This window comes from Marinomonas vaga (genome assembly GCF_055388305.1).
This window is the reverse complement of sequence record NZ_AP043903.1, coordinates 1,362,501-1,420,171: the sequence shown is the minus strand read 5'-3', so window position 1 is coordinate 1,420,171 and position 57,671 is coordinate 1,362,501. Positions and strand designations below refer to the sequence as shown.

At 47.2% G+C, this 57,671-nt stretch carries 61 protein-coding genes, 4 tRNA genes and 2 rRNA genes (2 of these 67 cut by a window edge); 5 read left to right on the top strand and 62 right to left on the bottom strand.

Features of this window, described 5'->3' with window-relative positions:
* Positions 1–921, top strand: partial view of a beta-ketoacyl-ACP synthase I gene (gene fabB, locus ACZ5DR_RS06625; RefSeq protein ID WP_377365735.1) — the 3' portion only. 294 nt of this gene lie to the left of the window's left edge; 921 of the gene's 1,215 nt are visible here — the last part of the coding sequence; its start codon lies off the left edge, out of view; its stop codon occupies positions 919–921.
* 85 nt (positions 922–1,006) lie between these two features.
* Here the strand turns inward: fabB and ACZ5DR_RS06620 are convergent, their stop codons facing one another.
* From ACZ5DR_RS06620 to ACZ5DR_RS06580, 9 genes are all read right to left on the bottom strand, one after another.
* Positions 1,007–1,738 (bottom strand): lysophospholipid acyltransferase family protein, encoded by a 732-nt coding sequence (locus ACZ5DR_RS06620; RefSeq protein ID WP_377365737.1) that lies wholly within the window; start codon positions 1,736–1,738, stop codon positions 1,007–1,009.
* Between the two features lie 19 nt (positions 1,739–1,757).
* A complete protein-coding gene (locus ACZ5DR_RS06615) occupies positions 1,758–2,873 on the bottom strand; it encodes a 1-acyl-sn-glycerol-3-phosphate acyltransferase (RefSeq protein WP_377365739.1) in 1,116 nt (371 codons plus the stop codon).
* A gap of 30 nt (positions 2,874–2,903) precedes the next feature.
* The gene (locus ACZ5DR_RS06610) at positions 2,904–5,831 is read right to left on the bottom strand and encodes an insulinase family protein (protein WP_377365741.1); all 2,928 of its coding nucleotides are present in this window, start codon (positions 5,829–5,831) and stop codon (positions 2,904–2,906) included.
* A gap of 128 nt (positions 5,832–5,959) precedes the next feature.
* The gene (gene smrA, locus ACZ5DR_RS06605; protein ID WP_377365743.1) at positions 5,960–6,538 is read right to left on the bottom strand and encodes a DNA endonuclease SmrA; all 579 of its coding nucleotides are present in this window, start codon (positions 6,536–6,538) and stop codon (positions 5,960–5,962) included.
* A gap of 183 nt (positions 6,539–6,721) precedes the next feature.
* Positions 6,722–7,153, bottom strand: coding sequence for an MgtC/SapB family protein (locus ACZ5DR_RS06600; protein ID WP_377365745.1), 432 nt, complete (start codon positions 7,151–7,153; stop codon positions 6,722–6,724).
* Between the two features lie 202 nt (positions 7,154–7,355).
* Positions 7,356–8,141, bottom strand: a complete 786-nt coding sequence (locus ACZ5DR_RS06595) for a D-glutamate cyclase family protein (RefSeq protein WP_377365747.1) — start codon at positions 8,139–8,141, stop codon at positions 7,356–7,358.
* 38 nt (positions 8,142–8,179) lie between these two features.
* Positions 8,180–9,466 carry a TRAP transporter large permease gene (locus ACZ5DR_RS06590; RefSeq protein WP_377365749.1) on the bottom strand — a complete coding sequence of 429 codons (1,287 nt, stop codon included), beginning with the start codon at positions 9,464–9,466 and terminating at the stop codon, positions 8,180–8,182.
* Positions 9,463–10,065, bottom strand: a complete 603-nt coding sequence (locus tag ACZ5DR_RS06585; protein ID WP_377365751.1) for a TRAP transporter small permease subunit — start codon at positions 10,063–10,065, stop codon at positions 9,463–9,465. Before ACZ5DR_RS06585 ends, ACZ5DR_RS06590 begins: the two co-directional genes overlap by 4 nt.
* On the bottom strand, positions 10,065–11,105 hold the full coding sequence (locus ACZ5DR_RS06580; protein WP_377365753.1) for a TRAP transporter substrate-binding protein: 1,041 nt from the start codon (positions 11,103–11,105) through the stop codon (positions 10,065–10,067). The genes ACZ5DR_RS06585 and ACZ5DR_RS06580 overlap by 1 nt, the downstream gene beginning before the upstream one ends.
* A 239-nt stretch (positions 11,106–11,344) precedes the next feature.
* Between ACZ5DR_RS06580 and ACZ5DR_RS06575 the strand changes: the two genes are divergently transcribed.
* Positions 11,345–12,304, top strand: coding sequence for a LysR family transcriptional regulator (locus tag ACZ5DR_RS06575; RefSeq protein WP_377365755.1), 960 nt, complete (start codon positions 11,345–11,347; stop codon positions 12,302–12,304).
* 92 nt (positions 12,305–12,396) lie between these two features.
* On the opposite strand, the gene ssb is transcribed toward ACZ5DR_RS06575, so the two are convergent.
* Positions 12,397–13,068 (bottom strand): single-stranded DNA-binding protein, encoded by a 672-nt coding sequence (ssb, locus tag ACZ5DR_RS06570; protein WP_377365757.1) that lies wholly within the window; start codon positions 13,066–13,068, stop codon positions 12,397–12,399.
* Positions 13,069–13,101: 33 nt separating this feature from the next.
* Positions 13,102–14,460 (bottom strand): MFS transporter, encoded by a 1,359-nt coding sequence (locus ACZ5DR_RS06565; protein WP_377365759.1) that lies wholly within the window; start codon positions 14,458–14,460, stop codon positions 13,102–13,104.
* Between the two features lie 152 nt (positions 14,461–14,612).
* On the opposite strand from ACZ5DR_RS06565, the gene uvrA reads away from it, so the two are divergent.
* A complete protein-coding gene (uvrA, locus tag ACZ5DR_RS06560) occupies positions 14,613–17,432 on the top strand; it encodes an excinuclease ABC subunit UvrA (protein WP_377365761.1) in 2,820 nt (939 codons plus the stop codon).
* Positions 17,433–17,560: 128 nt separating this feature from the next.
* Here the strand turns inward: uvrA and rplQ are convergent, their stop codons facing one another.
* The 48 genes from rplQ to ACZ5DR_RS06320 all read right to left on the bottom strand — a co-directional run bounded on the left by rplQ (position 17,561) and on the right by ACZ5DR_RS06320 (position 51,942).
* Positions 17,561–17,944 (bottom strand): 50S ribosomal protein L17, encoded by a 384-nt coding sequence (rplQ, locus tag ACZ5DR_RS06555; RefSeq protein ID WP_055462827.1) that lies wholly within the window; start codon positions 17,942–17,944, stop codon positions 17,561–17,563.
* Positions 17,945–17,986: 42 nt separating this feature from the next.
* Positions 17,987–18,991, bottom strand: coding sequence for a DNA-directed RNA polymerase subunit alpha (locus ACZ5DR_RS06550; RefSeq protein WP_377365764.1), 1,005 nt, complete (start codon positions 18,989–18,991; stop codon positions 17,987–17,989).
* A 36-nt stretch (positions 18,992–19,027) separates the two neighbouring features.
* On the bottom strand, positions 19,028–19,648 hold the full coding sequence (gene rpsD / locus ACZ5DR_RS06545) for a 30S ribosomal protein S4 (RefSeq protein WP_377365766.1): 621 nt from the start codon (positions 19,646–19,648) through the stop codon (positions 19,028–19,030).
* A 14-nt stretch (positions 19,649–19,662) separates the two neighbouring features.
* The gene (rpsK, locus tag ACZ5DR_RS06540; RefSeq protein ID WP_377365768.1) at positions 19,663–20,055 is read right to left on the bottom strand and encodes a 30S ribosomal protein S11; all 393 of its coding nucleotides are present in this window, start codon (positions 20,053–20,055) and stop codon (positions 19,663–19,665) included.
* A 68-nt stretch (positions 20,056–20,123) separates the two neighbouring features.
* Positions 20,124–20,480, bottom strand: a complete 357-nt coding sequence (rpsM, locus tag ACZ5DR_RS06535) for a 30S ribosomal protein S13 (protein WP_377365770.1) — start codon at positions 20,478–20,480, stop codon at positions 20,124–20,126.
* A gap of 119 nt (positions 20,481–20,599) precedes the next feature.
* A complete protein-coding gene (gene rpmJ / locus ACZ5DR_RS06530; protein ID WP_082861045.1) occupies positions 20,600–20,713 on the bottom strand; it encodes a 50S ribosomal protein L36 in 114 nt (37 codons plus the stop codon).
* 19 nt (positions 20,714–20,732) lie between these two features.
* Complete coding sequence (gene secY / locus ACZ5DR_RS06525) at positions 20,733–22,064, bottom strand: preprotein translocase subunit SecY (RefSeq protein ID WP_377365773.1); 1,332 nt, start codon at positions 22,062–22,064, stop codon at positions 20,733–20,735.
* The gene (gene rplO, locus ACZ5DR_RS06520) at positions 22,065–22,499 is read right to left on the bottom strand and encodes a 50S ribosomal protein L15 (protein ID WP_377365775.1); all 435 of its coding nucleotides are present in this window, start codon (positions 22,497–22,499) and stop codon (positions 22,065–22,067) included.
* Between the two features lies 1 nt (position 22,500).
* Entirely contained in the window at positions 22,501–22,686 is a 186-nt protein-coding gene (rpmD, locus tag ACZ5DR_RS06515) for a 50S ribosomal protein L30 (protein ID WP_377365777.1), read from the bottom strand.
* Between the two features lie 6 nt (positions 22,687–22,692).
* A complete protein-coding gene (gene rpsE / locus ACZ5DR_RS06510) occupies positions 22,693–23,193 on the bottom strand; it encodes a 30S ribosomal protein S5 (protein WP_377365779.1) in 501 nt (166 codons plus the stop codon).
* A gap of 10 nt (positions 23,194–23,203) precedes the next feature.
* Positions 23,204–23,554 (bottom strand): 50S ribosomal protein L18, encoded by a 351-nt coding sequence (rplR, locus tag ACZ5DR_RS06505; protein ID WP_377365781.1) that lies wholly within the window; start codon positions 23,552–23,554, stop codon positions 23,204–23,206.
* Positions 23,555–23,567: 13 nt separating this feature from the next.
* A complete protein-coding gene (gene rplF, locus ACZ5DR_RS06500) occupies positions 23,568–24,101 on the bottom strand; it encodes a 50S ribosomal protein L6 (RefSeq protein ID WP_377365783.1) in 534 nt (177 codons plus the stop codon).
* An 8-nt stretch (positions 24,102–24,109) separates the two neighbouring features.
* Positions 24,110–24,502, bottom strand: a complete 393-nt coding sequence (gene rpsH, locus ACZ5DR_RS06495; RefSeq protein ID WP_377365785.1) for a 30S ribosomal protein S8 — start codon at positions 24,500–24,502, stop codon at positions 24,110–24,112.
* Between the two features lie 129 nt (positions 24,503–24,631).
* Positions 24,632–24,937: a 30S ribosomal protein S14 gene (gene rpsN, locus ACZ5DR_RS06490; RefSeq protein ID WP_377365787.1), complete on the bottom strand. Its 306-nt coding sequence runs from the start codon at positions 24,935–24,937 to the stop codon at positions 24,632–24,634.
* 12 nt (positions 24,938–24,949) lie between these two features.
* The gene (gene rplE / locus ACZ5DR_RS06485) at positions 24,950–25,489 is read right to left on the bottom strand and encodes a 50S ribosomal protein L5 (RefSeq protein WP_055462814.1); all 540 of its coding nucleotides are present in this window, start codon (positions 25,487–25,489) and stop codon (positions 24,950–24,952) included.
* A gap of 17 nt (positions 25,490–25,506) precedes the next feature.
* Positions 25,507–25,824: a 50S ribosomal protein L24 gene (rplX, locus tag ACZ5DR_RS06480; RefSeq protein ID WP_377365790.1), complete on the bottom strand. Its 318-nt coding sequence runs from the start codon at positions 25,822–25,824 to the stop codon at positions 25,507–25,509.
* A gap of 17 nt (positions 25,825–25,841) precedes the next feature.
* The gene (rplN, locus tag ACZ5DR_RS06475) at positions 25,842–26,210 is read right to left on the bottom strand and encodes a 50S ribosomal protein L14 (protein ID WP_377365792.1); all 369 of its coding nucleotides are present in this window, start codon (positions 26,208–26,210) and stop codon (positions 25,842–25,844) included.
* Positions 26,211–26,261: 51 nt separating this feature from the next.
* Positions 26,262–26,528, bottom strand: a complete 267-nt coding sequence (gene rpsQ / locus ACZ5DR_RS06470) for a 30S ribosomal protein S17 (protein ID WP_377365794.1) — start codon at positions 26,526–26,528, stop codon at positions 26,262–26,264.
* A gap of 1 nt (position 26,529) precedes the next feature.
* Positions 26,530–26,721: a 50S ribosomal protein L29 gene (rpmC, locus tag ACZ5DR_RS06465; protein ID WP_055462810.1), complete on the bottom strand. Its 192-nt coding sequence runs from the start codon at positions 26,719–26,721 to the stop codon at positions 26,530–26,532.
* Positions 26,722–27,135, bottom strand: a complete 414-nt coding sequence (rplP, locus tag ACZ5DR_RS06460; protein WP_013797835.1) for a 50S ribosomal protein L16 — start codon at positions 27,133–27,135, stop codon at positions 26,722–26,724.
* Between the two features lie 10 nt (positions 27,136–27,145).
* Positions 27,146–27,826: a 30S ribosomal protein S3 gene (gene rpsC, locus ACZ5DR_RS06455; protein ID WP_377365798.1), complete on the bottom strand. Its 681-nt coding sequence runs from the start codon at positions 27,824–27,826 to the stop codon at positions 27,146–27,148.
* Between the two features lie 14 nt (positions 27,827–27,840).
* Positions 27,841–28,173, bottom strand: a complete 333-nt coding sequence (gene rplV, locus ACZ5DR_RS06450) for a 50S ribosomal protein L22 (protein WP_055462807.1) — start codon at positions 28,171–28,173, stop codon at positions 27,841–27,843.
* Positions 28,174–28,189: 16 nt separating this feature from the next.
* Positions 28,190–28,465 (bottom strand): 30S ribosomal protein S19, encoded by a 276-nt coding sequence (rpsS, locus tag ACZ5DR_RS06445; protein ID WP_055462806.1) that lies wholly within the window; start codon positions 28,463–28,465, stop codon positions 28,190–28,192.
* A gap of 15 nt (positions 28,466–28,480) precedes the next feature.
* Entirely contained in the window at positions 28,481–29,305 is an 825-nt protein-coding gene (rplB, locus tag ACZ5DR_RS06440; RefSeq protein WP_377365801.1) for a 50S ribosomal protein L2, read from the bottom strand.
* 14 nt (positions 29,306–29,319) lie between these two features.
* Entirely contained in the window at positions 29,320–29,616 is a 297-nt protein-coding gene (gene rplW, locus ACZ5DR_RS06435; RefSeq protein ID WP_377365803.1) for a 50S ribosomal protein L23, read from the bottom strand.
* Positions 29,613–30,218, bottom strand: a complete 606-nt coding sequence (gene rplD, locus ACZ5DR_RS06430; protein WP_377365805.1) for a 50S ribosomal protein L4 — start codon at positions 30,216–30,218, stop codon at positions 29,613–29,615. The genes rplW and rplD overlap by 4 nt, the downstream gene beginning before the upstream one ends.
* A gap of 12 nt (positions 30,219–30,230) precedes the next feature.
* Positions 30,231–30,869, bottom strand: coding sequence for a 50S ribosomal protein L3 (gene rplC, locus ACZ5DR_RS06425; protein ID WP_377365807.1), 639 nt, complete (start codon positions 30,867–30,869; stop codon positions 30,231–30,233).
* A gap of 127 nt (positions 30,870–30,996) precedes the next feature.
* Positions 30,997–31,308 carry a 30S ribosomal protein S10 gene (gene rpsJ, locus ACZ5DR_RS06420; RefSeq protein ID WP_012071937.1) on the bottom strand — a complete coding sequence of 104 codons (312 nt, stop codon included), beginning with the start codon at positions 31,306–31,308 and terminating at the stop codon, positions 30,997–30,999.
* A 196-nt stretch (positions 31,309–31,504) separates the two neighbouring features.
* On the bottom strand, positions 31,505–32,728 hold the full coding sequence (gene tuf, locus ACZ5DR_RS06415; protein WP_377365811.1) for an elongation factor Tu: 1,224 nt from the start codon (positions 32,726–32,728) through the stop codon (positions 31,505–31,507).
* Between the two features lie 34 nt (positions 32,729–32,762).
* The gene (fusA, locus tag ACZ5DR_RS06410) at positions 32,763–34,856 is read right to left on the bottom strand and encodes an elongation factor G (RefSeq protein WP_377365813.1); all 2,094 of its coding nucleotides are present in this window, start codon (positions 34,854–34,856) and stop codon (positions 32,763–32,765) included.
* Between the two features lie 15 nt (positions 34,857–34,871).
* Entirely contained in the window at positions 34,872–35,345 is a 474-nt protein-coding gene (gene rpsG, locus ACZ5DR_RS06405) for a 30S ribosomal protein S7 (RefSeq protein WP_377365815.1), read from the bottom strand.
* Positions 35,346–35,441: 96 nt separating this feature from the next.
* Complete coding sequence (rpsL, locus tag ACZ5DR_RS06400) at positions 35,442–35,813, bottom strand: 30S ribosomal protein S12 (RefSeq protein WP_013659444.1); 372 nt, start codon at positions 35,811–35,813, stop codon at positions 35,442–35,444.
* Positions 35,814–35,945: 132 nt separating this feature from the next.
* Complete coding sequence (rpoC, locus tag ACZ5DR_RS06395) at positions 35,946–40,151, bottom strand: DNA-directed RNA polymerase subunit beta' (RefSeq protein ID WP_377365818.1); 4,206 nt, start codon at positions 40,149–40,151, stop codon at positions 35,946–35,948.
* A 67-nt stretch (positions 40,152–40,218) separates the two neighbouring features.
* The gene (rpoB, locus tag ACZ5DR_RS06390) at positions 40,219–44,319 is read right to left on the bottom strand and encodes a DNA-directed RNA polymerase subunit beta (protein WP_377365819.1); all 4,101 of its coding nucleotides are present in this window, start codon (positions 44,317–44,319) and stop codon (positions 40,219–40,221) included.
* 182 nt (positions 44,320–44,501) lie between these two features.
* Complete coding sequence (gene rplL / locus ACZ5DR_RS06385; RefSeq protein WP_377365820.1) at positions 44,502–44,876, bottom strand: 50S ribosomal protein L7/L12; 375 nt, start codon at positions 44,874–44,876, stop codon at positions 44,502–44,504.
* 79 nt (positions 44,877–44,955) lie between these two features.
* The gene (rplJ, locus tag ACZ5DR_RS06380) at positions 44,956–45,456 is read right to left on the bottom strand and encodes a 50S ribosomal protein L10 (protein ID WP_377365821.1); all 501 of its coding nucleotides are present in this window, start codon (positions 45,454–45,456) and stop codon (positions 44,956–44,958) included.
* A gap of 214 nt (positions 45,457–45,670) precedes the next feature.
* A complete protein-coding gene (rplA, locus tag ACZ5DR_RS06375; RefSeq protein WP_377365822.1) occupies positions 45,671–46,366 on the bottom strand; it encodes a 50S ribosomal protein L1 in 696 nt (231 codons plus the stop codon).
* A complete protein-coding gene (rplK, locus tag ACZ5DR_RS06370) occupies positions 46,366–46,800 on the bottom strand; it encodes a 50S ribosomal protein L11 (RefSeq protein WP_377365823.1) in 435 nt (144 codons plus the stop codon). Before rplK ends, rplA begins: the two co-directional genes overlap by 1 nt.
* 48 nt (positions 46,801–46,848) lie before the next feature.
* Positions 46,849–47,382, bottom strand: coding sequence for a transcription termination/antitermination protein NusG (gene nusG / locus ACZ5DR_RS06365; protein WP_377365824.1), 534 nt, complete (start codon positions 47,380–47,382; stop codon positions 46,849–46,851).
* A 9-nt stretch (positions 47,383–47,391) separates the two neighbouring features.
* On the bottom strand, positions 47,392–47,760 hold the full coding sequence (gene secE / locus ACZ5DR_RS06360) for a preprotein translocase subunit SecE (RefSeq protein WP_377365825.1): 369 nt from the start codon (positions 47,758–47,760) through the stop codon (positions 47,392–47,394).
* 40 nt (positions 47,761–47,800) lie between these two features.
* Positions 47,801–47,876, bottom strand: a tRNA-Trp gene (locus ACZ5DR_RS06355).
* A gap of 117 nt (positions 47,877–47,993) precedes the next feature.
* Positions 47,994–48,069 (bottom strand) — tRNA-Thr (locus tag ACZ5DR_RS06350).
* Between the two features lie 11 nt (positions 48,070–48,080).
* Positions 48,081–48,155: transfer RNA gene (locus tag ACZ5DR_RS06345), tRNA-Gly, on the bottom strand.
* A gap of 4 nt (positions 48,156–48,159) precedes the next feature.
* Positions 48,160–48,243: transfer RNA gene (locus ACZ5DR_RS06340), tRNA-Tyr, on the bottom strand.
* A 73-nt stretch (positions 48,244–48,316) separates the two neighbouring features.
* Entirely contained in the window at positions 48,317–49,069 is a 753-nt protein-coding gene (locus ACZ5DR_RS06335) for an SPOR domain-containing protein (protein WP_377365826.1), read from the bottom strand.
* Between the two features lie 4 nt (positions 49,070–49,073).
* A complete protein-coding gene (locus tag ACZ5DR_RS06330) occupies positions 49,074–49,805 on the bottom strand; it encodes a type III pantothenate kinase (RefSeq protein ID WP_377365827.1) in 732 nt (243 codons plus the stop codon).
* Positions 49,789–50,742 carry a biotin--[acetyl-CoA-carboxylase] ligase gene (locus ACZ5DR_RS06325; RefSeq protein WP_377365828.1) on the bottom strand — a complete coding sequence of 318 codons (954 nt, stop codon included), beginning with the start codon at positions 50,740–50,742 and terminating at the stop codon, positions 49,789–49,791. The genes ACZ5DR_RS06330 and ACZ5DR_RS06325 overlap by 17 nt, the downstream gene beginning before the upstream one ends.
* A 30-nt stretch (positions 50,743–50,772) precedes the next feature.
* A complete protein-coding gene (locus tag ACZ5DR_RS06320; protein WP_377365829.1) occupies positions 50,773–51,942 on the bottom strand; it encodes an alpha/beta hydrolase in 1,170 nt (389 codons plus the stop codon).
* Between the two features lie 79 nt (positions 51,943–52,021).
* Here ACZ5DR_RS06320 and ACZ5DR_RS06315 point away from each other — a divergent pair, with 79 nt between their 5' ends.
* Both ACZ5DR_RS06315 and ACZ5DR_RS06310 read left to right on the top strand, forming a co-directional pair.
* On the top strand, positions 52,022–52,447 hold the full coding sequence (locus ACZ5DR_RS06315; protein WP_377365830.1) for a GNAT family N-acetyltransferase: 426 nt from the start codon (positions 52,022–52,024) through the stop codon (positions 52,445–52,447).
* Positions 52,448–52,558: 111 nt separating this feature from the next.
* Positions 52,559–53,899: a GH1 family beta-glucosidase gene (locus ACZ5DR_RS06310; protein ID WP_377365831.1), complete on the top strand. Its 1,341-nt coding sequence runs from the start codon at positions 52,559–52,561 to the stop codon at positions 53,897–53,899.
* A gap of 72 nt (positions 53,900–53,971) precedes the next feature.
* On the opposite strand, the gene ACZ5DR_RS06305 is transcribed toward ACZ5DR_RS06310, so the two are convergent.
* The 3 genes from ACZ5DR_RS06305 to ACZ5DR_RS06295 form a co-directional block, all read right to left on the bottom strand.
* Complete coding sequence (locus ACZ5DR_RS06305; protein WP_377365832.1) at positions 53,972–55,567, bottom strand: OpgD/OpgG family glucan biosynthesis protein; 1,596 nt, start codon at positions 55,565–55,567, stop codon at positions 53,972–53,974.
* A 736-nt stretch (positions 55,568–56,303) separates the two neighbouring features.
* Positions 56,304–56,418 (bottom strand): 5S ribosomal RNA (gene rrf / locus ACZ5DR_RS06300).
* Positions 56,419–56,597: 179 nt separating this feature from the next.
* Positions 56,598–57,671 (bottom strand): 23S ribosomal RNA (locus tag ACZ5DR_RS06295); it runs 1,813 nt beyond the window's last position.

The following is a 57,671-nucleotide window of genomic DNA, read 5'->3' as shown; positions in this document are numbered from 1 at the left end:
TTGATCGCAGGCTCTGGTGGTGCATCCGCACAGAACCTAGTTGAAGCTGCAGACACGCTACGCGAAAAAGGCGTAAAGCGTGTTGGCCCTTACCGTGTTACTCAAACAATGGGGAGTACTGTTTCTGCTTGTCTTGCAACACCTTTCAAAATCAAAGGTGTTAACTACTCCATCACTTCTGCTTGTTCTACAAGTGCGCACTGTATCGGTAACGCGATGGAGCTAATCCAACTAGGCAAACAAGACGTCGTATTTGCTGGTGGCGGTGAAGAAGAAAGCTGGACTCAAACTTGTATGTTTGATGCGATGGGCGCTTTGTCTTCTAAGTACAACGAAACACCTGACCAAGCCTCTCGTGCTTATGATGCCAACCGTGATGGTTTCGTAATCGCTGGCGGCGGTGGCATTCTAGTACTTGAAGAACTAGAACACGCGAAAGCTCGCGGCGCTAAGATCTACGCAGAAGTTGTAGGCTACGGCGCAACCTCTGACGGCTACGACATGGTCGCTCCTTCTGGCGAAGGCGCTGTACGTTGTATGCAAATGGCTATGAGCACTATCGATGGCAAAATCGATTACATCAACACTCACGGCACGAGCACACCTGCAGGCGACATGAAAGAGCTTCAAGCTGTTCGTGAAACCTTTGGTGACGACATTCCTAAAGTCAGCTCAACTAAGTCTTTGTCTGGTCACTCTTTGGGTGCAGCCGGCGTACACGAAGCGATTTACAGCTTGCTAATGATGGAAAACAAATTCATCACGGCATCCGCGAACGTTTCAGAGCTAGACCCTGAAGCAGGCAACATTCCCGTTGTAACCACTCGTGAAGACAATGCTGACCTGAACCTAATCATGTCTAATAGCTTTGGCTTCGGCGGCACAAACGCCAGCCTAGTGTTCAAAAAGTACGACGCTTAATTGCCTAGGCATTAAGCTTCACGCTTACAAAAAAGCCGCACAGTTCAAACTGCGCGGCTTTTTTATTACTCTTGAAAGGCCAACCTTATGGATGCTGCCGCATGGCTTCACGCATCCAGATTTCCATTTCTTCATGGATCTGATTGGTGTCCTTTCCGTCCACTTCGATCAATGGCCCAATGGTAACGGTAATCTTACCCGGATAGCGTAACCAAGTACGTCCAGGCCACACATGGCCAGCATTATGCACCAAAGGCAAAATGGCAGTACCAGAGGACGATGCCAACATAGCAGCCCCTTTGTTAAACGCTCGCTCCTGCCCTGGCAAGGTACGAGTGCCTTCAGGAAAGATCAGAACGGAACGGCCAGCCTGAATACGCTCTTTACCTTGTTTAAGAATCTGCTTAAGGGCACCCGCACGTTTAGATCGATCGATGGCAATCGGCTGAACCATACGCAATCCCCAGCCGAAGAATGGAATCGATAACAACTCTTTCTTCAACACGGTAGAGATCGGCGTTTTAATGACTTGCAGCAAGTAGGTTTCCCACTCGCTTTGGTGGTTCGATGCCAACACCACAGGTCGATCAGAAGGGATATTGTCACGCCCAATCACTTCGACCTTCACCCCACAGATCACACGAAACAAAAACAGCAACGCATGGTTGTGTAGATTTAGCAGTGGCTGGCGCCATGTCATTGGCAGCAACCAAGCCACCAAAGGGGCAAAGATTCCTGTAAACCCCGTTAGTACACCATATACCACAGCAAACAGGGTGGACCCCACCAATGCTCGCAGCGTTTTTTTCGGTTTCATCCGGCTCTCCGTATCCTTTTTATTTAGACTCGCTTAGACCTTTTGCCTGCTGCTGCAGTAAAGGGTTGGCGTACATCGTCAAGACTGTCTCGCGCAGTTCTTCAGGACACGTTTCCATGTACTCTTCAAAAATACGGTCTCCAGCAGCTTCGCCTTTTAACATTTTAGACGCCGCAATATTGGTCGATTGAATGGCGTAATGGCCAATGATCTGACGATCTACCTCAGCCACCATGGCATCTGGTGTGTCGCAATTCTCCGTGATCACATCACCAAACGTAACAATGACCTTACCCTTACGCCCTACAATGCCTTTACGAATACTGTCGATGTCTTCGAATTCCGTTTTCTCATAGGCCCCAGTAGTGGATTTTTGATGCAACTCTCGAGCTTTCTCAAAGGCACAAGGATCATATTCATAGGAGATAGAAACAGGTACGATTTTTAGGTTTGCCATGGCCTCAGGGAAGCTGACCTTCTGCTTCTTCTGACTCATGAAAAACATCTTGATGATGGCTGGATCCGTCTGATCCATGCCATCTTTCGCACGCCCTTCTTTTTGAGCGATCCAGATGTTGCTGTGCTCTTTGGTAAGAGAGTGAGTGATGTAATCAGACAGCTGCCCAAATGCAGCCATCATCTCACGTACGCCATTAACAGAGCGCTTTACAATAAAGCTCTTATTTAAGCGCATCAGGTCAGACACAAAGGGACGACGCAATAGGTTGTCACCTATAGCAATGCGCACCGTGTCTAAACCGTTTAGGTACAATCCATAGTTTACAAAAGCCGGATCCATGGCAATGTCTCGGTGGTTTGATAAAAACAGGTAACCCTCGTTTTTCGCCAGTTTATCAATACCGCGATATTCTACGTCTGTCGTAGTGGTATTGATCATACGTTCCATGTAGCTGGCCACTTGCATTTGGAAGGAACGCACATCACTGATTTTGCCCACTTCCTTGCGCAAGACGCGCTTTACTAGCACTGCTAGCAAACCACGTGTCCATTTCGGCCATTTGGCAAATTTAAAGCCGACAATCGTATCGATAAAGTCCGGCGTATTAACCAAATTGTCCAACACCCCGGCGACCTCATCGTCGTTGTAAGGGCGTATGTCATGAAACTGATCCATTGAATTTTCCATTCAGATTTTCGTTATAATTTATAAGGTACAAATGTCGAAGCCAGCATCCGTTAACATGGTTTTGTTAGCGCTTGCAGTGACAACGGCGGTGTTTTCGTTCTCTTTGGTCAGGTACAGCTTGGCAACACGTTGCAAGTCTTCAATCGTTACTGCCAAGATGCCTGCACGGAAGGCCTCACGGTAGGCTTTCGTTCGACCATGAAGTTGTAGGAAGTAGTCTCCTTGCGCTTCACCGGCTGGCGAGCCTGGCTTATCCATGGAACCAATCACGCCCAATACCGCTTCTTCTAAGGCGTCCTCTGTGTGTTCGTTGCTAAGCAACCACTCAATGGACGCATCAAAGTCCGCTAGGGTTTCTAGCAAACGCGGATCACGGTACGAGTAAAAGCGAAAAGCGCCAGCGCTACCATCAAATGTCGCGCCACCACCGTAAGCGCCACCCTGCTCACGGATCGCACGATGTAGATAACCATTGCGCAAGAAGCCACCTAAAACGGTTAATGGCGCCACATCCGGGTGCTCACCCGCTACGGCCTTAAAGGCTTTCGCGCAGAAGCTCACTTGTGTGGCCGTCACCCAAGCTTGCTTCACTGTGTTGTCCACAGCCGGCAAGGCAAAGGCGGTCAATTGCTCATGGTTCTCAATACTCGCCCAAGCTGGACGAATCGCTTCCAGCAGCGTTTCTTTATGGTGGGGCTCTGCCACCAATAGAACACGCTTCGCACATTGCTGGAGTTTTTCGTGAATGGTTTTTAGGGTTTGACACAAAGCAGTTACAGCCGCTGGATCGGCTTTTAACGCATCATCCATCTCAATCAGGTTACGGATGCCTGTCATGCCTCCCCAAGCTTCTTGCTGGGCAGCGAGACCAGACATACCACTCGTAGCTGCACTCATGGCTAGAGCGTGGCCCTGACCTGTCACGGAACGTTCGCGACGGGCACGGCGCTGAGCAATCAACTCTTTAATACGCCCTACTTCATCAAAACGGACGGATTGAAAAGTATCCACCATCAGTTTTGTCATGGCCGCAGTATTCGGCACAAGGGCCTTAGAACTTAAGACGAAGTAACCGCTCACTCGCTGCTTATCTATGATCTCAGGGCGAATAGAAGAATGCGCTCCCAAACCACCACAAACCTGAGCTTGGCGTGACTGGATCGCCAGATAGTCGTCTTCACCAACACCTAGCTCCGTCATTAACGAGCTATAGAGAGGCAACACATTCGTTTCGTCTTCGGTGAGTTTTGGCAGATCGACAACTAATTGTTGATAGACCAAGCCGTTCGTCCCTTGCGGGTAGAAGGACACTGGCAGTGCAGCGTCTATGGCTTCATGCTCGTATTCAGGCAGGGCTGCTGGCACATCTTCCATGCCAACCTTTGGCAGAATGCTCATGTCATCCACTTGCTCTTGTCGAGCTTTCAAGGCTTGGCTGCGCTCAATGATGTACTGAGTTTGCTCTTCTGAAAGCCCAGCTTTGATGGCACTAAGGCGATCTTTTTCTGCTTGATTACGACGTGCCTCAAGGGCTTCGTCTGGACTCAAGGTCAAGGTGATTCGGTGAGCATTGTCGAGTAACAAGCGTTTCACCAAGGTTGGAATATAGTCTTTATCGGTAACCTTCTCGCGCATTTGCTCGATCACAGGATCCAGATCCAATTGCGCAATCACATCGCCAGAATGAACGGCGGTAGACAAGGCCCCTAGAATCAGCTGCAACCCGTAGGGATAGCTATCACCGCCAATCTCTCGCTGACTCAACTCCAATTGATGCAGCATGGCATCAACCATGTCTTGCTCAACACCATTTTCTACGATGTCTTCTAAGGTAGACAACACCAAGGCTTCTACGTTTGTGGTATCCTCACGCTTCACTCCTTCCAGGCCACACATGAAGCTCATTTCTTTGTTGCTGTCTTCAAGGCCACATAAAGGAGATGGGGAGGAGCCAAGCTCAGAGTTTTCTAATACACGACGTAAGGGTGACGCAGAGTTATCCAGAAGGACGCTCGATAACAAGGACGCTTCAAATTGCTGTGCTAAGTCGATACTTTCACCCAGCAACCAACCTACGACTACGTGGGAGGCATTTTCTTTCGCCTCTTCTGCAGCATAGCCTTCTTCCACTCGTAAAGGAGAGAAGTAACGCTTCGCGTTCGGTACACTGACTTGATCTTTGTCGTCTAGGCGCTCAAAGCGGCTTAAGACTTTTGCTTCAAACTCTTCTTGCAATTCATCCGCCGGAATATCACCAAAGGTCATAAAGACCGCGTTCGATGGATGGTAGTGTTTACGGTAAAACGCCATCAGTTCATCGTAAGACAGATCCGGAATATCGGTTGGCTCACCACCTGAGTTGAAATGGTAGGTATTGCTAGGAAACAGGTATTTGGTCACCGCTTGCCATAGAACCGATGTGGTAGAGCTCATGGCCCCCTTCATTTCATTAAACACCACACCTTTGTAGGTCAGTTCAGAATCAGGGTTAGTCGGTTCCGCGAATTCGAGTCGGTGCCCTTCTTGGGAAAAGTCTAATGGGTCCAGACGAGAAAAGAACACCGCATCTAGATACACATCCAGTAAGTTACGAAAATCCTTCTTATTTTTGCTGGCAAATGGGTAAGCCGTCCAATCAGATGAGGTAAAGGCGTTCATAAAAGTATTTAACGAACGACGAATCATCATGAAAAACGGATCACGCACTGGGAAGCGCTCAGAGCCACATAATACGGAGTGCTCAAGAATATGTGCCACGCCGGTTGAATCCGTCGGCACCGTTTTTAGGCCAACGAGAAAAACATTTTCATCGTTTTCAGAGGCAATGTGAAAATGCTTCGCACCAGTCACCTTATGCTCATACTCTTGCACCGTTACATTTAACGCTTCCACAAACTCGCTGCGAATAGCTGTAAACGCTGGGTGGTGTGCATTCTTCACTGTCATGTTTTACCCCTATTAAAATCTTTTTCTATTACTAGAATCATTGGGAAGTTTTTCGCAATCTCAAGCAATAAAAGCATGCAGATTATACCAAGAATGTGATTTTAACTGCACGAAATACCATCAAATACCTAGCGCTTTTGATGACGTTCCCAGTTTTCCAAACGGGCTTTTTCGCTTTTACGGAACAGGACGTAAACAGCCCCTAATCCCCCGTGGTGTCGCTGGGCACTGTGAAACGCCATCACGTCATCCAGATCCCGTAACCACTTATTGATATAACTCTTGATGGTCGCTTGATTATCCGGCGTACGATCGCCTTTTCCGTGAACAATAATGCCAACACGAATGTCATTTCGCATACAGTCTTCGATAAACTGAAACACATCTCGACGGGCTTGATCCACGGTACGGCGATGGAGATCTAAACGGGCATCCACGCCATATTTCCCCTGACGCAAACGCTTAAACACGCCGTCTTGCACCCCTGGACGCTTATATTCCAGCATGTCATTGGGATCGACACGTTCCACATAGTCTTTGGACAAATGATTCCGATCTTCAACCTTCGCAATCAGGGCTGCTTTTTGCCGCTCCGTAAAATCAATCTCACCTTGCTTTTTACCTAGGTAGATCTCAGTCTTTTTTAGAGGTTTAATACCTTGAACCTCTTGTGCGAACAAAGAGAAATCGCTGTCATCCTCTTGCATACTTCACCTCGATACCCACCTTCCCTAACCCTCTTTCAAGGACAAAAAAGGCTCCCAAAGGAACCTCAACAAACGAGAAGGAAGGAGTTAGAGCCCACGAACCCGCCGCAAGCCCTAATAGCTGTTATAAAAATACTCCTATTATAACAGCTTCACGTTCGAACAACGAACACACTTCAAGACCTATTCTTTGGCAGTTTGTCGTTTTACTGCCCCAGAGAATTGAAAGATCAAAAAGCCAATAATCGATAGCAAAATGGCGATTTCATATCGACTGTAGGCCACCGACACACCAATCGCACCAGTGTTCCAAATACCCGCCGCTGTAGCCGTCCCGGAAATAGAGTCACCACTTTTAAATATAGCCCCGCCACCGATAAAGCCCATCCCTGTGATCACGGCGTACATCACTCGAGCCTCCGCATCAGATCCTTCATATACGCTCATTCCAACTAACATAAAAGAGCAAGACGCTATCGTTACCAATGGAAAGGTTCGCAACCCAGCACCACGATCATGGTGCTCACGATTTAACGCAATCGGCAGAGACAATAGAAACGCCACACCCATCTGGGTTAAATGATGGAGAATCAGAGAGAAGTCCAAATCCAGCATATTGATATCCTTTCAACCAATGATTTTTGTGACATTTAAGCTTACGGAGTGAATTACATATACGATAGTTCCAGTATCAAAATTCACGCTATATGAACAGAATCACCACAATTAAGGCACTAAACAGGGGGATTTCAGAAAGGGAATATAGGAAAAGTACGACGACAAGAGTCTCCCCTTCCCGTCGCAAAGTGTGCATAAGTTAAAGCAGGCTGGCAGCGACCTCGTCTACCGTTTGATCCAGCACCAGCATATGACCCGCAAAGTGCGTAAACAAATAGGCGCCTCCACTATTAGGCAAGACCGCTTGCGGAGTTACTCCACAGGCCCAGAACACCGGCACATAGCCCTCTGGCACGCCACCAAACACACCAAAGTCAGGGTTCTCTAAAGTGTCAATGCCGATCAGCGCAGGATCGCCAATATGAACTGGCGCCCCATGGCCTGATGGGTAGCGGGCAGTAATGGTTGTCGCCAGCGCCACCTTGTCCGCCGCTACGGGACGCATACTCACAGCCATATTGCCCTGAATAGCGCCCACCGACTGACATGGAATATTGGAATAATACACAGCAGGAGCTTCCGCACTCACAGGAATACCTGCTCGGTTTAATGGGGCATCAAAGGTATGACTACAACCCAGCAAAAACGCAACAGAGTCGTCTTGCCAGTACTCGGTCAGATCCAGTGTTTCACCAACATACTCCCCCTCTTTCCACATGCGATAACGGGGTAACATGGTGCACACATTAATCTCAGACCCTTGAAAATGAATCACAGGGTCCCCTACTTCAGACACCGCCAATAGTGGGCAGCTTTTAGGGTTACGCACACAAAACAGCAGGAAGTCGTAGGCTTGATCCTTTGGTACAACAGCCAAATTCGCCTGCTGATAATCACCCAACATACCCGAAGTTGGCTGATCCCACTCGCCCTTTGCAATACTAAGGCGTAACTCTAGAGGCGTTTTAAAATCCTCTTTCTTCATCACTCATTCCTTCCAAAAAATAACACTCAGTAGCTAAATTAGCCCATCACCAACTCAGGCAACCAAGTCGCCACACCCGGCACCAAGATCAATACCCCGATCATGATGAACAAGCCAATGACAAACGGCGTCACGCCAATGATAGTGTCGTGCATAGGGCCAGAGCCGCGAACGTTTTGAACAACAAACAAATTTAATCCCACAGGCGGTGTAATCAGCGCGGACTCAATCAAAACAATCACCAAAATGCCGAACCAAATGGGATCAAAACCGAGCTGAATCATCACGGGAGCGATAATCGGCACCGTTGTGATCATCAGAGACAGAGTTTCCATAAAGCAGCCCAGCAATAGGAACAGACCAATCACTAACAACAGCATCATGTTGGGACTGATACCAAGACTGTAAATGGAACTTACCAGGGCGTCGGTGAGCCCTACAGCCGTCATGACAAAGTTTAAGAAATAGGCGGCCAACACAATCAACATAATCATCGCGGTGGACTTAACCGTATTTTCCACGGCTTCTAACAGCACTCGCCAAGTAAGCCTTTTACTCGCTGCGGCTAAGATCAGCATGGCAACCACACCCAACCCAGCAGATTCCGTGGGCGTAGCGATGCCCGCATATATCGAACCGACCACCACCAGAAACAGTAATAACGGCGGCAATAAATGCACTAAGGAACGCACACGATGGGACCAACTGGCAGGCTCTCGCTTACCTCCCCAGCTTGGTTTCAGGACACAAGCGACCACCAAGATAATCATGAAGATCAAGATCAAACAGATCCCTGGCAATAAACCAGCAAGATACAAACGTGGCACAGAGGTATCCGTTAGCACACCATAGATAATCATGTTGACGGATGGTGGAATCAGAATACCCAAGGTACCACCAGCCGCCAGTGACCCGATAAACAAACGCTCGTTGTATTTGTGCTTTCGCGCCTGAGGTATAGCCACCGTACCCACCGTAGCGGAGGTCGCGACACTTGAACCACTGGTAGCGGAAAACAGACCACATGCCACGATGTTGGCATGATTCAAGCCACCTGGTAGCCAATTCAGCCAAACCGTCAGGGCATCATACATGCGCTCTGCATACCCAGAGCGCAACAGCAATTCCCCTAATAGAATAAACAGAGGGATCGATACCAATAGGAACTCATGACTCGTTGACCAAGACACTTCCCCTAGTGCTCGGGTCACAGGTAGGAACGAATAGAATTTATCCAGCACCACACCGAGCAAACCAATACTGGCGGCCACCGGGATCGACAGCGCCAATAAAAACAACAACACCGATACAGCGGTTAAAATCATACATCCTCCCGATGTGTCGACTGGGATTTAGCAAACGAGGCTTCTTCTTGGGCTTCATCCAAACCAGACTTAGGCGCCAACAGCTGCTGCACACGGTCAACATCCCCTTTCACTAAGGCAAAAAGGCTATTCCACAACAGCGCAATCAGAGTGATAAGAAACAAACAAAAGCCCACAAACCAAAGCCCTTGGGGCAACCAAAGAGGCGTTTGCAATGGTGTATTACTCAAAGAGTTCATATCCCAAGAAGCAAACACAACCTCCCAGCTGTAGCGCACCAACAAGCCCACAAAGGACGCCAGAGCAACCAAAGAAATAATGTTAAAAACTGCCTGAATGGCACAAGGAAAATATTGATAAAGCACATCGATGCGGATATGGCTGCGATTCAATAACACTGAAGAGCTGCCCCAGCTTACTGCGATGGCCAAGGCATAACCGGAGAGCTCATCTGAGCCCCCCATAGTCAGGCCAAATAACTTACGCACAATCACATCGCCGGAAACCAACAAAGCTGCCAACAGCACGGTAATGCCGGCTACTCTGGCGGCCCAGCGGGCCAACCAGTTGCAGATTGCTAATGCTTGATCACCCATCATTATGGGGCAGCCTTAACATCAACCACTTGACCTACTGTGTCATTCCACGCCTCAACACATTCGGCTGTACAGCGCTCCGCCCACTTTGGCACCACTTCTGCCAATAGAGTTTCATGCAACAAAGCACGGTCTTCGTCATCCGCTTTCACCAGTGTCATAGCGCCTTTGTAGCCAATCTCACAGCTATCTAGCCCCTGGTTACATTCGTACCCCTGCTCTGTTTGGTACTTCACTTCGTTCCAAATTCGGGATTCGAGTGCTGCCACTTTATTTTCAATGTAAGCCTGTGTTTCTGGGGCGGTGTTGTTCCAAGTTTTATTGCTCACCACAAGAACAATTTGGTTCCATGCAATAGGTAGCTCCACGATGTGGTCAGACACCTCATACCACTTAGCCAAGTTGCCTGAAAGTGTGGCCGTAATCGCACAATCAACAACACCATTTTGCAGTGCAGGCACCACCTCACCAAATGCCATCGTTACGCCAGTGCCGCCTAGGGCATCAACGAATTCCGCTTGAGTACGAGACGATGTTCGAACCTTCTTACCTTTCAAGTCGGCCAGATCTTGGATATCCCCTTTACAGTACAGAACCTGAGCTGGGTTAGGCCAAAGGCCCAATAACTTAGCATCAAACTTATCGTCGTAGACCTTACTCAAATAAGGTTTAAAACCATCTGTCACGGCTCGAGCACTGTCATAATCCGTTGTTAAGCCTGCCAAATCGATGGCTTCGTTCACTGGATCATCGGAAGACATATAGGCCATGATGGTAGCGCCGTATTCAATGACACCTTGCTTCACCAAACGTAAAATCTCACCACCTTTGAGACCCATCTCATTAAATGGACGGATCTCCGCCGTCACCTGACCGTTAGAATCTTCTGCCAGTTCTTCACCGAAAAATGGCGCTTCAAAATCTCGGTAAGAAGCAGACGTCCCCACCGACCCGACCACTTTCAAATGTGTCGCAGGCAATTCATCCGCATACGCATTGATCGCCAACATACTCGTAACCACCATAGGCAACAGCTTTTTCATGAAAATCTCCGTTGATCTAGACAAATAATTGTTCATTATTTCTTTACAGCAAAAGACGCAATCATCTAATTAACTGTAAAAAAACCTCCTCACAGCGTATTTTCATCATTTACCATGAGATATATTCTGTCTATCGAAGATTTTTAGCCCTACCTGTTAAGAAAAAATAAACAGTTAATGCCCATTTTTTAAGCAGCTTTCTTCACCAACATTGGTCACCGCACAACCTTGAGGCACTTATGAACACAAAATTTGTTGAAACCTTCCTCCAGCTAGCTGAGGTTAAAAGTGTCCGGCAAGTGGCTCGGCAAATGCACACGACCCCTGGCACCGTTTCCATGAGAATCAAGAAGCTCGAGGAGCAAGTGGGCGTGACCCTATTTAACTGGAACCACAAGACTCTCGAGATCACTCCAAAAGGCGCTCAACTTATTAGCTATGCCCAAGCCATTATGGAAGCGACCGAGGCATTTAAAAATGCCAGCTCCACTAAGACCCATACGTCGAAACTAAGGCTGGGGGTAAACGAGTCGATTGTGCTGACAGTGTTGCCAAAAATTATGCGATTTTTAGAACGACTTATTCCGGGGATTCAAATCGATCTCAGCGTAGACCTGACCACGAATTTGAAGGAACGCCTCATATTGCGTGAACTAGATATCATCATGCATGTCAGCGGCGACCAAACTGCGACCCCCTTCTTTAGCAGCTACGACATTTTGGAATTCCCGCAGCATTGGATATCTAAGCCAAGATCTTTAGGGGTTGACCAGCCCCTTGACCAGTTACTGAGTAAGCAGTTTATTACTCAGATGCGAGGAACTGTTCCCTATGAATTAGCCCTCGATACCCTGCGGCAGCTTAGCGAAAAATATGGCCTGCCAGCTTCAGATATTCGCGTATCGGGCTCCCCTTCTCTGGCCGCCATGATCTCCCTCGTTAAAGGCGGCATTGGAATTGGCATCATGCCCGCCATACTGGTGAAAAAAGAACTCCTAGAAGGCGAGCTGATCGAACTGAATCATCCAACCATTCCTGCCACCAAAGTCAGTTTGAGCCATATGCGCAATGCCTCCCCAGCAATCTGCTCGACGGCAGACTTGATCAATAAGATTTGCGCCCACTACTGCCGAAAAGAAAGCCGTCATTACATTCGATTTGTTGGGGACAAGAGTGCGATTCAATACAAACCTTACTAGCCTTGAATCTTTCTCCACAACAAACATCCAGACACAAAAAAACCGCTTAATAGCGGCTTTTTTGAGCAAAACTCTTTAACATTTGTCTTTGGTTAGAACGGAATATCGTCATCAAAGTCGTCAAAGTTTGGCGCAGGCTGCTGAGGCTTAGCCGGCTGCTCTGGCGCTTTTTGTTGTGGCGGCTGTTGAGGTTGGTTACCCCAGCTACCAAATGATTGAGGTTGCGCAGCTGGTGCTGCTTGTTGAGGCTGGCCGTAACCACTTTGTGCTGGCTGCTGACCGTAACCACCTTGCTGAGGCTGTTGCGCTGGTTGCTGGGGCGCACCGTAACCGCCTTGTTGAGGCGCCGACTGCTGTGGCTGACCACCACCGTATCCACCACCCATGTTGTTGTCGTAACCACCTTGCTGACCGTCAGCACGGCCGTCCAACAGTTGCATCTCATTGGCTACGATTTCAGTGGTGTAACGCTTGATACCGTCTTTTTCCCACTCACGAGTGCGTAGAGAACCTTCTACATACACTTTAGAGCCTTTCTTAATGAAATCACCTGCGATTTGACCTAGGCGGTAGTTACCACGATCCATGAAAGCAACGCGGTGCCACTCTGTACGTTCTTGCATTTGACCTGTTTGACGGTCACGCCAGCTTTCTGTTGTTGCTAGGTTCACGTTTGCAACGGCTGCGCCAGATGGCATGAAACGCACTTCTGCATCACTGCCTGCGTTGCCAATCAAGATTACTTTATTTATTCCACGTGCCATGAGGTCACTCCAATGCTTTAACTGTCTAAAATCTTATAACTGAATTTGCGGTGCCACTTGCTGCAGTGCCGCTTTATCTAACTGCTGTTTATCTACCTTCAGATAAGCAGTCTGCTCATCTGCAAAAATCTGCATATCTTCCACTCCTTGGATCGCTTTTAACTGCTCCTTCAAGCGTTCTATATCCTGTTCACTGTGCGTCGCGATACTGAATGCCATACTAGCAATTTTTCTCGGCACAGGCTGTAGTAAGCTAACAATTGACCAAATAAGCCACATACCACCAATCACTGAAAACATGGTCTCTACAGAAGTGTTTTGTAGCAACCAACCGCCGCCAGCACCACCCACAAAGGCCCCCATAAACTGGTGGGTTGAGAAGACCCCCATGGCGGTGCCGCGATAGCCCACCGGTGCCAATTTACTTAAGGTTGATGGCAAAGTGGCTTCAAGGGTATTAAAAGCAACAAAGAACAAGCATACCGCAATTGCAAACAACCATAAATGTGTTGTCCATTCCATTAACAGGGTTGTCAGCCCCATTAAGAAAATCACCAAGGTAAGCACCTGTTTCATCTTTCCTTTACCTTCCGCGGCAATGACCAAAGGCAACATCGCAATGAATGCCGCCGCCATGACGACCAAATAAAGAATACTGTGCTGCCCTAAGGCTAACCCATAGCGCTCAACCAACATGGAGGGGATAGCCACAAACAAAGCCGTTAAACTTCCATGCAATAACAACACGCTCACGTTTAGGAAACGCAAGCGACCATCTTTTATGACACGCCCCAAAGCCTGATAACTGGGGGTCGTATCACGACGGAAGGAATGCTGCGTGACATTTGGCACCGCCCAAATCACCAATGCCATACCAACAAAGGAGAAAGCAAAGGACAAATAGAATAACCCAGACAACCCAACCCATTGGAACAAAATAGGACCTAGAATCAGCGACAACATAAAAGATGCACCAATGCTGATCCCTACCGTTGCCATGGCTTTGGTTCGGTTTTGCTCTTTCGTCACATCGCTAAGCAGAGCCATCAAGGTACTAGCAATCGCCCCTGCCCCTTGAATCGCCCGACCAATAATCAAGCTAGCAATACTGTCTGCGTTGGCACAAATGACGCTTCCCAAAGCAAAAAGAATCAAGCCAAACAGAATGACTTTTTTACGACCAATCTTATCCGACATCATCCCCATGGGGATCTGTAACGACGCTTGTGTAAAGCCGTAAATACCAATAGCCGTCCCGATAAGCGCCGCATCGGCACCATCAAGGCCATCAGCGGCAACACTGATGACAGGCATTATCAGAAACAAGCCCAACATACGGAACAAATAAACCAATGCGAGAGCTAATACTGAACGACGTTCGATGACATCCATAGAAGTTACTACTTGCGTATTAGGAGATGATTGTTGAAAGATCCGGGATTTTACTAAAAATACCGTTGAAGCTCTATTTCAAGTACTGTAAAAATAGACAGTTATTCTATTTTGAATGATTTTTTCCTTGGTTGCATTATTTTTGGAGACGCATGGATACCATAACGATTCGCGGTGCGCGGACACACAATCTAAAAAACATCGATTTAGATATTCCTCGCGACAAGCTCGTAGTGATTACAGGGCTATCGGGATCAGGTAAATCGTCACTGGCTTTTGACACTCTTTACGCGGAAGGACAACGTCGTTACGTTGAGTCCCTTTCTACGTATGCACGCCAGTTTTTATCCATGATGGAAAAGCCCGACATCGACCATATCGAAGGCTTATCCCCAGCGATCTCCATCGAGCAAAAGTCTACCTCCCATAACCCGCGCTCTACCGTGGGAACCATCACCGAAATTTACGATTATCTACGTCTGCTGTTTGCTCGTGCAGGTCAACCACGCTGTCCAGATCATGGAGAGCCACTAGAAGCTCAAACCATTAGTCAGATGGTTGATAAAGTTTTAGCGCTGCCCGAAGAAAGCAAAATGATGCTGCTCGCCCCCATTGTCAAAGATCGTAAAGGTGAGCACTTACACACCATCAGCGAGCTACTTTCCAAGGGGTTCGTCCGTGCACGAATAGACGGCATTGTCGTTGATCTAGACGATGCCCCCGCCCTAGAAAAAAACAAAAAGCACACCATCGAAGTGGTCATTGATCGTTTCAAAGTACGTTCAGACCTACAGTTACGCCTCGCAGAATCCTTTGAAACCTGCTTGGCCCTATCTGATGGCATTGCCAAAGTCATCAACATGGATGACGAGAAAGACGAACTGGTATTCTCAAGCAAATTTGCCTGCCCTGTGTGTGGCTACGCTATCACCGAGCTTGAACCCCGCCTATTCTCCTTCAACAACCCAAATGGCGCATGTCAGACTTGTGACGGCTTAGGCACCCACCAAGTCTTTGATGCGGATCGAGTGATTCAAGATGAAAACCTGACCCTAGGAGAAGGCGCTATCCGTGGCTGGGGCCGTCGCAGTATATTCTACTTCCAGCAGCTCAATGCCTTAGCGAACTTTTATGGCTTTGATATCAATGCCAAGTTCAAAGACATACCTAGTCACTACCAAGATAAAATCCTTAATGGTTCAGGCAAAGACAAGATCGACTTTGTCTACATCAATGAGCGTGGCGATAAAATGACACGCTCCCATGCCTTTGAAGGGGTTTTACCTAACCTAAATCGTCGTTATCTAGAAACCGAGTCAGACAGCGTTCGTGAAGACTTGTCACAGTACATTAGTGTGAAGCCATGCCCAAGTTGTCACGGTACCCGATTAAATCGTGCAGCACGTAACGTCTTTATTGCCTCTGAAACCTTACCGGACATTGTTAAAAAGCCCATTGCAGAATGCCTAGAATACTTCGAGACATTACAGTTAACGGGCGCGAAGGGCGAAATCGCCTCAAAGATCCTAAAAGAAATCCGAGACCGACTCACTTTCTTAGTGAACGTAGGCCTGGACTATTTAACACTCGACCGAAAAGCGGATTCATTATCCGGTGGTGAAGCTCAGCGTATCCGTCTTGCGAGCCAGATTGGCGCTGGGCTAGTAGGTGTCATGTACATCCTTGACGAACCCTCCATTGGCTTGCACCAACGGGACAACGAACGGTTAATCGCCACACTCACTCGATTACGAGACCTAGGTAACACAGTCATTGTCGTTGAGCATGATGAAGATGCAATACGCATAGCAGACCACGTTGTGGATATCGGCCCTGGCGCAGGTGTTCACGGAGGACAAGTGATTGCGTCCGGTACGCCAGATGACATCATGGCATGTAAGAACTCAGTTACCGGGCAGTATTTGACCGGTGAACGCTCAATCAAGATTCCAGAGATAAGGCAGAAAGCCACAGGAGGCCAGCAACTTACCTTGCACGGGGCCAATGGCAATAACTTAAACGATGTGACCCTGAATATCCCTGTCGGTGTCATGACATGTGTCACAGGGGTTTCCGGCTCTGGTAAGTCGACACTCATCAACGGTACCCTGTTTCCACTTGCCGCAACCGCTCTAAATGGTGCCACCACACTCAAACCAGCAGGCTATGAGAAAGTAGAAGGACTGGATCATTTTGATAAGTGCGTGGATATTGACCAAAGTCCTATCGGTCGAACGCCACGTTCTAACCCAGCCACTTACACTGGCATTTTCACTCCTATGCGGGAACTATTTGCTGCGACACAGGAAGCACGGTCACGTGGCTATAAACCAGGACGATTCTCTTTTAACGTAAAAGGCGGTCGCTGTGAGGCCTGTCAAGGTGATGGGGTGATCAAGGTAGAGATGCATTTCTTACCTGACGTGTATGTCCCTTGTGATGTCTGTAAAGGTCAGCGGTACAATCGTGAAACATTAGAAATCACCTACAAGGGTAAAAATATTCACGAATGTCTGGAAATGACCATCGAGGAAGCTCGAGAGTTCTTCGACCCAGTCCCGTCAATCGCTCGCAAACTCCAAACCCTCATTGACGTTGGCCTTGGCTATATTCGTTTGGGGCAAGCAGCCACCACACTCTCCGGCGGCGAAGCCCAACGGGTAAAACTGGCTAAAGAGCTATCCAAACGAGATACCGGCAAAACACTGTACATCTTAGATGAGCCAACAACAGGCCTTCATTTCGCAGACATCGAACTGCTGTTGTCGGTACTGCACCGTTTGCGTGATCACGGCAATACGATTGTTGTCATCGAGCATAATCTTGATGTGATCAAGACTGCGGATTGGATTGTAGACCTTGGTCCTGAGGGAGGCAGCGGAGGCGGCTATATTATTGCTGAAGGCACACCGGAAGAGGTTGCTAAATCTGAGGTTTCCCACACTGGTCGATTCTTAAAAACCATGCTGTAACCATGACAGTGCATAAAAAAGGGACTGCTTAGCAGTCCCTTTTTTTTATCTCAGCTTTGAATATCTTGATAGATACCGCCAAAACGAAAAAAGCCGGGCAAAGCCCGGCCTTTTTAAGCAAATGCTAATTACTCAGCGTCTGCAGCTTCCGCAACTGGACGATCAACCAGTTCTACGTAAGCCATAGGTGCATTGTCACCTGCACGGAAGCCACATTTAAGAATGCGAACATAACCGCCAGGACGACCTTGGTAACGAGGACCAAGCTCAGAGAACAATTTACCTACTGCATCTTTGCTGCGAGTGCGAGCAAAGGCTAGGCGACGATTCGCAACGGAATCTTCTTTCGCCAATGTGATCAAAGGCTCAGCAACGCGACGAAGTTCTTTGGCTTTCGGCAACGTAGTTTTAATAACTTCGTGCTCGAATAAAGAAGCAGCCATGTTTTTGAACATCGCTTTACGATGTGAGCTAGTACGGTTTAAGTGACGTCCACTCTTACGATGACGCATTATACATTCCTTACCAAACTACGGTGGTCAGGGAACAATGATCTAGCGAGCTAGAACTTTGCTATCATCTTTCAAACTAGCTGGTGGCCAGTTTTCCAGACGCATTCCCAATGACAAACCGCGCTGTGCTAAAACATCTTTAATTTCAGTTAATGATTTCTTACCAAGGTTAGGCGTTTTAAGTAGCTCAACCTCTGTACGCTGAATCAAATCACCAATGTAGTAGATGTTTTCTGCTTTCAGACAGTTAGCACTGCGAACGGTTAGCTCAAGATCATCAACCGGGCGTAGCAAAATCGGATCAATCTCATCCTCTTCTTCTTCAACCACTGCTTCGCTTTCGCTTTCAAGCGCAACGAAAACAGCAATTTGTTGTTGAAGAATAGTCGCAGCACGACGGATAGCTTCTTCAGGGTCGATAGTACCGTTAGACTCGATGTCGATGACAAGCTTGTCTAGGTCAGTACGTTGCTCTACACGAGCATTCTCAACACTGTAAGCAACACGGCGAACAGGACTAAAAGAGGCATCCAGCTGCAAGCGACCAATAGGACGAGTCTCATCGTCGCCAGCAACACGAGCGTCAGCAGGCTCATAACCACGACCACGAGACACTTTGATCTGCATATTAAGTTCAGCAGTATCATCCAAGTGACAAATCACGTGATCAGGGTTGGCGATCTCGGAATCAGCAACCAACTGGATATCACCAGCAGTTACGACACCAGGACCTTTCTTACTTAGTGTTAGAGTTGCTTCATCTTGCCCGTGTAGAGCGATCGCAACTCCTTTTAGGTTAAGAAGAATTTCAATAACGTCTTCTTTTACCCCTTCAATCGCACTGTACTCATGCAATACACCGTCGATTTCTACCTCAACAATTGCACAACCAGGCATAGAAGACAAAAGAATGCGGCGTAGCGCGTTACCCAGAGTATGACCAAAACCACGTTCTAGTGGTTGAAGCGTTACTTTGGCGCGGGTGTTGCCCAATTCTTGTACTTCGATGTTGCGTGGGGTTAACAATTCGCTCACTGAACGCTGCATAGATCCACCTATTTCTTAATCCTAACCATCTAGCTATTACTTAGAGTAAAGCTCGACGATTAGGTTCTCATTAATTTCAGCTGATAAATCGGCACGCTCAGGAGCAGCTTTGTAAGTTGCTTCTAATTTAGTTGAGTCAACTTCGATCCAATGGATCGGCGCACGATTTTTAGATAGCTCTAGTGCGTTTTGTACACGCAACTGCTTCTTAGCTTTTTCACGGATAGACACTACATCACCAGCTTTAACTTGGAATGAAGCAATGTTTACCGATTCGCCGTTAACTAGAATAGCTTTGTGGCCTACTAGTTGACGAGCTTCCGCACGTGTAGAGCCGAAGCCTGCACGGTATACAACGTTATCTAGACGTGATTCCAAAAGTTGCAGAAGGTTTTCACCTGTAGCACCTTTAATACGAGCAGCGTCTTTGTAGTAGTTGCGGAATTGTTTTTCAAGAATGCCGTACATACGGCGAACTTTTTGTTTTTCACGTAGCTGTAGACCGTAATCAGAAAGACGACCACGACGTGCACCGTGCACACCAGGAACTGTTTCTGCTTTACATTTTGATTCTAGAGCGCGTGAACCACTTTTAAGTTGTAAGTCTGTGCCTTCACGACGAGACAATTTACAAGTTGGACCTAAATAACGAGCCATGTGTCTGTCTCCTCTTAAACGCGACGTTTCTTAGGCGGACGGCAACCGTTGTGCGGGATTGGCGTCACGTCTGTGATGTTGTTGATGCGCAGACCCAATGCATTCAATGCACGAACTGCGGATTCACGACCAGGACCAGGGCCCTTGATCATAACGTCAACGTTCTTTAGGCCGAACTCTTGAGCAGCAGCTCCGGCACGTTCTGCAGCTACTTGAGCCGCAAATGGTGTACTTTTACGAGAACCGCGGAAACCAGAACCACCGGCAGTCGCCCAAGACAATGCATTGCCTTGACGGTCGGTGATAGTCACGATCGTATTATTGAAAGACGCGTGTACGTGAGCTACACCGTCTACGACCGACTTTTTGACTTTTTTCTTGGTACTGCGCGTTGCTGGCTTAGCCATATTGCACTTTTCCTATATCTAATGCTCAGCTCTAGCAGACTTAATGCACTAGAGCGAAACGCGTTAAATTACTTACGAATAGGCTTACGAGGGCCTTTTCGTGTACGAGCGTTCGTTTTGGTACGCTGACCACGAACTGGTAGGCTGCGGCGGTGACGGATGCCACGGTTACAGCCTAAGTCCATCAAACGCTTGATAGACATGCTGACTTCACGGCGGAGGTCACCTTCTACAGTAAACTTAGCAACTTCGCCACGTAGACGGTCGAGTACTTCGTCGCTCAAAGAACCGATTTTAGCGGTTTCTTCGATACCTGCTGAAGCGCAGATAGCTTGAGAGCGAGTGCGACCGATCCCGAAGATGTAAGTTAGAGAAATGACCGCATGTTTATTGTCAGGAATATTGACACCGGCTATACGGGCCATTCACATTACTCCGTTGTTATGGATGAATAATTCATCACTTTGCTTTCATGAGGGCGGCTGATTATGCCAGCGTTGCGGACAAAAATCAACCACCCTCCCATCATCGAATAATCTTGCTATTAGCCTTGACGCTGTTTGTGTCGAGGCTCAGTGCAGATCACTCGAACTGAGCCGTTACGACGAACGACTTTACAGTTACGACAGATTTTCTTTACAGATGCACGTACTTTCATGTTCAACTCCAACCTATGCTTAACGCATTAGGCCATTTGGACCATAACCAGTCAGATTAGACTTTTTCATTAATGATTCGTATTGATGGCTCATTAAGTGACTTTGTACTTGAGACATGAAGTCCATTACTACTACCACTACGATTAACATCGAAGTACCACCGAAGTAGAAAGGAACGTTCCACGCCACAACAAAGAATTGAGGCATCAATGACACTAGAGTGATATACAAGGCACCAAATAGCGTCAAACGAGTCATAACGCCGTCAATGTATCGGGCTGTATGGTCGCCTGGACGAATGCCCGGCAAGAACGCACCGGACTTTTTCAAGTTATCTGCCACATCTTTAGGGTTGAACACCAGCGCTGTATAAAAGAAGCAAAAGAATACAATTGCTATCGCAAACAACAGCACATAGAGCGGTTGCCCAGGAGCTAGAGCTAAAGAGATATTTTGCAACCATTCCATTCCTTCACCTTGACCGAACCACTGGCCGATCGAAGCAGGGAAAAGAAGGATACTAGAAGCGAAGATTGGTGGGATAACACCCGCCATGTTCACTTTTAGAGGCAAATGGCTCTTTTGTGCGGCAAACACCTTTTTACCTTGCTGACGCTTAGCATAATTGACCGTAATGCGACGCTGACCTCGTTCGATGAAAACAACGAACGCGATGGTCGCAATGGCAAGGATGCCAATCAACAACAAAGCAAGGATATTGATATCACCTTGACGGGCCGATTCGAATGAACGACCTAGAGCAGATGGCAAACCAGCGACGATACCTGCAAAGATAAGGATAGAAATACCATTACCAATGCCCTTCTCAGTCACCTGTTCACCCAGCCACATTAGGAAAACTGTACCAGCTACAAGCGTTACAACCGCAACGGCGTAAAACTCTAAACCTGAACTGAAAGAGATTCCTTGGCTAGCAAGACCAACGGCCATACTAGCGGACTGAACCAAAGCAAGTAAAACAGTGCCGTAACGCGTATATTGCGTAATCTTACGACGACCTGCTTCACCTTCCTTTTTGAGCTGCTCTAGCTGCGGGCTCACCACTGTCAACAACTGCATAATGATCGAGGCAGAAATATAAGGAAGGATACCCAGAGCAAAAATACTCATACGCTCCAATGCCCCACCCGAGAATACGTTGAATAAACTCAGGATTGTGCCTTCATTCTGGTCAAATAAGGCAGACAAACGGTCAGGATTAATACCTGGAACCGGAATGTGTGCACCAATTCGATATACAATAATTGCTATAAAAACGAAGCGGATGCGAGCCCAAAGCTCGCCAAGTCCGCTTTGCATTCCAGCTGGTAGTGAACCACGCTTTGTCATCTATTCCTCGACTTTTCCGCCAGCTGCTTCAATAGCAGCACGAGCACCTTTAGTAACTTTAAGACCACGAACTGTTACCGCTTTGTCGATAGAACCAGACAAGATAACGCGTGCTGACTTAATTTTGTCACCTAGGATGTCGGCGCCTTTAAGAGCAGCCAAATCTACAACTTCTGCATTTACTGCGGCTAGTTCGTTAAGACGAACTTCAGCTACATACTGAGCCTGACGTGAAGTAAAACCGAATTTTGGCAGACGACGCTGCAACGGCATTTGACCGCCTTCAAAACCTGGTTTAACAGAGCCACCAGAACGAGACTTAAGACCTTTATGACCACGTCCGCCTGTTTTGCCCAAACCGCTACCAATACCGCGGCCTACACGTTTAGGAGCATGCTTGCTACCTTCGCCAGGGCGAATAGTATTTAGGAACATGTTACTCTCCTACCACTTTAACCATGTAATAAACTTTATTGATCATGCCACGAACAGAAGGAGTATCTTCTAGTTCACGAACTTGACCGATCTTTTTAAGACCCAAGCCTTTAACTGTTTCACGGTGCTTTGGAAGACGACCGATTGGGCTACGAGTCAATTGAACTGTGATGGTTTTGTTAGCCATTACACATTACCCCAAAATTTGATCGACAGACTTACCGCGTTTTGCAGCGATTTGCTCAGGTGCACGCATGTCAGCCAAACCTTTGATCGTTGCGCGAACAACGTTTACAGGGTTAGTTGAACCGTAGCATTTAGCTAATACGTTATGTACGCCTGCGATTTCAAGAACCGCACGCATTGCACCACCAGCGATAACACCAGTACCTTGAGAAGCTGGCTGCATGTATACCTTAGAGGCACCGTGCGCTGCTTTAACAGGGTATTGAAGAGTGTCACCATCTAGAGCAACAGTTACCATGTTGCGACGAGCTTGTTCCATCGCTTTCTGGATAGCTTGAGGAACTTCACGTGCTTTACCACGACCGAAGCCTACTTTACCGTTACCATCACCAACGACTGTCAAAGCAGTGAAAGAGAAGATACGACCACCCTTAACTACTTTAGCAACGCGGTTTACTTGTACTAGCTTCTCTTGTAGATCACTAGTTTGTTGTTCGTTAACTGCCATTTGCTACCCCTTAGAACTCTAGACCAGCTTCACGCGCTGCATCAGCAAGCGCCTGAACGCGACCGTGGTATTTGAAGCCAGAACGGTCAAATGCTACAGCGCTTACGCCAGCTGCTTTTGCACGCTCAGCAATAAGAGCACCTACTTTTGCTGCTGCATCTTTGTTACCAGTTGCAGTTGCACGTAGGCTCGCATCTAGAGTAGAAGCGCTAGCTAGCACTTTGCTACCACATGGCGAAATAACTTGTGCATACATGTGACGAGGTGTGCGATTTACAGTAAGGCGATTCGCACCTAGGTCACGAATATGCAAACGCGCGCGGCGCGCACGACGAATTCGAGATTGTTTCTTAGTGTTCATGAATGCTTACCTACTACTTTTTCTTAGCTTCTTTACGACGAACAGTTTCGTCAGCATAACGAACACCTTTGCCTTTGTATGGCTCTGGTGGACGGAAGCCACGAACTTCAGCAGCCGCTTGGCCTACTGCTTGTTTGTCGATACCGCGAAGAACGATTTCTGTTTGAGAAGCACATTCAGCAGTGATGCCGGCTGGCAACTCGTAATCTACAGGGTGAGAGAAACCTAGAGATAGGTTCAACACGTTACCTTTTACTGCAGCACGGTAACCAACACCTTGTAGTAGCAGACGCTTTTCAAAACCTTGGCTTACGCCAACAACCATGTTGTTCACTAGGGCACGAGTAGTACCAGCTAGTGCATTGGTTTGTTTTGCACCATCACGTGGAGCAAAAGTTAGAACGTTGTCTTCTTTCTTAACTTCAACGCTTGCGTGTACGTTAAGCTCTAACGTGCCTTTGCCACCTTTGATAGCAACAGCTTGGCCGTTAAGAGTAACTTCTACACCACTAGGAAGCGTCACGGGACTTTTAGCAACTCGAGACATACTAACTCCTAGAATACTGTGCAGATTACTTCGCCGCCGATACCAGCAGCGCGAGCAGCGCGGTCAGTCATAACACCTTTAGAAGTAGAGATGATAGCCACACCTAGGCCAGCTTCTACTTTAGGTAGTTCGGCAGTCGCTTTGTACTGACGTAGACTTGGACGTGAAGCGCGTTTAATTTCTTCAATAACTGGCTTACCGTCGAAGTATTTAAGTTCGATAGTAAGAGTCGGCTTAACACCTTCTTGAACAGAAACGCCAGTTACATAACCTTCTTCGCAAAGAACGTTAGCAACAGATACCTTCATTTTTGATGAAGGCATAGTGACAGATGTTTTTGCAGCCATCTGTCCGTTACGGATGCGAGTGATCATATCCGCAATTGTATCTTGCATACTCATTTAAGAGCTCCTAATAGAAAAAACCATTGTGCAGCAAATAGAGCTCGCGCATAGTACACAGCAGCGAGCGGAATGTCCAGTATTTGGACACCCCCCCACTGCGATGTATTATGATCGTGCTCTACTTGCTTACCAACTAGCTTTCTTCAAGCCTGGTACGTCACCACGCATCGCTGCTTCACGTAGCTTGATACGAGACAAGCCGAAGCGACGGTATACGCCGTGTGGACGACCAGTAACCTGACAACGGTTACGCTGGCGTGAAGAAGATGAATCGCGTGGAAGCGCTTGCAATTTAAGCGTTGCTTCCCACTTTTCATCGTCCGATGCATTAACGTCGTTAATGATCGCTTTTAGAGCAGCACGCTTTTCAGCGTACTTAGCTACTAATTTAGTGCGCTTAGCTTCGCGTTGAATCATTGATACTTTAGCCATGATTCCTACCTCTTATTTCTTGAAAGGGAAACTAAAGGCGGCTAGCAAAGCACGACCTTCTTCGTCGGTACGAGCAGTAGTAGTAATGGTAATATCCATACCGCGTACACGGTCTACTTTATCGTAATCGATCTCTGGGAAGATGATCTGCTCTTTAACACCCATGCTGTAGTTACCGCGTCCGTCAAATGACTTCGGGTTCAAACCACGGAAGTCACGGATACGTGGAATAGCAACGTCAACCAAACGGTCGAAGAAGTCCCACATACGGTCGCCACGTAGAGTAACTTTACAACCGATCGGGTAACCGTCACGGATTTTGAAGCCCGCAACAGATTTGCGTGCTTTAGTTACTACCACTTTTTGGCCGCTAAGTGCTGTAAGATCATTTACCGCATTTTCAAGAAGTTTCTTGTCTGCGATAGCTTCACCAACACCCATGTTCAACGTAATTTTAGTGATTTTAGGCACTTCCATCACGTTTTTGTAGTCAAACTGTTCAGTCAGTTTTGCAACTACTTGATCTTTATAAACTTGCTTAAGTCTCGCCATGGCTATAATTCTCGCTCTTAGGCGTCAATCGCTTCGCTGTTAGATTTGAAAACACGCACTTTAGTGCCGTCTTCGTTCACTTTAAAGCCGACGCGATCCGCTTTACCTGTAGCATTGTTAAAAATGGCTACGTTAGAAACCTGAATAGGTGCTTCTTTTTCAACGATACCGCCAGTCGTACCCTTCATAGGGTTTGGCTTTTCGTGTTTCTTGATCATGTTGATACCAGAAACAAGAATACGGTTCTCGTCTACTACTTTAACAACTTTGCCGCGCTTGCCTTTATCTTTACCAGCAATTACAACGACTTCATCGTCACGTTTAATCTTGCGCATTTTTGGTCCCCTCCCTCTTACAGCACTTCTGGTGCAAGAGAAACAATTTTCATGAATTGCTCAGTACGCAACTCACGTGTCACAGGGCCAAAGATACGAGTACCGATTGGTTGCCCTGAAGCGTTAAGTAGAACCGCAGAGTTTACATCAAAGCGGATTACAGAACCATCTGGACGACGCACACCTTTCTTAGTTCGAACGACAACTGCGTTCATAACTTGGCCTTTCTTAACACGACCACGTGGGATCGCTTCTTTAACTGTGACTTTAATTACGTCACCAATAGCAGCGTAACGACGATGAGAGCCACCCAGTACTTTAATACACTGAACGCGCTTCGCGCCGCTGTTATCTGCTACATCAAGCATCGATTCTGTTTGAATCATTTCTGCTCTCCAATCAAATTAGATAACAAGTCTCATGAAGGAAGGAGCTGCTTATACAGCAGCTGCTTTCTCAACAACCTGAACCAGCTTCCAAGTTTTAGTCTTGGAATAAGGACGTGTTTCCACAACCTTAACTGTATCGCCTACTTGGCACTCGTTGTTTTCATCATGAGCGTGCACTTTAGATGAACGACGAACGAACTTACCGTATAACGGGTGACGTTCAGTACGCTCAACTAGTACTACGATGGACTTATCCATCTTATCGCTTACTACTTTACCAGTAGCTGTACGAGCTTGAGTTTCAACACTTGCCATCTTAGTTACCTGCCTTATCATTTAGCACGGTTTTAACACGTGCGATATTGCGGCGAACTTGCGAGAGCAAATGAGTTTGAGCCAACTGACCAGTGGCCTTCTGCATGCGCAGAGTAAATTGCTCACGTAGCAGTTCGATCAAGGTCTGCTGTAGCTCAGCTACAGACTTTTCTTGCAATTCTTTTGCTTTCATCTACATCACCGTACGCGTTACGAAAGTTGTGGATAGAGGAAGCTTAGCGGCTGCTAACGCGAATGCTTCGCGAGCTAGCTGCTCAGAAACGCCCTCAACTTCATAAAGCATCTTGCCAGGTTGAATCTGTGCAACCCAGTATTCTACGCTACCCTTACCTTTACCCTGACGAACCTCTAGAGGCTTCTGAGTAATCGGCTTATCAGGGAATACACGAATCCAGATTTTACCACCACGCTTGATGTGACGAGTCATTGCACGACGCGCCGCTTCAATTTGACGAGCAGTAATACGACCACGTTCAGTGGACTTCAATCCGAATTCACCAAAGCTAACTTGGTTACCGCGAAGTGCTAGACCGCGGTTACGGCCTTTCTGCATCTTACGGAACTTAGTACGTTTCGGCTGTAACATGACTTACCCCCTACTTAGACTTCTTCTTTTGTGCGCCTTTTTCAGCACGCACTTGTTCAATACCGCCCAAGATTTCGCCTTTGAAGATCCACGTCTTAACGCCAATAATGCCGTAAGTTGTGTGAGCTTCATAAGTAGCGTAGTCAATGTCAGCGCGTAGAGTGTGTAGAGGCACACGACCTTCGCGGTACCATTCTGGGCGTGCAATCTCAGCACCACCTAGACGACCACTTACCATAACCTTGATACCCTTCGCACCAGCACGCATAGCGTTTTGTGTAGCACGACGCATAGCGCGACGGAACATTACACGGCGCTCAAGTTGGCCAGCAATGTTTTGCGCAACCAATTTAGCATCAAGTTCAGGCTTACGAATTTCTTCGATGTTGATGTGAACTGGAACACCCATCATTTCTGATACAGCGTTACGTAGTTTCTCAACGTCTTCGCCTTTCTTACCAATCACGATGCCCGGACGAGCAGTGTGAATGGTAATACGAGCAGTTTGTGCAGGACGCTGGATCTCGATGCGAGAAACAGAAGCCTGTACTAATTTTTCTTCAAGGTACTTACGAACCTGAAGATCGTTTAAAAGTTGCTTAGAGTAGTTTTGGTTGTTCGCATACCAAGTAGAAGTATGGTCTTTAACTATCCCTAGGCGAATTCCAGTTGGATGAACCTTCTGACCCATTGGGTATCTCCTAATTAGTCAGCGACTTTAACTGTAATATGGCAACCGCGTTTTAGAATACGATCAGCACGGCCTTTAGCACGAGCTTTGATACGTTTTAGAGTCATAGCCTCATCAACGTAGATCGTAGAAACACGCAAGTCATCGATATCAGCACCTTCGTTATGCTCAGCGTTAGCTACAGCAGACTCTAGTACTTTCTTGACAATTGCTGCCGCCTTTTTAGGACTGAACGCCAAAATGTTCAGTGCTTCGCTTACAGATTTGCCGCGGATTTGATCTGCTACCAAACGGGCCTTCTGCGCTGAGAGGCGAGCACCCTTCAATGAAGCGCTTACTTCACTCATGATTAATACCCCTTAATTACCGTTTGGCTTTCTTGTCCGCAGCATGACCCTTGTAGGTACGGGTCGGAGCGAACTCACCCAATTTATGACCGACCATATCCTCAGATACTAGAACTGGGACGTGTTGGCGACCATTATGGACAGCGATAGTCAACCCTACAAACTCAGGGAAGATAGTAGAACGGCGCGACCAAGTTTTAATTGGACGACGGTCATTCTTTTCTACCGCAGCCTCTACCTTTTTCAACAAATGAAGGTCGATAAAAGGACCTTTTTTTAGTGAACGTGGCACAGTCGTTTCCTCTTATTACTTAGTACGACGACGTACAATAAGTTTATCAGTACGTTTGTTCTTACGAGTTTTGTAACCTTTCGTAGGAACACCCCAAGGAGTAACTGGGTGGCGACCACCTGAGCTACGACCTTCACCACCACCGTGTGGGTGGTCAACCGGGTTCATTGCCGCACCGCGAACTGTAGGACGAACACCGCGCCAGCGCTTAGCACCAGCTTTACCTAGAACACGTAGAGTGTGCTCAGAGTTAGATACTTCACCTAAAGTTGCACGACACTCGGTTAGAACTTTACGCATTTCACCAGAACGTAGGCGAAGAGTTACGTAACGACCTTCACGAGCGACAAGCTGAGCAGAAGCACCTGCAGAACGTGCGATTTGCGCACCTTTGCCAGGCTTAAGCTCGATACAGTGAACCACACTACCTACAGGGATATTTTGCAAAGGCAAAGTATTACCTGCTTTGATAGGAGAGTTCGCACCGTTGGAAACAACAGAACCAGCTTCCATACCTTTGGAAGCGATAATGTAACGACGTTCACCATCAGCGTATTTTACTAACGCAATGTTTGCAGAACGGTTTGGATCATATTCCAAACGCTCAACTACCGCTGGGATACCGTCTTTGTTACGACGGAAATCTACGATACGGTAATGCTGCTTATGACCACCACCTACGTGACGCGTAGTGATGCGTCCGTTGTTGTTACGACCACCTGATTTGCTTTTTTTGTCAAGCAAAGGAGCGTATGGCGCACCTTTATGCAAATCATTGTTAACAACTTTAACAACGTGACGACGGCCTGCAGACGTTGGCTTACTTTTTACAACAGCCATTGACCTATCTCCCCTTATTCAGCGCCCAAGAAATCAATTTCTTGGCCTTCTGCCAAACGTACGTACGCTTTTTTAACGTCACTACGCTTGCCCAGGCCACGAACTGTACGCTTTGTTTTACCTTTGTGGTTCAACGTACGAACAGACTCAACTTTGACTTCAAACAACGCTTCGATTGCTTGTTTAATCTCTGGTTTAGTCGCGTCTTTAGTTACGCGGAAAACGTACTGACCGTTGCCTTCAGCTACGATCGTTGCTTTCTCAGAGATGTGTGGACCTAACAACACTTTATAAATGCGTTCGCCGATCATGCTAGTGCCTCCTCAACTTGTTTCAGAGCACCAACTGTCACCAACACTTTGTCGTAAGCAATCAGGCTAACAGGGTCAACAGACGCTGCATCAAGAACATCAACGTTTGGAATGTTACGCGCAGCTAGGAACAAGTTATCGTTCAGCTCGTGCGCAACAACAAGCGCGTTTTCAACATTCAATTCAGCCATTTTAGCTTTGAAAAGCTTAGTTTTTGGAGCTTCGATTGAAAGCTCTTCAACTACAACAAGACGGTCTTGACGAGCAAGCTCAGACCAGATGGTGCGCATCGCTGCACGGTACATCTTCTTGTTTACTTTCTGAGAGTGATCTTGTGTTTTCGCAGCGAAAGTCACACCACCAGAACGCCATAGAGGACTACGGATCGTACCAGCACGTGCGCGACCAGAACCTTTTTGTTTCCAAGGTTTACGGCCACCACCAGCCACTTCAGAGCGAGTTTTCTGAGCACGAGTACCTTGACGAGCACCAGCCAGGTAAGCTGTAACAACCTGGTGAACTAGCGCTTCGTTGTATTCACGCGCGAAGGCTACATCAGAAACTTCTACAGTTCCTTCAGCACCTGTAAGATTCAAGTTCATTGTCTACCCCTCTTAGCGAGCTTTAACTGCTGGTTGAACGATTACGTCACCATTAACAGCGCCAGGAACCGCACCTTTTACAAGGATAAGGTTACGCTCAGCATCAACGCGAACAACTTCTAGAGACTGAGTTGTTACTTGAGCTGCGCCCATGTGACCAGCCATCTTTTTGCCTTTCCAAACACGACCAGGTGTTTGACATTGACCGATGGAACCAGGAGCACGGTGAGACAATGAGTTACCGTGTGTAGCGTCTTGCGTACGGAAGTTATGACGCTTAACGCCACCTTGGAAGCCTTTACCTTTAGATTGACCAACAACGTCAACTTTAGAAATAGACTCAAAATCCGCAACTGTTAGCTCGTCGCCAACATTGATTTCTTTTTCGTCACCAGAAAGGCGGAACTCCCACAAACCACGACCCGCTTCTACGCTAGCTTTTGCAAAGTGACCTGCAGCAGCTTTTGTTACACGGTTAGCACGGCGAGTACCAACAGTTACTTGAACAGCTGAGTAGCCATCAGTATCTGCAGTTTTCACCTGTGTTACACGGTTCGGTTCAACCTCGATGACGGTTACTGGCACGGATACACCATCTTCGTTGAAGATACGTGTCATTCCGGCTTTACGTCCGACTAATTGAATAGCCATTTTATACCTCAATTGCCAGTTGTGTACGGGGCTATCACCCGCTACGGCTGATCATTCCAGATCATTCCACTAATGTGCTTAGGCCAACAGATTCCTGCTGGTTATCGCACCCCTAAAACTTTGGGGATTAACCCAAAGAAATTTGTACTTCCACGCCTGCCGCAAGATCTAGCTTCATTAGAGCATCAACTGTTTTTTCTGTTGGCTCAACGATGTCTAGAACACGTTTGTGAGTACGGATTTCGTATTGATCACGCGCATCTTTGTTTACGTGAGGAGAAATCAGTACTGTGTAACGCTCTTTGCGAGTAGGAAGTGGAATTGGACCACGTACTTGTGCACCAGTGCGCTTAGCAGTGTCCACAATCTCTTGCGTTGAAGCATCGATCAAACGGTGATCGAAAGCTTTCAAGCGAATACGGATTTTTTGGCTTTGCATTTCCAACTCCAAATACTATGTTCGATAGGCTGATTGAACAATAATTAACCTACCATCCTTATTTAAGGACGGCGAATGTTAGCCGCTTAGAAATTGGTTGTCAAGTAACCAATTAAAAAACGCCCAATACAAAAAAAGGCCGCCCAAAGAGCGACCTTTTTCGTAAAGCTAAATTAATTAATGCTTAAAGCAAAAATTATTTAAGAACTTTAGCTACAACACCAGCACCTACTGTACGACCACCTTCACGGATCGCGAAACGTAGACCTTCGTCCATCGCGATTGGGTGAATTAGAGTTACAGACATTTGGATGTTGTCACCTGGCATAACCATTTCTACGCCTTCTGGAAGCTCACAAGCACCAGTTACGTCAGTTGTACGGAAGTAGAACTGTGGACGGTAGCCTTTGAAGAATGGAGTGTGACGACCACCTTCATCTTTAGACAGAACGTATACTTCTGCTTCAAACTCAGTGTGAGGAGTGATAGAACCTGGCTTAGCCAATACTTGACCACGCTGAACGTCATCACGCTTAGTACCACGAAGTAGTACACCACAGTTCTCGCCTGCACGACCTTCGTCTAGAAGCTTACGGAACATCTCAACGCCAGTACAAGTTGTTTTAGTAGTATCTTTGATACCAACGATCTCAACTTCTTCACCAACCTTGATGATGCCGCGCTCAACACGACCAGTTACTACAGTACCACGACCTTGGATAGAGAATACGTCCTCGATAGGCATGATGAATGCACCGTCGATCGCACGCTCTGGCTCAGGAATGTACTCGTCTAGAGTTTCTACAAGCTTCTTAACAGCTGTAGTACCCATTTCGTTACCGTCTTCACCGTTCAATGCCATAAGAGCAGAACCTGGGATGATTGGAGTGTCATCGCCTGGGAAGTCGTATTCAGAAAGAAGGTCACGTAGTTCCATTTCAACTAGCTCTAGCATCTCTGCGTATTCTTCAGAGTCTGCACCGCCACAGTCTTCAGCAAGAAGGTCTGCTTTGTTTAGGAATACTACGATGTAAGGTACACCTACCTGACGAGAAAGAAGGATGTGCTCACGAGTCTGAGGCATTGGGCCGTCAGTTGCACCACATACTAGGATAGCGCCGTCCATTTGAGCCGCACCAGTGATCATGTTTTTAACATAATCGGCGTGTCCAGGACAGTCTACGTGTGCGTAGTGACGAGTAGGAGAATCGTACTCAACGTGAGAAGTCGCGATTGTGATACCACGCTCACGCTCTTCTGGAGCATTATCGATACCGTCAAATGCTACAGCTTCACCGCCAAATACTTCTGCACATACACGAGTAAGTGCTGCTGTTAGGGTAGTTTTACCGTGGTCAACGTGACCGATTGTACCAACGTTAACGTGTGGTTTACTACGTTCGAACTTTGCTTTTGCCATGATACATACACCTTATGATTAGTAAGTATGATGATTAAATTTCATTTTTGATGATCGCGTCTGCCACACTAGCTGGCGCTTCAGCGTATTTTAGGAATTCCATTGCATAACTTGCACGACCTTGCGACAAACTACGCACATCCGTTGCATATCCAAACATTTCACCCAAAGGCACTTCTGCTCGAATAATTTTTCCGGATGAGGAATCTTCCATACCCTGAACAAGTCCTCGACGACGATTCAGGTCACCCATCACGTCACCCATGTACTCTTCAGGGGTTACAACTTCTACTTTCATCACAGGCTCAAGAACACAAGGATCAGCATCTGCTGCGCCTTTCTTTAAACCTTGAGAAGCTGCAATTTTAAAGGCCATTTCATTAGAGTCAACATCATGGAATGATCCATCGAATAGCACTACTTTCAACCCAAGTAATGGGTAGCCAGCAATAACACCATTCTTCATTTGCTCTGAAACGCCTCGTTCAACTGCTGGGATGTATTCCTTCGGAATAACACCTCCGACAATCTCGTTAACAAACTCCAATCCTTCCTTTTCAGTTGGGATTAGTTTCATTACGACATGGCCATATTGACCACGACCACCAGACTGCCGCACAAATTTGTGGTTAACTTCCACTTCTTTGCGAATTTTCTCACGGTAGGAAACTTGAGGCTTACCAATGTTTGCCTCCACCTTGAATTCGCGTTTCATTCGATCCACTAGGATATCAAGGTGTAGCTCACCCATACCAGAGATAATGGTTTGACCTGTCTCTTCGTGAGTTTCAACGCGGAAAGATGGATCTTCCTGCGCTAACTTACCAAGAGCAATTGCCATTTTATCCTGATCAGCTTGAGACTTCGGCTCAACGGCTACAGAGATTACGGGTTCAGGGAACTCCATACGCTCCAAGACAACAATATCTTTGCCGTCACACAGCGTATCACCCGTGGTTACATCCTTCATACCAATCAGAGCTGCAATATCACCCGCCCTAACTTCTTTGATTTCTTCTCGGTTATTAGCATGCATTTGAACCATTCGGCCAACACGCTCTTTCTTATGTTTAACTGAGTTAAACACCGAGTCACCAGAGTTCAGAACTCCAGAGTAAACCCGTACAAAGGTTAATGTACCCACAAATGGGTCTGTCGCAATTTTAAACGCCAATGCAGCAAATGGCGCACTATCATCCGCTTCACGCGTGACAGGCGTTTCAGCATCTTGTAAAGTGCCTTCAATCGCCTTCACCTCAAGCGGTGACGGAAGATATTCTACAACAGCATCAAGTACCGCTTGCACACCTTTGTTCTTAAATGCAGAACCACAGGTAACCAATACGACCTCGTTTGCAAGCGTGCGAGCACGCAAGCCAGCTTTAATATCTTCAACGGACAAGTCTCCTTCTTCAAGGTACTTATCCATTAGCTCTTCATTTGCCTCAGCGGCGGCTTCGACCATCTTCTCGCGCCATTCTTCAGCGGTAGTAACAAGATCAGCCGGAATATCTTCCAAGCTGTATGTCATACCCTGATCTTCCTCGTTCCACATAATGGCTTTCATCAGAAGCAAATCAACAACACCCGCGAAGTTCTCTTCGGTTCCGATGTTGATTTGGATAGGCACTGCGTTAGCATTCAAACGCGTACCAAGCTGTCTTACAACACTAAAATAGTCCGCACCCGTACGATCCATCTTGTTGACGAATACCATACGTGGCACTTCATACTTATTAGCTTGACGCCAAACAGTTTCTGTTTGCGGTTGAACACCAGAAGAACCACATAACACAACGACAGCAGCATCCAGTACACGCAAAGAACGCTCCACCTCGATGGTGAAGTCTACGTGCCCAGGAGTATCGATAATGTTAATGCGGTGTTGATCAAACTGCTGACTCATACCACTCCAGAAGCAAGTTGTTGCTGCTGAAGTGATTGTGATGCCACGTTCTTGCTCCTGTTCCATCCAGTCCATGGTGGCAGCACCATCATGGACTTCACCGATCTTATGAGAAAGACCGGTGTAGAATAGAACACGCTCAGTAGTTGTCGTCTTACCCGCATCAACGTGCGCACAAATACCAATATTGCGGTAACGATTGATGGGTGTTTTACGTGCCACTTAAGCTTCTCCGGATTAGAAACGGTAGTGAGAGAACGCTTTGTTAGCGTCAGCCATACGGTGAACGTCTTCACGTTTCTTAACAGCTGAACCTTTGTTCTCAGATGCGTCTAGAATTTCACCTGCAAGACGTAGCGCCATTGATTTTTCGCCACGTTTACGAGCAGCTTCAACCAACCAACGCATAGAAAGCGCGGAACGACGAGCTGGACGAACTTCAACAGGTACTTGGTAAGTCGCACCACCTACACGGCGAGATTTAACCTCAACCATAGGTTGGATTGATTCTAGAGCTTTTTCGAAAACCGCCATTGGATCTTCGGATTTTGTACGCTGCGCAACAGTATCAAGCGCATTGTATACGATGCTCTCTGCTACAGATTTTTTGCCACTAACCATTACGTGGTTAATGAACTTAGCAAGAAGCTGGCTTCCGTGTTTAGGATCTGGAAGCACTTCACGCTTAGCGACGACGCGTCTTCTAGGCATGGATTATATCCTCTTCAGGTGAGTCCGAGACCATTTCTGTGCTCGGCCTTACTGTATTAAAAAATTATGTCTAAACGATTAAAGAAGTTTGAAAACTTACTTAGGACGTTTAGTACCGTATTTAGAACGGCCTTGCTTACGATTTTGTACGCCAGAAGTATCCAAGCTACCACGAACAGTGTGGTAACGAACACCTGGAAGGTCTTTTACACGACCGCCACGAATCAGCACTACGCTGTGTTCCTGTAGGTTGTGACCTTCACCACCGATGTATGAAGTTACTTCGAAGCCGTTAGTCAAGCGAACACGACATACTTTACGCAAAGCCGAGTTAGGCTTTTTAGGTGTAGTAGTATATACGCGAGTGCAGACACCGCGGCGTTGCGGACAAGCTTGTAACGCAGGAACGTCACTTTTTGCCACTTTACGTTTACGTGGTTTACGAACCAACTGGTTAACGGTTGCCATTTAACAAGCTCCACATCCAATCTTTATGGCGGAAATCGCCAAAATTAAGGAGGCGCAAGTGTAATTTGCGCCTATAAAACAGTCAATAGGGAGGCGAACAAAAATTCACCTCCCTTGCATTTACAATGACTTCTAGTCTTTTAGTGCCGCACTCAATGCTTCTTCTACATCAGAAGCGCTGACAGTTGCACTGCTTTCAGTCGTTGTTTCTAGCGCACGCTCTTTCTTAAGCTTACGCTCGCTGTGGTATGCCAAACCTGTACCCGCTGGGATCAGACGACCTACTACAACGTTTTCTTTCAGACCACGTAGGTGGTCTTTCTTACCTGTTACTGCACCTTCGGTCAGCACTCGAGTTGTCTCTTGGAACGATGCCGCAGAGATGAAAGACTCAGTTGCCAAAGAAGCTTTAGTAATACCAAGCAATACGCGCTCGTACTTCGCAGGGAAACGACTTTCGGCTTCAGCAGCTTCGTTCGCTTCTTGCATCTGCGTGTATTCTACTTGGTCACCCTGAATCAGGTTGGTATCCCCTGAGTCAGTGATGTCTACTTTGCGTAGCATCTGACGCACAATGACTTCGATGTGCTTGTCGTTGATACCTACACCTTGTAGACGGTAAACCTCTTGGATCTCATTAGTGATGTAATCAGTCAATGCCACTACACCTTTCAGACGCAAGATGTCATGTGGGTTCAACGGACCATCAGCAATGATTTCACCCTTCTCAACTTCTTCACCATCGAAGATGTTGATTTGACGCCATTTTGGAATCAAGGTTTCGATTGGATCGTTTCCGTCTTGTGGTGTAATAACCAAACGGATCTTACCTTTCGTCTCTTTACCAAAACTCACCACACCAGAAGCTTCTGCCATGACAGCAGGATCTTTTGGACGACGCGCCTCAAACAAGTCAGCTACACGTGGCAAACCACCGGTGATGTCCTTGTTACCTTGAGATTCTTGTGGGATACGAGCAAGTACTTCACCAGTCTTGATCGTCGCACCGTGATCTAGGCTTAACAAGGCCTTCTCAGGCAGCATGTATTGAACCGGCATTTCAGTACCAGGAATCATCACTGGAGCACCGTTTTCGTCTACCACAGAGATCGTAGGACGCAGATCCTTACCTGAAGATGGACGATCACGCATTTCCAATACTTCGATAGTAGTCAAACCTGTCAATTCATCTGATTGGCGACGGATGGTAACACCCTCTTCCATACCAGAGAATTCTAGACGACCTTCCATCTCAGATACGATTGGGTGAGTGTGAGGGTCCCAGTTAGCCAACACTTGGCCTGCGGTCACTTCATCACCTTCACGTACGCTCAATACCGCACCGTATGGAAGCTTGTAACGTTCTTTCTCACGACCTGCCTCATCAGCGATCGCCAATTCAGAAGAACGAGACACTACAACCAATTGGCCGCCTTCACGCTCGATACTCTTCATTTTGTGGAAACGAACAGTACCTGCACTCTTCACTTGAACACTGTCTACTGCAGATGCTCGAGATGCCGCACCACCAATGTGGAAGGTACGCATTGTAAGCTGTGTACCTGGCTCACCGATGGATTGTGCAGCCACAACACCAATCGCCTCACCAATGTTCACAAGGTGACCACGGGCTAGGTCACGTCCGTAACACTTACCACATACACCATGCTTCGTCTCACAAGAAATAACAGAGCGAACAACCATCTCATCGACACCAGCTGCCTCAATCGCACGAACGTTATGCTCGTCAATCAAAACACCTGCTTCAACGATCAGATTGCCTTTCGCATCCATAACGTCCTGAGCAACTACACGACCAAGTACACGCTGACCCAATGGTACTACTACGTCACCGCCTTCAATCAGTGCACTTACCACTAGACCATTGTCAGTACCACAATCTACTTCTGTGATAACCAAGTCTTGTGCAACGTCTACTAGACGACGAGTTAGGTAACCAGAGTTCGCTGTTTTCAAAGCGGTATCGGCTAGACCCTTACGCGCACCGTGAGTAGAGGTAAAGTACTGTAGTACCGATAGACCTTCACGGAAGTTCGCAGTAATCGGTGTCTCGATGATAGAGCCATCCGGCTTCGCCATCAGACCACGCATACCACCTAGCTGACGCATCTGAGCCACACTACCACGGGCACCAGAGTCGGCCATCATGTAGACAGAGTTGAACGACTGTTGTTCTACCTCGTTACCTTCTTTATCGATAACGGTTTCTTTCGCCAAGTTTTTCATCATGGCTTCAGTAACGGTTTCGTTGGTACGAGACCACAAGTCGATTACCTTGTTGTACTTCTCGCCTTGAGTTACAAGACCATCAGCAAACTGGTATTCAATCTCTTTAACTTCTTCTTCTGCACGAGCAATGATGTCAACTTTCTCTGGTGGGATAACAAAGTCATCAACACCAACAGAAGAACCAGAAGCCGTCGCGTACTGGAAGCCTGTGTACATCAATTGGTCAGCAAAGATACAAGTCTCTTTTAGACCTACCTTACGGTAACATTCGTTAATCAAGCTTGAGATTGCTTTCTTTTTCATCGGCTGATTGATAACCGAGAACGGTAGGCCATCAGGCACGATATCAAATAGCAATGCACGACCTACGGTCGTATCAACGATGAATGTTGAAGGAATTTTTTCACCTTCAAGCGTCGTGTCAACTTGATTCACACGAACTTTAATCTTCGCGTGCAGATCAATTTGTTTTGCGCCGTATGCACGGTGTACTTCTTTGATATCAGCGAAGGCCATGCCCTCACCTTTCGCGTTGATTTTTTCACGCGTCATGTAGTACAGACCCAATACCACGTCCTGAGAAGGTACGATAATTGGCTCACCGTTTGCTGGAGACAAAATGTTGTTGGTAGACATCATTAACGCACGGGCTTCAAGTTGAGCCTCGATTGTCAACGGTACGTGTACCGCCATTTGGTCACCGTCGAAGTCGGCGTTGTAGGCCGCACACACTAGTGGGTGCAACTGAATCGCTTTACCTTCGATTAGAATCGGCTCAAACGCTTGGATACCCAAACGGTGAAGCGTCGGCGCACGGTTAAGCATTACAGGGTGTTCGCGGATAACTTCATCAAGAATATCCCACACTTCAGGTGTTTCACGCTCAACCATTTTCTTCGCAGCTTTGATGGTTGTCGCCATGCCGCGAAGTTCTAATTTAGAGAAGATGAAAGGCTTGAATAATTCAAGAGCCATCTTCTTAGGCAGACCACATTGGTGCAGACGTAGAGAAGGACCTACTGTAATTACAGAACGGCCAGAGTAATCTACACGTTTACCCAAAAGGTTCTGACGGAAACGACCTTGCTTACCTTTGATCATATCAGCCAAAGATTTAAGCGGACGCTTGTTTGAACCTGTGATCGCACGGCCACGACGACCGTTGTCTAGCAACGCATCCACAGACTCTTGCAACATACGTTTTTCGTTACGTACGATGATGTCTGGAGCAGATAGCTCTAGTAGGCGTTTCAGACGGTTGTTACGGTTGATCACGCGACGGTATAAGTCGTTCAGGTCAGATGTCGCAAAACGGCCACCTTCTAGTGGAACTAGAGGGCGAAGATCTGGCGGCAATACTGGTAGAACGTCAAGTACCATCCACTCTGGGTTGTTACCAGAATGATGGAACGCTTCGATCAACTTAAGACGCTTAGATAGCTTCTTAATACGTGTTTCAGAGTTTGTCGCATTCAACTCTTCACGCATTGTGCTGATTTCTTCTGGCAGATCCATGTCGCGTAGCAACATCTGGATTGCCTCAGCACCCATGCGAGCGTCGAATTCGTCACCAAACTCTTCTAGCGCCTCGAAGTATTGCTCATCGTTCAACAGCTGACCTTTTTCTAGCGTTGTCATGCCAGGATCAATAACGATGAAAGATTCGAAGTACAATACACGCTCAATATCACGTAGGGTCATATCCATGATAAGACCGATACGAGATGGAAGAGATTTTAGGAACCAAATGTGAGCAACAGGAGAAGCTAGCTCAATATGCCCCATACGCTCACGGCGCACTTTAGACAACGCAACTTCTACACCACACTTCTCACAAATAACACCACGGTGCTTTAGACGCTTGTACTTACCACACAAGCACTCATAGTCCTTGATAGGACCAAAAATTTTGGCACAGAACAGACCGTCACGTTCAGGCTTGAACGTACGGTAGTTGATGGTTTCTGGCTTTTTAACTTCACCAAAAGACCATGAACGAATCATATCTGGAGAAGCTAAGCCAATGCGAATCGCATCAAACTCTTCTGATTGTCCCTGTGTTTTTAGAAGACCTAATAAGTCTTTCATGGATATTCGCCCCACTCGTAAGGCCGGGGAAGCTTAGCTTCCCCAGCAGGTCAAATGTGATTCGTGCCTATTCGTTTTCTAGCTCGATATCGATACCAAGAGAACGGATTTCTTTCACCAATACGTTAAAGGACTCAGGCATGCCTGGTTCCATACGGTGATCGCCGTCTACGATGTTTTTGTACATCTTAGTACGACCGTTCACGTCGTCCGATTTCACGGTTAGCATTTCTTGTAGCGTGTAGGCAGCACCGTATGCTTCAAGTGCCCAGACCTCCATCTCACCGAAACGCTGACCACCGAACTGAGCTTTACCACCCAGCGGCTGCTGAGTAACCAAGCTGTAAGAGCCAGTAGAACGAGCGTGCATCTTATCATCTACCAAGTGGTTCAACTTGAGCATGTACATGTAACCTACGGTTACAGGACGCTCAAACGCTTCACCGGTACGGCCGTTGAACAGCTTGATCTGACCGCTTTCATTGATGCCAGCTAGACGCAACATACGCTTGATTTCAGCTTCTTTCGCACCATCGAAGGCACCAGATGCCATTGGCACACCTTTCTTAAGGTTAGCTGCCAACACTAGAATCTCTTCATCAGAGAAACTGTCTAGGTCTTCTGTGCGAGCTGGGCGTAGATCACCTTCATGACCGTTATAGATTTCGCCTAGGAATTCACGAAGCTCTTTAACTGTCTCGGCTTTTTCGCGCTCAACTTGGATCATTTCGTTGATCTTACGACCCAAACCTTTCGCTGCTGCACCCAAGTGAGTTTCAAGTACCTGACCAACGTTCATACGAGACGGTACACCCAATGGGTTCAGTACGATATCAACCGGATCACCGTTTTCATCGTACGGCATGTCTTCAACAGGCATGATCTTAGAGATTACACCCTTGTTACCGTGACGACCGGCCATCTTGTCACCAGGCTGGATACGACGCTTGATAGCCACGTAAACCTTAACGATCTTCAACACACCAGGTGCCAAATCATCGCCTGTTTGTAGCTTACGTTTCTTATCTTCAAATTTCGCATCAAGGTCTTTACGACGCTCAATCAAAGCAGCTTGCGCTTTTTCAAGCTGTTCGCTGGCTTCTTCGTTCGCTACGCGAATCTTGAACCACTCAGGGTGATCTAGGTTTGCTAGATACTCTTCTGTGATGACTGCGTTGCGAGCAAGGCCAGGACCACCTTCTGCTTGTTGACCTACTAGCGCTTCCGCTAGACGCTCAAACGTCGCTTTCTCAACGATACGGAACTCTTCATTGAGATCTTTACGTACTTGATCAAGCTGCGCTTTTTCAATCGATTTCGCACGCTCATCTTTTTCGATGCCGTCACGAGTAAAGACTTGAACGTCGATAACAGTACCGCGAGTACCTGTCTTAACGCGCTGAGAAGTATCTTTAACATCAGATGCTTTCTCACCGAAGATCGCACGCAATAGCTTCTCTTCTGGTGTTAGTTGCGTTTCGCCTTTAGGCGTCACTTTACCAACTAGGATGTCACCAGGTTCCACTTCTGCACCGATGTAAACCACACCAGAGCTGTCTAGTTTAGACAGAGCACCTTCACCCACGTTAGGGATATCGGCTGTGATTTCTTCAGGCCCAAGCTTAGTATCACGAGCCACACACGTCAGCTCTTGGATATGAATCGAAGTAAAACGATCTTCTTCTACAACGCGCTCAGATACTAGGATCGAGTCCTCGAAGTTGAAACCATTCCAAGGCATGAATGCGATACGCATGTTTTGACCAAGAGCCAAATCACCCATATCCACAGAAGGGCCGTCAGCCATGATATCACCGCGAGATACCTTGTCGCCTTTTAGGACAAGCGTACGCTGGTTGATACATGTGTTCTGGTTAGAACGAACGTATTTAGTCAGGTTGTAGATATCCACACCCGCTTCGCCCGCTTCTGTTTCTTCTGAGTTCACACGTACTACGATACGGCTAGCATCCACAGACTCGATCTCACCACCACGACGGGCAACGATACAAACACCAGAGTCTTTGGCTACGTTTTTCTCCATACCGGTACCAACCACAGGCTTTTCAGCAATCAGTGTTGGTACTGCTTGACGTTGCATGTTCGATCCCATCAATGCGCGGTTCGCGTCATCGTGCTCAAGGAACGGGATCAAAGAAGCCGCAACAGAAACAACCTGACGTGGTGACACGTCCATTAGGTTCACTTTTTCTTTTGGAATAAGTGTAGTTTCGTGCATGTGACGAACCTGAACTAGCTCATCAACTAGGCGACCTTCTTCGTCTACATTTGCAGACGCTTGTGCAATAACATATTTCGCTTCATCGATTGCAGAAACATAAACTGTTTCGTCTGTCATCTTACCATCGACTACTTTACGGTAAGGCGTTTCCAAGAAGCCGTAGCTGTTGGTGCGCGCGTAAGTAGACAAAGAGTTGATCAAACCGATGTTTGGACCTTCCGGCGTTTCGATTGGACATACACGACCATAGTGGGTTGCGTGAACGTCTCGAACCTCAAAGCCAGCGCGTTCACGAGTTAGACCACCGGGGCCTAATGCAGAAACACGACGCTTGTGAGTAACTTCTGAAAGCGGGTTGTTTTGGTCCATGAACTGAGACAATTGGCTAGAACCAAAGAATTCTTTGATTGCAGCAGCAACTGGCTTAGCGTTCAACAAGTCTTGTGGCATAAGGCCATCCGCTTCTGCCATAGACAGACGCTCTTTTACAGCACGCTCAACACGTACCAAGCCAACGCGGAATTGGTTCTCAGCCATCTCACCCACAGAGCGGATACGGCGGTTACCCAAGTGGTCGATATCATCAACCATGCCGTTACCGTTACGGATGTCTAGCAATGTTTTCAGAACAGCGATGATGTCATCGTTGTCTAGGATGCCAGCACCTTCATCTTCATCACGACCAAGACGGCGGTTAAACTTCATTCGGCCTACGCCAGAAAGGTCGTAACGGTCTTCAGAGAAGAACAAACCTTGGAACAAAGCTTCAGCCGACTCTTTGGTAGGCGGCTCGCCAGGACGCATCATGCGGTAGATTTCTACCAACGCTTCCAACTGATTGTTAGTCGGATCGATACGTAGCGTATCAGAGATGAATGGACCGTTATCTAGGTCATTCGTGTACAGCACGTCGATTTCATTGATGCCTGCAGCAATAAGTGCTTCCAGCAGATCAACCGACATTTCTGTGTTCGCTTCAGCGATAAGTTCGCCCGTGCTTGGATGCACTAGGTTCTTAGCCGTCACTTTACCCAACAGGTACTCTAGCGGTACAGAGAGACGCTCTAGACCAGCTTTTTCCATCTGACGGATGTGTTTAGCAGTGATACGGCGACCTTCTTCAACGATTTGATTGCCATCTTGGTCAGCAATATCAAACAGTGCTGTCTCACCACGTAGGCGGTTAGCAATAAGCTCCATTTCTACGCCGTCACGGCTTAAGTAGAAACGAGTCGTGTTGAAGAATGTACCTAGGATTTCTTCTGTATCGAAACCAAGCGCACGTAACAGGATTGTTACAGGCAACTTACGACGGCGGTCGATACGAACAAAGACGCAGTCTTTTGGATCAAACTCGAAGTCCAACCAGGAACCACGGTATGGGATCACGCGAGCAGAATGCAGCAGTTTGCCAGAAGAGTGAGTCTTACCACGATCGTGGTCAAAGAACACACCTGGTGAACGGTGCAACTGAGATACGATAACACGCTCAGTTCCGTTAATTACAAACGTACCGTTTTCTGTCATGAGCGGAATTTCGCCCATGTAAACTTCTTGCTCACGAATGTCTTTGATCGCCTTATTCGCAGACTCTTTATCGTAAATGATAAGACGAACGCGAACACGCAAAGGAGCGGCATACGTAACACCACGTAGCTGACACTCTTTCACATCAAATACAGGCTTGCCTAAGCGGTAATCGACGTATTCTAGCGCCGCATTGCCGGAAAAGCTGACCATTGGAAAGACAGATTTAAAGGCCCCATGCAGACCCAGTTCCCCACGCTCCGCAGGATTTTTACCTTCCTGCAGGAAGTTACGGTAGGATTCAAGCTGAATTGCCAGCAAGTATGGCACATCCAAAACGGGCGGCAGTTTACCGAAATCCTTACGGATACGTTTTTTCTCAGTGTATGAGTAAGCCATCAGCATTCCCCAGCTTGTGCACATTGACGCAAAAGGCCTCTTATCAGGCCTTACCGAAATGAGAGATATTCTCTCATTGAAAATCTTAATATTTTGTCTGGGTTTTAGAAACCCAAAAAGGCCGGTGGCAAAAACCACCAGCCATTTCGACTAAATGTCGAATTTTTGCGAAGCAAGTATCATTACTTGATTTCGACAGAAGCACCTGCTTCTTCAAGCTCTTTCTTAAGAGCTTCCGCTTCTTCTTTAGAAGCGCCTTCTTTAACAGTCGCTGGAGCGCCGTCAACCATGCCTTTAGCTTCTTTCAGGCCAAGACCAGTTGCTGCACGTACAGCTTTGATAACGTTAACTTTCTTATCGCCTGCAGCAGTAAGAACAACGTCAAATTCAGTTTGCTCAGCAGCAGCTGCGCCAGCATCGCCAGCAGCTGGGCCAGCAGCAACAGCTGCAGCAGCTGTTACGCCGAATTTTTCTTCCATTGCTTCGATCAGTTCAACAACGTCCATTACGGACATTTCTGCTACTGCATTGATGATATCTTCTTTAGTTAGAGCCATGACTCAGATTTCCTAACATTTTGTAGTTGCCATGATTGGCAACAAAAACCAATTGAATTCAAGTAAGTGCGCTTTAAAATTACGCTGCTTCTTGTTCTTTCTGATCGCGAATCGCCGCAAGAGTACGTGCAAGTTTGCTTGTCGCACCTTGAATAACGCTCATTAGTTTCGCGATTGCTTCGTCGTATGTTGGCAAAGATGCCAAACGATCGATGTCGCCAGCTGGGATCAACTCACCGTTGAACGCCAATGCTTTCACTTCAAATTTGTCGTTCTCTTTCGCGAAAGTTTTCAACAAACGAGCTGCCGCACCTGGGTGCTCGTTAGAGAATGCGATAAGAGTTGGACCAACGAAGCTTTCTTGTAAGCATTCGAAGTCAGTGCCTTCAACTGCGCGGCGAGCTAGAGTATTACGTACTACACGTACGTATACGCCAGCTTCGCGTGCTTGCTTGCGAAGAGCAGTCATGTCAGTCACGGTTACACCGCGAGAGTCAGCTACTACAGCAGACAAGGCGCCTTTAGCAACTTCGCTAACTTCGGCGACAATGGCTTTTTTGTCTTCTAGACCTAATGCCACTGGTTTTCTCCTGGATTAGCAGGGCTATGCCCTAATTTTACCAACTCCCCGAAAAAATTTCGGAGTACTCACTGGTGAGTAAGATCCAGTTTATGTTCTGAATCGGGCCACACCATCTGCGCAGGACAAACGTTTCTCAACGTTCTGATTAAATCACTAGATTCCTGCGGTCTTTGACGGCCTATACATAATGTACAGGCCCCAAAGCTCTGACTTAGAAGCTCAAAGCACCTAAATCAATTTGTAGACCAGGTCCCATTGTAGAGGACAAAGTCACTTTCTTCATGTAGATACCTTTAGAAGACGCAGGCTTAGCACGACGTAGGTCAGCTAGAAGCGCTTCCAAGTTACCTTTGATAGCATCCGCAGCGAAGTCGATAGAACCAACGCCAGCGTGGATGATACCATTTTTGTCTGTACGGTAACGAGCTTGACCTGCTTTAGCGTTCTTAACCGCTGTAGCAACATCAGGCGTTACAGTACCAACTTTAGGGTTAGGCATAAGACCACGAGGACCAAGCACCTGACCTAGTTGACCAACGATACGCATCGCATCAGGAGAAGCGATTACTACGTCGAAGTCTAGGTTACCAGCTTTAACTTGCTCAGCAAGGTCTTCAAAACCTACAACGTCTGCACCAGCTTCTTTAGCTGCTTCAGCGTTTGCACCTTGTGCGAATACAGCAACGCGAACGTCTTTACCTGTACCGTTAGGAAGAACTGTAGAACCACGAACAACCTGATCAGATTTACGTGGATCAACGCCTAGGTTAACAGATACGTCTACAGACTCTTTGAACTTAACAGTAGAAAGCTCAGATAGAAGAGCAATAGCTTCTTCTACAGAGTAAAGTTTCGTTGCGTCTACTTTTTCAGCGATCAAGCGAGCGCGTTTAGTTAGCTTAGCCATTAGTTCACACCCTCAACATCTAGACCCATTGCACGTGCACTACCTGCGATAGTACGTACGGCAGCATCCATATCCGCTGCAGTCAAATCAGCCTGCTTAGCATTAACGATCTCTTCAAGTTGAGCACGAGTAACTGTACCCACTTTTTGAGTGTTTGGACGTGGAGAACCACTCTTGATGCCAGCAGCTTTCTTAAGAAGCACTGCAGCAGGAGTAGATTTCGTTTCGAATGTGAAGCTACGGTCACTGTAAACAGTGATGATAACTGGTGTTGGAAGACCAGGTTCTACGCCTTGAGTTTTGGCGTTGAACGCTTTACAGAATTCCATGATGTTCACACCGTGTTGACCAAGTGCTGGACCAACTGGTGGACTTGGGTTCGCTTGACCCGCTTTAACTTGTAGCTTGATGTAAGCTTGGACTTTTTTAGCCATTATTTACTCCAGATGGGTCACCGCCCGAAGGCTACCCGTTTAATACAATCAGGTCTTTTCAACCTGACTAAATTCCAAATCAACCGGTGTAGAGCGCCCAAAGATAAGCACTGCCACCTTGATTCGGCTTTTATCGTAGTCAACCTCTTCAACCACACCGTTAAAGTCAGCAAATGGACCTTCGTTCACACGAACCACTTCACCCACTTCAAACAATGTCTTAGGACGAGGTTTATCCACACCTTCATTAACACGCTGCAGAATCGCATCTGCTTCGCGGTCAGTGATAGGTGAAGGCTTGTCCGCCGTACCGCCAATAAAGCCTAGTACGCGCGTTGTACCTTTAACCAAGTGCCAAGAGTCATCGTTCATATCCATTTGGACTAACACATATCCTGGATAGAACTTACGCTCACTCTTGCGTTTTTTGCCGTCACGAATCTCAACCACTTCCTCAGTCGGAACTAGGATATCGCCGAACAAATCTTCCATGCCCATAATGCCAACACGCTCTTTGAGCGAGCGCATTACGTGCTTTTCATAACCTGAGTACGCTTGTACCACATACCATCGTTTCGCCACGAGCAACTCCTAACCTATTACTGCAGAAACGATCCAGCCAAGGAGCGAATCAACTCCCCACAGTACGAGAGACATAAAAATAACAACAGCCAACACGATCAAAGTCGTCTGAACTGTTTCCTGTCTCGTTGGCCATACAACACGACGTATTTCAGTCTTAGCTTCTCTTGCTAATTTTGCAAAAGAACGCCCTTTCGCTGTATTAAGCGCAACAAAACCTGCAATACCCGCCAAAACCACAACAGCAATCAAGCGATACAGCAATGACTCAGCAGAATAAAAGTTGTTCCCAACAACCGCTACAGCAACAAGAAGGACAACAACAGCCCACTTAAAAACGTCTCCGCGAGACTCTTGAGTTTCAGCATTCGAACTCATACTTCAGGTGATCCCTAGCTAAGAAATTGGATACGAAAGATGGCAGGCCAAGAGGGACTCGAACCCCCAACAGCCGGTTTTGGAAACCGGTGCTCTACCAATTGAACTATTGGCCTACATTCGTATGGGCGGAGGATGATACCGACTTGCTTAAATTTTAGCAAGAGGTATTTGCCCAAAAATCAGACAATAAAAAAGGCGGATGATCCACCTATTTTCGCATTTAGAAATGCTGGAGCTCATGAGCAGACTTGAACTGCCGACCTCACCCTTACCAAGGGTGTGCTCTACCAACTGAGCTACATGAGCTTAAATATAGTTGGAGCGGGTAGCGGGAATCGAACCCGCCTCTTCAGCTTGGAAGGCTGAGGTAATAGCCACTATACCATACCCGCTTAATGGTGGAGGGAGGTGGATTCGAACCACCGAAACTTTCGTGGCAGATTTACAATCTGCTCCCTTTGGCCACTCGGGAACCCCTCCACAAGCTAAGCATTGCTCGCAACACCCCAAAAGGTGGAAGCCATTATATGAATCGATTTTTCAATTGCAAGCGCTAGCAAGGATTTTTTTCTACTTTTATTAATAGCTTGGAAAAATCCAATTGTTCCATCACAGCTTGCCATTGAGACTCACGTATTGGCTCACTCAACATCAGCTCATATAAGTTCACAGTGCGCTCATGGGTATAAATCTGCACATCCATCCGACTACGCTCTGCAATAGTCGCCTGAGCCTGTTGTGCACGGGGCTCGGAGGAGTAGAGACCAAGGGAGATACGATTCTTCATTTCGCCACGAGCAATCACATAACTATCAATTTTTAGTGTCTTTAGTCGTAAAACAATGTCATCTGCTGCCTTACTGGTGGCTGGCGCGGGAATATACAGCCAATACTTTTCTCTACGCCCGGTCGTTTCATTCTGGGTAAATGCTAAACCTGCCTGTTCTAACGTTGCCATCACTTGTCGTCGATCTGCGTCACGCTCTAACGCAACAATGGGGCACAGTAAAGCATCCTCTGACTGCGACTCAGTTGATGCCACAACTTGAGAAGTACCACTTTGCGCTTGCAACTCGGCATTCGCAATCGCCGCCGCTAACTGCTCTTGCACCTGATCACTCGCCGCAGGCACATTGTTTTGAGGCACTGAATCCACTGGCCTGCGTTCATCTACTAAGTAGACTCTTTCACTCACTGGTGGAGCATAAACCGATTCCCTTGGAGGCTGTTGCTCGGATGCAGCAAAACCCTGCCACCCCATCACCGCAGCGTTCGCCAGGACCAAGAGTAAAAACAACCACTTCATGACATCACCTTTCCATCATTTGTTGTTCAAGTACCAATTTTGCACCTTTGGCGACCAGATGCTCATCGACAATATGAGCCACCCCAAGCTGCTCCATAAGCCTAGCCCCCATTCCACCAGTGACCACCCAAGTAACTTCTGGGTGCTGAAGGCATAATCTCTGCACTAGACCTAATGCCATCTCTAAACATCCCTGATTAACGGCCGTTGCTGTGTTAGTTGGAAAGCCTGAATCGGTACTGAGTTCATGGTTTGAAAAGCGTATTTTTGCTGTTCTAGCAACCAAGCTATCCACCATGAGCTCTACTCCTGGTGCGATATAACCTCCCAGATGCTGACCTTGAGCATTTACAAAATCCGCTTTAATCGCCGTCCCAGCATCCATCACAGCCAGTTCACCACCATAGATATTATGGGCCGCAACAACCCCTAACCAACGATCTACACCTAGTCTTCTTGGCTCTTCATAAGCATTCCTAACACCACATACGACCGCACTGCTCTGGATGTCTTCTACCACTATGTTGGGGAATGCATCGGCCAGCTCACTTTTTAGCCTTTGATCGTGATCACTGTCACGCACACTGGCTAAAGCAATCACACTTGGCAGACAGACCTGGGGCTTGTCATAGATTGAACCAATCCATTTCGCCTCAACTTGCCCTGCCAAAAACCAGGTCCATTTAACCGATGTATTGCCTGCATCTGCAATCAAAATACTATTGCTTGCGGACACTGATCTCGCCCCCATGCAACAGCTCAATACCTTGTTCAGTTTCTAGTCTCAAGGCACCATTTTCATCGATCCCTCGAGCGACTCCTTCTTTCTGCTGGTTACCACTGAATATGGTGACTGGCTGATTAAACAAAATATCAAAGGCCTGCCACTGGGGATAAAAATGAGCCATACCGTTTCCTGCGGCAAAGACCTCACAGAGTTCTTCTAAGCCTTGTACCAGCTCAGCAACTAATTCGTTACGGTCAGGAATGGCAGGTAAGCGAGAGGCAAGATCCGTCCAAGGTTGATCAACCTTATCCTGCTGTTCTTGGGTGGACTCAACATTTAACCCGATCCCAATGATCACATGACAAACATCTTGATCAGCGACCATTTCCAGCAAAATCCCACACACTTTTTGGCCGTCTATATGAATATCATTAGGCCACTTTAAGCCTGGGTTTGGGATACCTAACTTACGTAGCGTTTGAGCCACAACCACCCCTACGGCAAGGCTCAAGCCTTCTACCACATTAGGGCCTTGGTCAAAACGCCACCCAAGGGACATGGTAATATTTTTCGCTACGCCACTTTCCCACACTCGACCTCGGCGACCCTTACCTTTCGTCTGATGCTCGGTAATGGCTAATGCTGGAAGGGGTTTGTTTTCAACGATTTTTTGTTTTACCACATCATTGGTCGAGGGCGTATCAAACGGAATATCGATGCTAATATGATCTGATACCCCTGCAGCACGTAACTTGGCTTCCTCTAACAACACTAGCGGGGTAGGGATACGATACCCTCTCCCCTTTACGGAATGAACACGTATGCCTGCTGTTTCCAACTTTTTCAAACGTTTCCAAACCGCAGCACGAGTCACTCCCAGCGCCTCACCCAACTCTTCTCCCGAGTGAAACTTACTATCACTCAGCAATGCCAACACGTCTCGCATGGCCTCTCCAACTCATTCTCATCTGTTCTATTAAGGGGCTTTTACACTGTGCATAAAAGTTGCTGCCTGATCCATTAAGTCATCAAAAAATGGATTCCAGGACAATCTCGCCGCATGAGCGCTTTTAGCTGACAATTCATCACTGCGTTCACCGTACCAATTATCTTTGGATTGACGACATTGATCGTAGGCAGCTTGATTTTCTTGATACCAACCGCACACCCGATAACTCCCCTGCTTTCCATAATAAGGGTTATTGGGAGAGCCATGAATGGACATGTGCGATAGGCCAAATATCCTATCGTCAGGTAGGTCTGTATTAACGACTTTTAGGGATTCGTCCTCGGAGTCAGGACGGGTCGTGGAATACAACACCATTTGACTGCCTAAAGTTGCTTTCATAGCCTGATCAAAGACAGCCATAGTAACCTCTGAATCCACTGTGGCATCTTCTTCTGATAACGCTAGCAATACCGGAATGGTACGCTGCTCTTTTAGCACCGTTTGCTTAACTTCTTTGGCAAGCTGATAAGCCTCTGCGATGGCTGGCACAGGAATGGAAGCATATTTGCCGTAGTCATCACTAGGATAGTGATCCAACCAATCTACAAACGGCGCAAGCCAAGGGGACAGCCAATCAATGCCGCTATTAATTTTAAATAAGGGAGAGAAAAGCAATACACCGGACACTTGATCTGGGTGCTCCCAAGCATATTCAGTCACAAGAGCTCCACCAGTAGAGAAACCACCTAAGTACAACGAGTCCACTTCTTTCGAAAACGACACCACAGCTTGGTTCACAGCATCCCGCCAGTCGTCTCGTGTCACCTCTAGCAAAGCTTCCGCTTTGGTACCATGGCCAGGCAACAGCATCACTCGAGTCGTCACACATCTTTGTGCCAGCGCAGCAGCAGGGTCTCTCAAGGCAAAAGGTGAATCCGACAGCCCATGAAACATCAATAAACCGATACGCTCTTGCTCGGGGCAACTATCAGGTGGTTTACGCTCAAAAGGTAACACCGCCGCAATCTCCAGCTCTTTATCAGCCTCTCGTACCCACGATTTATTATGCTCAAAATACTGATGTAAGCGCTTCTGATAGACCTCAAACTCTTCGCCTTCACGCTGCACAGCCTCATTGGCAAAAGCGAGTGATCCCAAACAACATAATAAAAACGTAGCGATCCTGCATGTCATCATAAGAATGGTCCTATTGAGCCGAATGGCGAAATGCTTATCATAACGGATCTACACCAAATCACTAGCAAAGGTCGAGAGATTGATTCACAACATCCAAGCGATTCAAGTGGAAGCCCTTTGGTTCCCACTGGTGAAGAAGTTTTATCAAGCCTATTACCCGAGCGGAAAACCCAACAAGGCAGACCCCATTTGGGTACTTAAGGATGGAGCAGCCATTATTGCGAGCGTACGCTTGAAACCTTTAACAAGCTGCCAACTACTCACCGCATTGGTCACTCATCCTGACTTCCGCCAGCAGGGCTACGCCAGCCATCTGATGTCAGACCTTCGCCCTCAACTTAACCAACCTACCTATTGCTTCAACACGCCAGATCTACAGCACTTCTATGAGCGACATGGATTTACCCCCATTGAAGCCGAAGAGCTACCTTGCGAACTTGCCAGCCGACTCAAACGCTACCGAGTCAAACAGCCATCACTTATTGCCATGGCCTACTTACCATAAGCCTTTCTTAAAACTGACTTAAACCACTTTAATACTCTTAATTCATCTGCCCAATATTGACCCAGATGGCCGTGCTTCCTACCTTAATGGAAAAAGATAATTGAGGTCACCATGACACTAACACTTCCCCAAAACTCCCGTTTAATGTCGAAAGATTTTACCTTTGGTGTCGCAACGGCTTCCTTTCAAATAGAAGGGGCCAACACCGAAGACGGACGCCTACCCAGTATTTGGGATACCTTTTGCGCAACCCCTGGCAAAGTCTTCAATGGCGATGACGGCTCCCAAGCATGTGATCACTACCATCTATGGCGCAAAGATATCGATCTTATTAAGTCTCTAAATGTTGATGCTTATCGACTTTCTATTGCATGGCCCCGAGTCATGTTCGAGGATGGCACACCCAACCCTAAAGGCATCGAGTTTTATAAATCTCTAGTACAGACGCTACAAAACGAAGGCCTTAAGGTTTTTGTCACCCTCTATCATTGGGACTTGCCACAACATCTGGAAGATAAAGGCGGCTGGTTAAACCGTGAAACGGCCTATCGTTTCACTCAATACGCAGACCTCATGACTCGAGAGCTCAGCCCTTGGGTAGATTACTGGGCAACCTTTAACGAACCCTTCTGCGCGGCATTATTAGGCTATGAATACGGCATTCATGCCCCCGGATTAGCGAAACCAGAGTATGGACGCCAAGCAGCCCATCATATTTTATTAGCCCATGGCTTAAGCATGCCTGTTATTAGAAAGAACTGCCCTAAAGCGCAAGCGGGCATAGTGCTGAATATGAATCGCTCATACGCGGCTTCAGACAAAACAGAAGATCAATTTGCAGCCTTGGTGCGGGAAACGTTAGATAATCAATTCTTCATTGAGCCTCTGCTAAAGGGCCAATATCCGAGATTGCTAAAAGATATCCTACCCCACTACTTACCAAGCGTATTGCCGGGAGACATGGCGCTCATACAAGCACCTTTGGACTTCTTAGGGCTTAACTTCTACACCTGCAATCATAACGCCTATGACCCTGACACCTTGTTTAAAGATGTTAAACGTGGGGGCGATGTCGAGTACACGGACATTGGCTGGGAGGTGGCCCCACAAGCGTTCACAGAGCTACTTGTAAACCTGAATAAGCAATATGACTTACCACCCATGTATATCACGGAGAATGGCGCAGCCTGCGCCGACCAAGTAGAGAATGGCGAAGTAGAGGATAAACAACGTGTAAGGTATCTCAACAGCCACTTAAACGCTGTTCACAAGGCCATAGAAGCGGGTGTGGATATTCGTGGCTACTTTGCTTGGAGCTTGATGGATAACTTTGAATGGGCTGAAGGCTACAGCAAACGATTCGGGCTGATCTACGTGGACTATGAAACCCAAGAGCGCACCATTAAACAAAGCGGCCACGCTTACCGAAGCTTCCTAAAAGAACGCTCCTAATTCATAGCATGCGCTTAAACGAAAAAGCCGCAGAATACTCTGCGGCTTTATTTCTTATCGCCTACAACCCAACTACTTTAAGTGACCTGGATTATGAAGTTCGCGATCTTCTTTCGCTGGTGGAAACCATTGGTACACCCAAGTTTCGGACAAGACTTGTCCATTCGCCTCTAAGTGCATCTTAATATTAATCGGCTCAACAGAATCATCTAGCGGCACCAGATCAAACATTGCACGGTAGCCACCAATGTGATGCTGCGGGCGTGCTGAAGTAATTTCTACGCGACCACGGGATGCCTCAATCACAGGCTTCACTTCCGTATCTTGGCCTAACGCTTCAAATGCTCCACCCTGGAAGTCCACTGCAAAACGCTTACTGTAATATTGGCGCTTCTTACCGATTACACCACCAATACCTGTATAGGTACTCTGCACTTCCGCTTTACCAGAACGTTGTGGAGCTTGGCTCCCCCAATACATGTTGTAACTGTAGAGCAGCTCGTCTCCGGCCTTCACCTCGCGGTCAGGATTCCAGAATGCAACAATGTTATCGAACGTTTCATCCAGTGTCGGAATCTCTACCAATTGCACAGAGCCTTTACCCCAATCACCTGTTGGCTCAATCCACAGACTTGGACGCTTCTCATAAAACACCCCATCATCAAGGTAATGATCAAAGTTGCGATCACGCTGCATTAAGCCAAATCCCTTAGGATTCACATCTTGATATGCGTTGAAGCTTAAATTTTTTGGATTGGTTAATGGACGCCAGATCCAATCACCGTTACCCGTTAACATTTCTAAACCATCAGAGTCATGAATCTCAGGACGCCAGTCGTAGTTCGTACGACGGTCATTTTCACCAATCATGTACATACTCGTTAATGGCGCAATACCCAAGCGTTCAATGCTTTTGCGAGGATACAGGGCAGTGTCTACATGCATGGTCAGTGGTTCACCTACCTTCATATCAAAACGGTATGCCCCGGTAATACTCTCCGAATCCAACAACGCATAGACAGTCATATGCTCAGAACCTGGCTTAGGCTTCTCGAACCAGAAATGGGTAAACACAGGAAACTCTTCCGGCTTATTCATCGCCGTATCAATCGCCAGACCTCGAGCAGATAAGCCATATTGCATTTCTGCTCCAACGGCGCGGAAATAGCTTGCCCCTAGAAAAGCAATAACATCACGCTCCCAGTCCGTTGCAAACTGCATTCTAAAACCAGCAAAGCCAAGGTCTTTCGGTAAACTTTCACCATCGATATCGGTTTTACCGTAGTCAAACATATCGGCATCGTACTCTACTGGCTGCGACACACCATTTTCGACTACATTAATCTGAATTGGACTGATAAAGCCTTGCCCTAAATGAAAGAAGCCTGCACGAAAGGCAGTGTCATCTTCCGCCCATAGACTTTCATCTTTTTTGAAATGCAATTGCTGGTATTCATCCCAATCCATATCAGACAGCTCTTTTGGCACCTCGCCCTCATGACTAGCATAGGGCTGAGTAGCCAGATTTCTGGCATGGCCTTTTAACCAAGCATAATCGAATTTCTCGCCTGGCTCAGGGTTCACTTGAGGTGTTGCAGCACAAGCCACAACACTTACCATCACACTCGCTGAAAGCAGTAATTTCGATACCATTTTAGAGCTTTTCATAAATGATCCTTTAAACAGTGCCAATGCACTCCCGTTGTGCTGAGAAAAGTTGAAACGATTCATATCTCTTAATATTTGTGACTAAATTAATCACCAATGCTACTGACACCTGCCTAAGACTTATACCTGCGAATCAGTAAACATCTTCAAATAAGGCTGCACAATAAGGATGAAATAGCTCACATTAATGACTTTTCCACATGCCTAGCAAAAACACCCCTAGATTTAAAACTGTGCATAATAAAGCCGCTTATTCACAAAGTGACACACATAAATGGATTCGAGCCATTTGGAAGGGTAAAGGGATAATTAAGAGAATAGAGCCCATACCCCTCTCCCTTTTTAAGGGCAAAGCTGAGATAGGGTTCGGACTCGTAGGGGTCGGATCCCTATCCTGTTAGTTGTTGCTAGAAACTATTCTACGTAAAGGCATCTGACCCCTTTATAGAAGCGTACTCACGCACTGAGGTCTCATGTCCCTTCCCCTTTTCAAGGGGAAGGCTAGGATGGGTTAGATCTGCCACGTCGGACTCGTAGGGATCGGATCCCTATCCTGTCAGTGGTTACTTGAAACTGATGTACGTAAAGGGATCTGACCCCTTTATAGAAGCGTACTCACGCACTGAGGTCTCATGTCCCTTCCCCTTTTTAAGGGGAAGGCTAGGATGGGGTTAATCGCATTTTAAACAAGCACAAAAAAGCCCTGACCATTGCTGATCAGGGCTTCGTATTTGAAGCTTGACGACGACCTACTCTCACATGGGATCTCCCACACTACCATCGGCGATGGCGCTTTTCACTTCTGAGTTCGGGATGGGATCAGGTGGTTCAACGCCTCTATGATCGTCAAGCAAACTGGTATGCGTTCGTTTTGAGTTGATGTTCAAAACACGCAAGTTCGTTAACTTGAGTCTTCAACAATTAGACTTTTTTGAAACAGTCGATAACCAAGCCATCAAACCGGCTTATCGTAAATTCTTTGTAGTTCGCTCTGTTTTCTTCAGAGCTAGCAAAACCACTTTGGTGTTATATGGTCAAGCCTCACGAGCAATTAGTATTGGTTAGCTCAACGCCTCACAACGCTTACACACCCAACCTATCAACGTCCTAGTCTCGAACGGCTCTTTAGGGTACTTAAAGTACCAGTGAGATCTTATCTTGAGGGAGGCTTCCCGCTTAGATGCTTTCAGCGGTTATCCCGTCCGAACGTAGCTACCCGGCAATGCCACTGGCGTGACAACCGGAACACCAGAGGTTCGTCCACTCCGGTCCTCTCGTACTAGGAGCAGCTCCTCTCAAATCTCAAACGTCCACGGCAGATAGGGACCGAACTGTCTCACGACGTTCTAAACCCAGCTCGCGTACCACTTTAAATGGCGAACAGCCATACCCTTGGGACCGGCTTCAGCCCCAGGATGTGATGAGCCGACATCGAGGTGCCAAACACCGCCGTCGATGTGAACTCTTGGGCGGTATCAGCCTGTTATCCCCGGAGTACCTTTTATCCGTTGAGCGATGGCCCTTCCATACAGAACCACCGGATCACTAAGACCTACTTTCGTACCTGCTCGACGTGTCTGTCTCGCAGTTAAGCGCGCTTTTGCCTTTACACTCTATGCATGATTTCCGACCATGCTGAGCGCACCTTCGTGCTCCTCCGTTACTCTTTGGGAGGAGACCGCCCCAGTCAAACTACCCACCACACAGTGTCCTCGATCCGGATAACGGATCTGAGTTAGAACCTCAAACATACCAGGGTGGTATTTCAAGATTGGCTCCATGCAAACTGGCGTCTGCACTTCAAAGCCTCCCACCTATCCTACACAAGTAGGTTCAAAGTTCACTGTGAAGCTATAGTAAAGGTTCACGGGGTCTTTCCGTCTAGCCGCGGATACACAGCATCTTCACTGCGATTTCAATTTCACTGAGTCTCGGGTGGAGACAGTGTGGCCATCGTTACGCCATTCGTGCAGGTCGGAACTTACCCGACAAGGAATTTCGCTACCTTAGGACCGTTATAGTTACGGCCGCCGTTTACTTGGGCTTCGATCAAGAGCTTCGCTTACGCTAACCCCATCAATTAACCTTCAAGCACCGGGCAGGC

Coding starts and splice junctions, on each gene's coding strand:
- rplE (WP_055462814.1), bottom strand. CDS start 25,489: ATGGCGAGACTTAAGCAAGTTTATAAAGATCAAGTAGTTGCAAAACTG.
- rplP (WP_013797835.1), bottom strand. CDS start 27,135: ATGTTACAGCCGAAACGTACTAAGTTCCGTAAGATGCAGAAAGGCCGT.
- rplA (WP_377365822.1), bottom strand. CDS start 46,366: ATGGCTAAGCTAACTAAACGCGCTCGCTTGATCGCTGAAAAAGTAGAC.
- ACZ5DR_RS06320 (WP_377365829.1), bottom strand. CDS start 51,942: ATGATGACATGCAGGATCGCTACGTTTTTATTATGTTGTTTGGGATCA.
- ACZ5DR_RS06305 (WP_377365832.1), bottom strand. CDS start 55,567: ATGAAAAGCTCTAAAATGGTATCGAAATTACTGCTTTCAGCGAGTGTG.
- rplF (WP_377365783.1), bottom strand. CDS start 24,101: ATGTCTCGAGTTGCTAAAAGTCCCGTGACGCTTCCTAGTGGTGTAGAA.
- secE (WP_377365825.1), bottom strand. CDS start 47,760: ATGAGTTCGAATGCTGAAACTCAAGAGTCTCGCGGAGACGTTTTTAAG.
- rplK (WP_377365823.1), bottom strand. CDS start 46,800: ATGGCTAAAAAAGTCCAAGCTTACATCAAGCTACAAGTTAAAGCGGGT.
- ACZ5DR_RS06620 (WP_377365737.1), bottom strand. CDS start 1,738: ATGAAACCGAAAAAAACGCTGCGAGCATTGGTGGGGTCCACCCTGTTT.
- secY (WP_377365773.1), bottom strand. CDS start 22,064: ATGACAAAGCGTGGTTCACTACCAGCTGGAATGCAAAGCGGACTTGGC.
- rplD (WP_377365805.1), bottom strand. CDS start 30,218: ATGAACTTGAATCTTACAGGTGCTGAAGGAACTGTAGAAGTTTCTGAT.
- rpsG (WP_377365815.1), bottom strand. CDS start 35,345: ATGCCTAGAAGACGCGTCGTCGCTAAGCGTGAAGTGCTTCCAGATCCT.
- rplC (WP_377365807.1), bottom strand. CDS start 30,869: ATGGCTATTCAATTAGTCGGACGTAAAGCCGGAATGACACGTATCTTC.
- ACZ5DR_RS06585 (WP_377365751.1), bottom strand. CDS start 10,065: ATGATGGGTGATCAAGCATTAGCAATCTGCAACTGGTTGGCCCGCTGG.
- rpmC (WP_055462810.1), bottom strand. CDS start 26,721: ATGAAAGCAAAAGAATTGCAAGAAAAGTCTGTAGCTGAGCTACAGCAG.
- uvrA (WP_377365761.1), top strand. CDS start 14,613: ATGGATACCATAACGATTCGCGGTGCGCGGACACACAATCTAAAAAAC.
- ACZ5DR_RS06595 (WP_377365747.1), bottom strand. CDS start 8,141: ATGAAGAAAGAGGATTTTAAAACGCCTCTAGAGTTACGCCTTAGTATT.
- ACZ5DR_RS06310 (WP_377365831.1), top strand. CDS start 52,559: ATGACACTAACACTTCCCCAAAACTCCCGTTTAATGTCGAAAGATTTT.
- ACZ5DR_RS06565 (WP_377365759.1), bottom strand. CDS start 14,460: ATGGATGTCATCGAACGTCGTTCAGTATTAGCTCTCGCATTGGTTTAT.
- smrA (WP_377365743.1), bottom strand. CDS start 6,538: ATGCAAGAGGATGACAGCGATTTCTCTTTGTTCGCACAAGAGGTTCAA.
- tuf (WP_377365811.1), bottom strand. CDS start 32,728: ATGGCAAAAGCAAAGTTCGAACGTAGTAAACCACACGTTAACGTTGGT.
- rplB (WP_377365801.1), bottom strand. CDS start 29,305: ATGGCTGTTGTAAAAAGTAAGCCAACGTCTGCAGGCCGTCGTCACGTT.
- rplV (WP_055462807.1), bottom strand. CDS start 28,173: ATGAGTGAAGTAAGCGCTTCATTGAAGGGTGCTCGCCTCTCAGCGCAG.
- ssb (WP_377365757.1), bottom strand. CDS start 13,068: ATGGCACGTGGAATAAATAAAGTAATCTTGATTGGCAACGCAGGCAGT.
- rplW (WP_377365803.1), bottom strand. CDS start 29,616: ATGATCGGCGAACGCATTTATAAAGTGTTGTTAGGTCCACACATCTCT.
- ACZ5DR_RS06580 (WP_377365753.1), bottom strand. CDS start 11,105: ATGAAAAAGCTGTTGCCTATGGTGGTTACGAGTATGTTGGCGATCAAT.
- ACZ5DR_RS06575 (WP_377365755.1), top strand. CDS start 11,345: ATGAACACAAAATTTGTTGAAACCTTCCTCCAGCTAGCTGAGGTTAAA.
- rpoC (WP_377365818.1), bottom strand. CDS start 40,151: ATGAAAGACTTATTAGGTCTTCTAAAAACACAGGGACAATCAGAAGAG.
- ACZ5DR_RS06615 (WP_377365739.1), bottom strand. CDS start 2,873: ATGGATCAGTTTCATGACATACGCCCTTACAACGACGATGAGGTCGCC.
- rpsH (WP_377365785.1), bottom strand. CDS start 24,502: ATGAGTATGCAAGATACAATTGCGGATATGATCACTCGCATCCGTAAC.
- rpsD (WP_377365766.1), bottom strand. CDS start 19,648: ATGGCTCGTTATTTAGGTCCAACTTGTAAATTGTCTCGTCGTGAAGGC.
- rpsC (WP_377365798.1), bottom strand. CDS start 27,826: ATGGGTCAGAAGGTTCATCCAACTGGAATTCGCCTAGGGATAGTTAAA.
- rpsK (WP_377365768.1), bottom strand. CDS start 20,055: ATGGCTAAGCCAGCAACGCGCAGTACCAAGAAAAAAGTCAAAAAGTCG.
- ACZ5DR_RS06600 (WP_377365745.1), bottom strand. CDS start 7,153: ATGCTGGATTTGGACTTCTCTCTGATTCTCCATCATTTAACCCAGATG.
- rpsJ (WP_012071937.1), bottom strand. CDS start 31,308: ATGCAAAGCCAAAAAATCCGTATTCGCTTGAAAGCTTTCGATCACCGT.
- ACZ5DR_RS06325 (WP_377365828.1), bottom strand. CDS start 50,742: ATGCGAGACGTGTTGGCATTGCTGAGTGATAGTAAGTTTCACTCGGGA.
- rpsN (WP_377365787.1), bottom strand. CDS start 24,937: ATGGCTAAAGTATCAATGATTCAACGCGAAGCTAAGCGCACTAAATTA.
- rpsL (WP_013659444.1), bottom strand. CDS start 35,813: ATGGCAACCGTTAACCAGTTGGTTCGTAAACCACGTAAACGTAAAGTG.
- rpoB (WP_377365819.1), bottom strand. CDS start 44,319: ATGGCTTACTCATACACTGAGAAAAAACGTATCCGTAAGGATTTCGGT.
- rplL (WP_377365820.1), bottom strand. CDS start 44,876: ATGGCTCTAACTAAAGAAGATATCATCAATGCAGTAGCAGAAATGTCC.
- ACZ5DR_RS06610 (WP_377365741.1), bottom strand. CDS start 5,831: ATGACAGTGAAGAATGCACACCACCCAGCGTTTACAGCTATTCGCAGC.
- rplX (WP_377365790.1), bottom strand. CDS start 25,824: ATGCGCAAGATTAAACGTGACGATGAAGTCGTTGTAATTGCTGGTAAA.
- ACZ5DR_RS06550 (WP_377365764.1), bottom strand. CDS start 18,991: ATGCAGCGTTCAGTGAGCGAATTGTTAACCCCACGCAACATCGAAGTA.
- rpsM (WP_377365770.1), bottom strand. CDS start 20,480: ATGGCCCGTATAGCCGGTGTCAATATTCCTGACAATAAACATGCGGTC.
- rpsE (WP_377365779.1), bottom strand. CDS start 23,193: ATGGCAGTTAACGAACAACAAACTAGTGATCTACAAGAGAAGCTAGTA.
- rplR (WP_377365781.1), bottom strand. CDS start 23,554: ATGAACACTAAGAAACAATCTCGAATTCGTCGTGCGCGCCGCGCGCGT.
- rplN (WP_377365792.1), bottom strand. CDS start 26,210: ATGATTCAAACAGAATCGATGCTTGATGTAGCAGATAACAGCGGCGCG.
- rplQ (WP_055462827.1), bottom strand. CDS start 17,944: ATGCGTCATCGTAAGAGTGGACGTCACTTAAACCGTACTAGCTCACAT.
- ACZ5DR_RS06590 (WP_377365749.1), bottom strand. CDS start 9,466: ATGATTTTAACCGCTGTATCGGTGTTGTTGTTTTTATTGGCGCTGTCG.
- rpmD (WP_377365777.1), bottom strand. CDS start 22,686: ATGGCTAACAAAACCATCACAGTTCAATTGACTCGTAGCCCAATCGGT.
- rplO (WP_377365775.1), bottom strand. CDS start 22,499: ATGTTCCTAAATACTATTCGCCCTGGCGAAGGTAGCAAGCATGCTCCT.
- rpmJ (WP_082861045.1), bottom strand. CDS start 20,713: ATGAAAGTACGTGCATCTGTAAAGAAAATCTGTCGTAACTGTAAAGTC.
- ACZ5DR_RS06335 (WP_377365826.1), bottom strand. CDS start 49,069: ATGAAGTGGTTGTTTTTACTCTTGGTCCTGGCGAACGCTGCGGTGATG.
- rpsQ (WP_377365794.1), bottom strand. CDS start 26,528: ATGGCAAGTGTTGAAACTCAAGCTCGTACAGCTACTGGTAAAGTAGTA.